We start from the raw sequence: 56,956 nt of genomic DNA on the forward strand, positions 1-56,956 counted from the left end.
CACCAGCACGCCGCCCAGCACCGCCCAGTAGCCATAGGTGGCCACCCAGCTGCCCTGGATATGGGCATGGATCTCGGCGGCCTCGATGATGGTGTCCTTCGAGTAGAAGCCGGAGAAGAACGGCGTACCGACCAGGGCCAGGGTACCGATCCACATGGTGATGAAGGTGATCGGCATGTACCTGCGCAGGCCGCCCATCTTGCGCATGTCCTGCTCGTGATGCATGGCGATGATGACCGAACCGGCGCCGAGGAACAGCAGCGCCTTGAAGAAGGCGTGGGTCATCAGGTGGAACACGGCAGCCGAGTAGGCCGAAACACCCAGCGCCACGGTCATGTAGCCCAGCTGCGACAGCGTCGAGTACGCGACCACGCGCTTGATGTCGTTCTGCACGATACCGATCAGGCCGGTGAAGAAGGCCGTGGTGGCACCGATGAACAGGATGAAGTCCAGCGCGGTCTGCGACAGCTCGAACAGCGGCGACATGCGGGTGACCATGAAGATACCGGCGGTCACCATGGTCGCGGCGTGGATCAGCGCCGAGATCGGCGTCGGGCCTTCCATCGAATCCGGCAGCCACACGTGCAGCGGGACCTGGGCCGACTTGCCCATGGCGCCGATGAACAGGCAGATGCAGATCAGCGTGGCGATCGACCAGATCACCGGCTCGTTCAGCAGCTGCATCCCGAACAGGGTGCCGTCCCAGATCTGCAGCTGGGCGCGCGGGTCGGCCAGCATGCTGGCCTGCGAGAACACCTCGGAGTAGTCCAGGGTGCCGAACACCCACAGCACGCCGGCGATGCCCAGCAGGAAGCCGAAGTCACCGACGCGGTTGACCAGGAACGCCTTCATGTTGGCGAAGATCGCGGTCGGGCGCTTGAACCAGAAGCCGATCAGCAGGTACGACACCAGGCCCACCGCTTCCCAGCCGAAGAACAGCTGCAGGAAGTTGTTGCTCATCACCAGGGTGAGCATCGAGAAGGTGAACAGCGAGATGTAGCTGAAGAAGCGCTGGTAGCCCGGATCGTCCTGCATGTAGCCGATCGTGTAGATGTGGACCAGCAGCGACACGAAGGTCACCACCACCATCATCATCGCGGTCAGCTTGTCGACCATGAAACCGACGTGCGCCGAGTACTGGCCGACTTCGAAGAAGGTGTAGACGTTCTGGTTGAACGGCTGCGCCCCGCCCCACAGCAGCTGGTAGAGCGTGTACATCGACAGGCCGCACGCAACCGCAACGCCGAGGATGGTGATGGTCTGCGCGCCGAAGCGCTTGACCTGGCGACCGAACAGGCCGGCGATGATGCTGCCGAACAGCGGTGCAAGCACCACTGCGATCAACAGACTCTTGGAGAGAGTGATTTCCATCTGTGGATCAGCCCTTCAGCGAATCGACTTCGCCGACATTGATCGTGCGGCGGGTACGGAACAGGGTCACCAGGATCGCCAGGCCTATGGCGGCCTCGGCAGCGGCGACGGTCAGGATGAAGAACACGAACAGCTGGCCGGATGGATCGCCCAGCTGGCGCGAGAATCCGACGAAGTTGATGTTCACCGACAGCAGCATCAACTCGATGGACATCAGCAGCACGATGATGTTCTTGCGGTTGAGGAAGATGCCGGCAAGGCTGATGCAGAACAGCACCGCGCCCAGCGCCAGGATATGGCCCAGAGTGATCATGCCTTGGTCTCCTCTTCGCCCGCCGCAGGCGTGCTGTTGCTGTGCACCACCGGCTGCTCGGCACTCATCTTGACCACGCGCAGGCGATCGTGCGCCTTGACCATGGTCTGCTGCGTCGGGTTCTGGGTCTTCAGGCCTTCGCGGCGACGCAGGGTCAGCATCACCGCGGCCACCACGGCCACGGTCAGGATGACGGCGGCGAACTCGAACGGCAGCAGGTACTCGGTGAACAGGCTGCGGGCCAGCCAGGTGACGTTGGACGTGTCAGCGGCCAGAGCGGCGGCATTGTCGGCCGGGAACGGGTTGACCGCCCTGCCCTTGACGCCGATCAGCATCAGCATCTGCACCAGCATCGCCACGGCCACGACCAGGCCGACCGGCAGGTAACGCACCCAGCCCTCACGCAGGTTCGACGGATCGATGTCGAGCATCATCACCACGAACAGGAACAGCACCATCACCGCGCCGACGTAGACCAGCACCAGCGCCACACCGAGGAACTCGGCGCCCACCAGCAGCCACACGCAGGCAACGGAGAAGAAGGTCAGCACCAGGCACAGAACGGCGTGCACGGGGTTGCGCACGCTGATCACCGCCGCGGCGGAGATGCCGGCCACGATGGCGAAGACCCAGAAAGCGATATTTACCCAATCCATCTCTCGACCTCAGCGGTAAGCGGCATCGGCGGCGCGACGCTCGGCGATCTCGGACTCGAGACGGTCGCCCAGGGCCAGCAGCTGCGGCTTGGTAACGATGTTTTCGCCACGATTCTCGAAGTGGTACTCGAGGATGTGGGTTTCGACGATCGAGTCCACCGGGCAGCTTTCCTCACAGAAGCCGCAGAAGATGCACTTGAACAGGTCGATGTCGTAGCGGGTGGTACGGCGGGTGCCGTCCTCGCGCTTGGCCGAATCGATGGTGATGGCCAGCGCCGGGCAGACCGCCTCGCACAGCTTGCAGGCGATGCAGCGCTCTTCACCGTTGGGATAGCGGCGCAGCGCATGCAGGCCACGGAAGCGCGGCGACTGCGGGAACTTCTCCATCGGGTACATCATCGTGTACTTCGGCCTGACGCTGTACTTCAGCGTCAGCCAAAGGCCGGCCAGCAGTTCGAGCAGCAGCAGGCTCTTGAAGTAATGGGTAATCCTGTTCATCACTTTAGACGCCCTTTTGAATCACGCCGAAGAACACCATGACGGCGGTGACCGCGATCCAGAAAATGGTCAGCGGAATGAAGACCTTCCAGCCCAGGCGCATGATCTGGTCGTAGCGGAAGCGCGGGAAGCTGGCACGGAACCAGATGTAGGCACTGGCGAAGAAGAACACCTTGACGAACAGCCACGGCGCGCCACCCTTCCAGATCCAGTCGACCAGCGGCGACACAGTGCCCGGATCGACCCAGCCCTGGATCGGGCTCAGCCAGCCACCGAGGAAGAAGATCGAGATCAGGAAACTGATCAGTATCATGTTCGCGTACTCGGCCAGGAAGAACAGCGCGAACGCGCCGCCCGAGTACTCGACCATGTGGCCAGCGACGATTTCCGACTCGCCTTCCACCACGTCGAACGGCGCACGGTTGGTCTCGGCCACGCCGGACACCCAGTACACGACGAACAGCGGGAACAGCGGAATCAGGAACCAGTCGAAGAAGCCGGAACTGCCGGCCTGGGCCATCACGATGTTGCTCAGGTTCAGGCTGCCCGAAGCGATCATGACGCCGACCAGGGCGAAGCCCATCGCGATTTCGTAGCTGATCATCTGCGCCGAGGCACGCATCGCACCCAGGAACGCATACTTCGAGTTGGACGCCCAGCCGGCCAGGATGATGCCGTAGATGCCCAGCGAGGTCATCGCCAGCAGGTACAGCAGGCCGGCATTGGCGTTGGACAGCACGATCTGCGAATCGAACGGAATCACCGCCCAGGCCGCGAACGCCGGGGCCAGGGTGATCAGCGGTGCCAGCAGGTAGATCGCCTTGTTGGCGTTGCTCGGCTGGACCACTTCCTTGAACAGCAGCTTGAAGACGTCGGCGAAGGCCTGGAAGATGCCCATGCCCACGTACATCGGGCCATGGCGGACGTGCATCCAGCCGATCAGCTTGCGTTCCCAGACCACGTAGAAGGCCACCGAGACGATCACCGGTACGGTGATCACCAGGATCTTCAGGATGATCCAGAGCAGCGCGCCGATGTCACCGAGGCCGAGCAGCCACTGGTGCAGCGGATCGACCGCGTTCAACAGCAATTCGTTCATGCAGCCACCACCGTTACGCGAGCGGCACCCAGCGGCGCGGTCGCGCCGTGGCCCGATTCAATCCAGACCGAACCCGCAGCGACGCGGGCGTCGACCACCACCGGCAGGGTGGCGCGACCGGCATCGGTGCCGACCTTGGCCATCTGCCCTTCCTGCAGCTGCAGGCGTGCGGCATCTTCCGTGTTGAGGACGATGCGCGGGGCGTTGTTCAGCGGATGCGACTGCAGCGCCGGAGCGCGGCGGACCACGGCATCGGTGCGGTAGATCGCCGCCGTCGAGGCCACTTCCAGGCCTTCGCCTGCAACGGCCGGCTGGGCCGACGCAGCCACGGTGACCGATACCGGTGCCAGGCTGGCACGCAGGCCCGCCAGATCGATGAAGTCGAAACCGGCCACCGCCAGCTCACCGCCCAGCGCACGCAGGACGCGCCAGCCTTCACGGGCCTCGCCCGGCAGCTTGCCGCCGGCACGGGCCGACTGTTCGCGGCCATCGAGGTTGGTCAGGGTGGCGTCGATTTCCGGCAGCGCACCGATCGGCAGGATCACATCGGCGACGTCGCGGGTCGAGGCGCAGGCGAAGTGGCTGAACGCCACGACCTGGGCACCGGCCAGTGCCTTGCGCGCGGCAGGCGCATCGGCAAAGTCCAGGCCCGGCTCCAGGCCGTACACCACGTAAGCCTGGCGCGGCTGCGCCAGCATCGCGGCGACGTCCCTGCCGGCCGGCAGCACGCCCGCACGGGTCAGGCCGACGGCGTTGGCGCCCTGCGGAATGCGGCACAGGCGGGCACCGGTGGCGGTGGCGAAATCACGCGCGGCGGCGCGGATCGCGGCAGCCTGCGGGTGGTTCTCGGCGATGGCACCGACGATCAGCACGGTGTTGTTGCCACCCTGCACCGCCGAACGCAGCTCGGCATTGGCCAGGGCATCGACGAACTGCGAAGGCGCGACGATCTGCTTGCCGGCGATGCTGAAGGCGAAGTCGAAGTCGACCGGGTTGACGACGTGGATCTTCGCGCCGTTCTGGGTCTGCGCCTTGCGCAGGCGGGCATGCAGCAGCGGCAGTTCATGGCGGATGTTGCTGCCCAGAACCACGATGCGGTCAGCGCCTTCGATCTCCGCCAGCGGCAGGCCGAACACTTCGGCGGTGGCGGCGTCGGAGAAATCGCGGTTGTTGATGCGGTGATCGATGTTGCCCGAACCCAGGCCCTTGGCCAGGCGCGCCAGCAGAGCGCCTTCCTCGTTGGAGGTCGACGGGTGCACCAGCACGCCCAGGGTGTCGCCCTGGTTCGCCTTCAGGATGTCGGCGGCAGCGGCCAGGCCTTCGGCCCAGCTCACTTCCTTCCACTCGCCGTTGACCTTGCGCAGCGGCTTGACCGCACGGTCTTCGCTGTACAGGCCCTGGTGCGAGTAGCGGTCGCGGTCGGACAGCCAGCATTCGTTGACCGCTTCGTTGTCGCGCGGCACCGAACGCAGCACTTCACCGCGGCGCACATGCAGGAACAGGTTCGACCCCATCGCGTCGTGGTAACCCAGCGACTCGCGCGCGGTCAGCTCCCACGGACGGGCACGGAACTGGAACACCTTGTTGGTCAGCGCGCCGACCGGGCAGACGTCGACGACGTTGCCGGACAGTTCGGTGGTCAGGGGCTTGCCGTCGTAGGTACCGATCTGCAGGTTCTCGCCGCGGTACATGCCACCCAGTTCATAGGTGCCCGCCACTTCGGCGGTGAAACGGACGCAGCGGGTGCACTGGATGCAGCGGGTCATCTCGGTGGCGACCAGCGGACCCATGTCCTCGTCCGGGACCACGCGCTTGCGCTCGTTGAAGCGGCTGACCGAACGGCCATAGCCCAGCGACACGTCCTGCAGCTCGCACTCGCCGCCCTGATCGCAGATCGGGCAGTCCAGCGGATGGTTGATGAGCAGGAACTCCATCACCGAGCGCTGGAACTTCAGCGCCTTCTCGCTGCGGGTGGCGACCTTCATGCCGTCCATCACCGGCGTGGCGCAGGCGGGCGCCGGCTTCGGCGACTTCTCCACGTCCACCAGGCACATGCGGCAGTTGGCGGCGATCGGCAGCTTCTCGTGGTAGCAGAAGCGCGGAATCGGAATGCCGGCCTTGTCGGCGGCCTGGATGATCATCGAACCCTTGGGCACGACCAGGGACTTGCCATCGATCTCGATGGTCACATGATCCGGTGGCACGTTCGGGTTTACGGGTTGCGCGCTCATGCGGCGGCTGCCTCCACCTTCTTGCCGTCAACCATCGAATGACCGTTGACGATGTAGTACTCGAATTCGTCCCAGAACTGGCGCAGGAAGCCCTGGATGGGCCATGCCGCCGCTTCGCCGAACGCACAGATGGTGTGGCCTTCGATCTGGCCGGCCACCGCCTTCAGCTGGTGCAGGTCTTCCATCGTGGCCTTGCCGGCGACGATGCGCTCGAGCACGCGGTGCATCCAGCCGGTGCCTTCACGGCACGGCGTGCACTGGCCGCAGGATTCCTTGTGGAAGAACTGGCTGATGCGGCAGGCGAACTTGACGCAGCACACGCTGTCATCCAGCACCACGACCGCCCCGGAACCCAGGCCGGAGCCCAGCGCACGGATGGTGTCGTAGTCCATCGGCAGGCCCTTCAGCTCCGCCGCGGTGAGCACCGGCATGGAGACGCCGCCCGGAATCGCACCCTTCAGGGTACGGCCCGGGCGCAGGCCACCGGCCATTTCCAGCAGCTCGTCGAAGGTGGTGCCGAGCGGCACTTCAAAGTTGCCGCCGTTCTGCACGCAGCCGGAGACCGAGAAGCACTTCGGGCCGCCATTGGCGGTCCGGCTCAGGCCCTTGAACCACTCCGGACCGTTGCGGATGATCGCCGGCACCGAGCCGTAGGTCTCGGTGTTGTTGATCGTCGACGGCTTGCCGTACAGGCCGAAGTTGGCCGGGAACGGCGGCTTGTAGCGCGGCTGTCCCTTCTTGCCTTCCAGCGATTCCATCAGCGCGGTTTCTTCGCCGCAGATGTAGGCACCGGCACCGAGAGCACCGTAGATGTCGATGTCCACGCCTGAGCCCAGCACGTTCTTGCCCAGCCAGCCGTTCGCGTAGGCGTCGGCCAGGGCCTGTTCGAAGTGCTCGAAGGGCTCGTGGTGGAACTCGCCGCGCAGGTAGTTGTAGCCCACGGTCGAACCGGTGGCGTAGCAGGCGATCGCCATGCCTTCCACCACCGAATGCGGGTTGTAACGCAGGATGTCGCGATCCTTGCAGGTGCCCGGCTCGGATTCATCCGAATTGCAGAGGATGTACTTCTGCATGTTGCCCTTGGGCATGAAGGACCACTTCAGGCCGGTCGGGAAGCCTGCGCCACCGCGGCCGCGCAGGCCGGAGGCCTTGACCATCTCGATGACCTGCTCCGGCGGGATCTTCTCTTCGAGGATCTTGCGCAGGGCAGCGTAGCCACCGGTCTTGAGGTAGCTTTCGTACGACCACGGAGTGTCGTAATGCAGGGTGGTGTAGACCACCTGGTGCGGCAGCGGCGCGGGACCGACCGGGCCCTTGGATTCGTGGTGATGTGCCATGCCCTTACTCCAGCCCGTCCAGCAGCTCGTCGACCTTTTCCAGGGTCAGACGCTCATGGTAGTGACCGTTGATGACCATCATCGGCGCACCGCCGCAGCCGGCCAGGCACTCTTCCTCGCGCTTGAGGTAGACGCGGCCGTCCGGGGTCGATTCGCCGTGCTTGATGCCCAGCTTCTTCTCGCAGTGGCGCACGATGTCCTCGGCGCCATTGAGCCAGCAGCTGATGTTGGTGCAGATGGCCACGTTGTTGCGGCCCACCTTCTCGGTCTCGAACATCGAGTAGAAGCTGGCGACCTCGTAGGCCCACACCGGCGGCAGGTCCAGGTACTTGGCCACGCCGGCGATCAGCTCGTCGGTCAGCCAGCCCTCATTCTGCTCCTGGGCCGCATGCAGGCCCTGCAGCACGGCAGAGCGCTTGCGGTCCGGCGGGAACTTGGACAGCCAGTGATCGATGTGAGCGCGGGTCTTGTCGCTCAGCACCACCATCGGGTCGACGTCGCGCGCCGCCTCGAAATTACCTGTCGCCTTCATCGGCCGACCTCAGCGAAATGCATAACGTGAAATTCCAGGAACTGCGGCGCCGGCTTGCGCCGGCTGCCTGCAGCAGGCGTTGGCGTGGCAGACGGCATTACCGGTCAACCTCGCCGAACACCAGATCGTAGGTACCGATCATCGCCACCACGTCGGCCAGCATGTGGCCGCGCACGACCGAGTCGATCGAGGACAGGTGGGCGAAGCCCGGCGCACGCAGGTGCACGCGGAAGGGCTTGTTGGCGCCGTCGGAAACCAGGTAGCAGCCGAACTCACCCTTCGGGGCCTCCACCGCCGAGTAGGTCTCGCCGGCCGGCACGCAGTAGCCTTCGCTGAACAGCTTGAAGTGGTGGATCAGCGCTTCCATGTCGTCCTTCATGTCCTCGCGGCTGGGCGGAGCGACCTTGAAGTTCTTGACCATGACCGGGCCGGGGTTGGCCTTCAGCCATGCCACGCACTGCTTGATGATGCGGTTGGACTCACGCATCTCGGCGACGCGGACCAGATAACGGTCGTAGCAGTCGCCTTCCTTGCCCAGCGGAATGTCGAAATCAACGGCATCGTACTTGGCATACGGACGCTTCTTGCGCAGATCCCAGGCGATGCCCGAGCCGCGCAGCATGACGCCGGTCATGCCCCACTGGTGCGCCAGTTCCGGGGTGACCACGCCGATGCCGACGGTGCGCTGCTTCCAGATGCGGTTGTCGGTCAGCAAGGTTTCGTACTCGTCGACGCGACCCGGGAACTCATTGGTGAAGTTCTCGAGGAAATCCAGCAGCGAGCCCTCGCGCGAAGCATTGAGCTGCTTCAGCGCCTTGCCCTTGTGCCAACGGGATTCCTTGTACTTCGGCATGTGGTCCGGCAGGTCGCGGTAGACACCGCCCGGACGGTAGTACGCCGCGTGCATGCGCGCGCCGGAAACCGCTTCGTAGCAGTCCATCAGCTCTTCGCGCTCGCGGAAGGCATACAGCATCACCGCCATCGCGCCCAGGTCGAGCGCGTTGGAACCCAGCCACATCAGGTGGTTGAGGATGCGGGTGATCTCGTCGTACATGGTACGGATGTACTGCGCACGCTCCGGCGCCTCGATCCCCATCAGGGTCTCGATCGCGCGCACGTAGGCGTGCTCGTTGCACATCATCGACACGTAATCCAGGCGATCCATGTAACCGATCGACTGGTTGAACGGCTTGGACTCGGCCAGCTTCTCGGTACCACGATGCAGCAGGCCGACGTGCGGGTCGGCGCGCATGATGGTCTCGCCGTCCATCTCCAGGATCAGGCGCAGCACGCCATGCGCGGCCGGATGCTGCGGGCCGAAGTTCATGGTGTAGTTGCGGATTTCCTGCCGGCTTTCGGCGGCATTGCTGGCGAACGCTTCGCCGGCCTGGTGTACGTGGCTCACTTCACTGCCTCCTGCGCGCGCTCGCCGGCTGCGGTCTGCAGACGGGCGTCGTCGCGGATCACGCGCGGCACGCCGACACGCGGCTCCACCGAGGTGACCGGTTCGTAGATCACGCGCTTCTTTTCTTCGTCGTAGCGCACTTCGACATTGCCGATCAGCGGGAAGTCCTTGCGGAACGGATGGCCGACGAAACCGTAGTCGGTCAGGATCCGGCGCAGGTCCGGGTGGCCTTCGAAGATCACGCCATACAGATCGAACGCTTCGCGCTCGAACCAGTTCAGGCCCGGCCAGATGCCGGTCAGCGAGGACACCACCGGCAGTGCTTCGTCAGGTGCGAAGCAGCGCAGGTGCATCATCAGGTTGTGCTGGTACGAGCGCAGCTGCGCCACCACGGCAAAGCGCTGGGTCGGCATGTGCTGCGGGCGGGCGCCTTCGGCACTCTCCTCGCTGGGGAACTCGCCCCACGCGAAGCGGCCCTGCGCCTTGCCCTCGACGCCGCGGCTGAAGCCGTGCGAGGACACGTCGGCGGTGTCCCATTCGTCGGAGCCATAGCCCAGGTAGTCCACGCCGCAGAGGTCCACGGCCTGCTCGAAACCAAACTCGTCACGCAGCGCCAGGGCGGTGGCGTGCCACTCGGCGGCAGGCACTTCCAGCGTCACTTCGCCGCGGGGTTCGACCACGATGACCTTCGCACCAGCGAAACGTGCGGAGAGTCGGTCGATGAAGGATGCTTGCTCTGCCATGGGGGCTTGGCGCGCTCTTGTCAGGTGAAGGGGTCAGCGGGCGATGGTCTGTGTACGCCAGATCTTCTTCTGCAGCTGCAGGATCCCGTACACCAGCGCCTCGGCGGTCGGCGGGCAGCCCGGGACGTAGACGTCCACCGGCACCACGCGATCACAGCCGCGCACGACAGAATAGGAATAGTGGTAATAACCACCGCCATTGGCACAGCTGCCCATGGAGATCACCCACTTGGGGTCGGGCATCTGGTCGTAGACCTTGCGCAGTGCCGGGGCCATCTTGTTGACCAGCGTACCGGCGACGATCATCACGTCGGACTGGCGCGGCGACGGGCGGAACACCACGCCGTAGCGGTCCAGGTCCAGGCGCGCGGCGCCGGCGTGCATCATCTCCACGGCACAGCAGGCCAGGCCGAAGGTCATCGGCCACATCGAGCCGGTACGCGCCCAGTTCAGCAGGGCGTCGACGCTGGTGGTGACGAAGCCTTTTTCCAGCAGGGGATTGTCGCCTTCCGGCCGCAGGATGTCATCAACCCGCCCTTCCGGGGTCGGATTGTTCATCAGGCCATCGAGCGTCTGAATCACTCCCATTCCAGCGCTCCCTTCTTCCAGACGTAAATGAAACCGAGGAACAGCATGCCGACGAACAGGCCCATGGTGACCAGCGAACGGGCACCCAGCTCCATGAAGACCTGGGTCCACGGCACGATGAAGATGATTTCCAGGTCGAAGACGATGAACTGGATCGCGATCAGGTAATAGCGCACATCGAACTTCATGCGCGCGTCTTCGAACGCCTCGAAGCCGCACTCGTACGGCGAGAGCTTTTCCAGATCAGGGCGACGGGGACCGAGGAGTCGGCCGACCAGCATCAGCACGACGCCGATACCGGTGGCAACGATCAGAAACAGCAGAGACGGCAAATATTCGGCCAGCACAGCGATTCTCTCTTGCCTCTGCCGCTGCGCCTGCAGGCGCTTTGGCATGGGGGAGTGGACGGGAATCGCCCTGGCGCATTGCGCGCCAGGTGAACCCGCTTTACTTACAAATGGTGCCCAAGAGGGGACTCGAACCCCTACGACTTGCGTCGCTACCACCTCAAGGTAGTGCGTCTACCAATTCCGCCACCTGGGCAAACGATCACATCAGACTATTTTCCCGATGCGCCGCGTATTGTAACCGGCTTCAGTCTTTCTGGGAGCCTTCCGACGGCTTTTCTTCACCAGAAACCGAAGATTCCGCCTGAGCCGGCACAGTCGCCGCCGGAACCGGGGCTGCCGGGACCTCATCGGCCTTCGGAACGGCCGGCAGTTCGCCCGCAGGGGCGGCCGGAGCGCTGGCCGCCGGGGCGGACATCAGACCCAGGTCCTGCTCGGCGGCAGGACGGCTGCCGTGGCCGGCATACCAGGCCATGAAGAGACTGATGCCGAAGAACACCACGGCCAGCCACTTGGTCGACTTGGACAGGAAGTTCGAGGCGCCACGCGCACCGAACACCGTTCCCGAGGCACCGGCACCAAAGCCCGAACCAGCCGCTGCGCCCGAGCCACGCTGCATCAGGATCAGCGCGATCATGGCTACGGCAACCAGCACGTAGACGACATTGAGGATCAACATCAGCATTGGAAATCCGCCCTCGGACAATACTTCTAGGATTTAGTTCGCGGCCGCCGCCTTCGCGATGGCCAGGAAGTCCGCGGCCACCAGGGAGGCGCCGCCGACCAGCCCACCATCGACATCCGGCTGCGCGAACAGTTCCCCGGCATTGTCGGGCTTCACGCTGCCGCCGTAAAGAATGGGCAGTGAATCAGCAATTCTAGCATCGATGCGCGCGACTTCGCCACGGATGAACGCGTGCACCTGTTGTGCCTGCTCCTTGCTCGCGGTGCGGCCGGTGCCGATCGCCCAGACCGGCTCGTAGGCGACCACGGCGCTGGCGAAACCGTCGGCGCCGACGAGATCCAGCACCGGCGCCAGCTGGCTGGCGATGACCGCTTCGGTCTGTCCGGCCTCGCGCTGCTCCAGGGTTTCCCCCACGCACAGTACCGGCACCAGGCCGGCATGCAGGGCAGCGGCGAACTTGCGGGCAACCAGTTCGCTGCTCTCGTGGTGGTACTGGCGACGCTCGGAATGTCCAACCAGGCCGTAACGGGCACCGACCTCGTGCAGCATGGCCGCGCACACTTCGCCGGTGTAGGCCCCCTTCTCGTTGCTGCTCACGTCCTGGGCACCGAAGGTCATGCCGGTCGCGCCGAACTCCTCGACCAGCTCGCCCAGGTACGGCAGCGGCGGCAGGATGACGACATCGACCCCGTCCAGCGGCAGCCCCGCAGCCACCTGCCCCAGCAGTTCATTGGCGAATTGACGGCTGCCGTGCAGCTTCCAGTTTCCGGCGACGATCTTGCGGCGCATGAGCGGGTGGCTCCTGTGTGAAGTCAGCCGGTCATGATACCCGTTACGGCAAAAATCCGTTTCCGTGTAAGCGGTTACATGGATCTCCAGCCAACGGCGCGGCCCCTCGTGGCGGGGGTGGGGTTGGTCGCGGGGAGCCCCGGGTAGTTGATCGGCCTGGCCGGGCGGGCGGGACTGCGCAGGGGACGCTGCAAGTACGTCCCTGTAAGCTCGGTCGCCGCATCCATGCGGCTCACGCCCCTGCGCAGCCCCACCCGCCCGGCTTCTGACACATTCCGGCGGTTCCGCCCGCCACGGAAAGAGAAAAGAAGATCAAAGGCAAAAGCGGCATTGCAGGTGACTACCGGGGTCAGATCCGGATCTGCCCCCCTGCCCCACCTCGGTGTGACAGATCTCATCCACCCGTCACCGGGAAACTGTCGAAGGCGGGGAGGTGTCGGATGGCGGGGTGTCCGCGGCATGGATGCCGCGGCCAAGCCCCCAGGGATGGGTTTACGGCGTCCCCGCCATCCGACGCCTCCCCGCCTCCCCACTGAACATCCCAGAGCCGCTTTGGCTTTGGCTCGCCGGGCACGGCCCGGCGCTACCCGTAATGGAAAGGCCGCCTCGCGGCGGCCTTTTCATTACTTCAGCTTGATCTCGCGCAGGCGTTCCTCGAGGAAGCCGTGGGCGGTGATCGGCTCCGGATACCGGCTCGGGTTCTCCGGGGTGATGCAGGACGGCAGCACGTCGATCAGGAAGTCCGGGTTCGGGTGCAGGAAGAACGGCACCGAGTAGCGCGGCTGGCGGGCCAGCTCGCCCGGGGGATTGACCACGCGATGGATGGTGGAGGGATACACGTGATTGGTCAGGCGCTGCAGCATGTCGCCGATGTTGACCACGATGGTGTCCGCATCCGAGGTGAACGGCACCCACTTGCCATCGTGCGACTGCACCTCCAGGCCCGCCGCACTGGCACCAACCAGCAGGGTGATGAAGTTGATGTCGCCATGCGCACCGGCACGCACGTTGGGAATGTCGTCGGTGGTGATCGGCGGGTAATGGATCGGGCGCAGGATCGAGTTGCCGAAATTGGTCTTGTCGGCGAAGAAATCCTCCGGCAGGTCGATGTGCAGCGCCAGCGCCGACAGCACGCGCGACCCGAGGTTGTCCAGCGCCTGGTACAGGCCGTAGCCCCGCTCACGGAAGCCCTCGACCTCGGTCGGCCACAGGTTCGGCGGCATCACGTCGCGGTACCTGGAGTCGTCGCCGATCTCCCGGCCGATGTGCCAGAACTCCTTCAGATCGAAGTGCTTGGCCCCCTTCGCGGTTTCCACGCCGAACGGGGTATAGCCACGTGCACCGCCCCCGCCGGCCACGTGGTACTTCCGCTTGATCTCCTCCGGCAGGGCGAAGAAGGCCTTGAAGACATCGTAGGCCGCGTCGATGTCGGCCTGCGGAATGCCGTGGTTGCGGATGCCCGCGAATCCCCATTGGCGATAGGCCGCCCCCAGCTCGGCCACGAAGGCCTCGCGGTCGCTGTCAAAACGGGTGATGTCGAGGGTCGGGATCTGGCTCACAGCGGTTCCTGGCTTGTCATTGGGTCTGGAGGGCCGCCGCATTCAGGGCCCACCTGAACATTGTGACAGATCGCCCGCAGGTCGACACCGATACGTTGAAACAAACCGATACAATGCGCGACCCGCGCGCGGATCCGCCGGCCGCGGCGGCGCCGCCCCCTTGTCCCGCTCCTGCTGAACACGTACCGACGATGCCCTCCGCTCCACCCGCCGCCGATCCAGCTTCCCGACCCGGTTGTACCCAGCACTGGCGCCGGCTGGCCTGGTGGTCCTTGTTCGTGGCGGCAAACGCCGTACTGGCAGCCGTCATCACCCTGGGGAACGTGCCGCTGCGGGACAACCCCGGCGGCCCCGTCGGCCTGGCGTATCTGGCCGTTGCCCTGCCCGGCCACCTGCTGGCGTTCGGCGCGCTGGCCGGCCTGCTGCCGCTACTGCTCGGACTGTGGGCCCGCAGCGCGCGTCCTCTGAGCATCGGCGCGGTGGTGCTGCAGGGCCTGTGGCTGTGCCTGCTGCTGGTCGATGCCAAGGTGTTCGCGCTGTACCGCTTCCACCTCAATGCCATGGTGGCGAACATGGTGTTCGGCGGCGCGCTGCACGATCAGGTCGCGCTGTCGTGGAAGACCTGGCTGCAGGCGATCGCCCTGGTATCGGCCATCTTCGCCGCCGAAGCCCTGCTGGCGTGGGCCTGCTGGAAGCTGCTGCCCGCCCTGCCCCGACGGCGCCACGTCCTGCAGGCATGGACACTGGTCATCCTGCTGATGGCAGGTGGCCAGGTGGCGACCGCCTATTACGATGCACGCGGCGAGCGTGACGTGATCAGCCAGTGGAACTACCTGCCCTGGGCGCAGCCGATCACCGCCAAGAGCTTCATGCGTCGCCTGGGCGTGGTCAGCCAGCAGCAGGCGGGCCTGCCCGATCCCCGCCATGCCCAGCTGCACTACCCGCTGCATCCGCTGCGCTGCCAGAGCCACCAGCGGCCGAACGTGCTGATGGTGGTACTCGAATCACTCCGCCACGATGTGCTGACGCCACAGATCATGCCGAACACCACGGCATTGGCGCAGTCCTCCCGCGTTTACGAGCATCACTTCAGTACCGGCAACGCCACCCGCTACGGCCTGTTCGGCCTGCTCTACGGACTTCCCGGTGGCTACTGGGCAAGCATGCTTGACGAGCAGCGTGGCTCGCAGCTGTTCCAGGTCCTGGGACAGCAGGGCTATGACCTGCACCTGTACGGCAGCGCGCCGATGTACAGCCCGGAATTCGACCGCAACGTGTTCGCCGATGTCCGTGACCAGCTGCACCAGGGGCCGTCGGCACTGAAGCCCGATGGCCGCGACCGTGCCATCGTCGCGTCGCTGCAGCAGGACATCCGTAACAGCCAGGCCGCGCAGCGCCCGTGGTTCGGTTTCGTGTTCCTCGACTCCACCCACGCGCCCTACCACCTGCCGGCCGACTATCCGCCCCTGGCCACGCCGATGGCCGCGGACATCGACTTCCTCAAGTTCGGGCCGGACCACGATCCGACGCCGGAACTGAACCGCTATCACACCTCCGTCCACTACGCCGACAGCCTGGTCGGATCGCTGCTCGATACCCTGCGTGCGCAGGGCCTGGAGCAGGACACCATCGTGCTGGTCACTGGCGATCACGCAGAGGAGTTCAACGACCTCGCGCTGAACTACTGGGGCCACAACGGCAACTTCTCCGACTACCAGTTGCAGGTGCCGTTCGTGCTGCACTGGCCGGGCGAGGCCAGCGGCCGTGATGCGCGCACCAGCTCGCATGAGGACTGGGTGCCCACGCTGATGCGGCACGCCCTGGGCTGCGAGAACCCGCTGGCCGACTACAGCACCGGCCAGGATCTGCTGGCGGCCCCGGAAGGGCTCCGTGCCCTGGTGGTGGAGAGCTGGTCGCAGCGCGCCGTCCGCCACGGCGATGCCCTCTACGTGTTCGACAAGTTCGGCAATGCCACCGCGCTGGATCGGCACTATCGCCCACTGCCACAACAGGCGCCGGACGCAGCCGCGATCCGTTCCGCCTGGGAAGCGCTGACGCGCTTCCGCAATCGTTGATATCAAGGATCGAGTCCGCATGAAACGTTCGCTGCGCATCCTGCACACCGAAGCCGCCAAGGGAATGGGCGGGCAGGAGATCTACATCTTCCGCCACATGCAGGCCATGCGCGCGCGCGGCCACGACGTCTCGCTGCTGTGCCAGCCCGAGGCACGGCTGGCGCAGCTGGCGCGCGATGACGGCTTCACCGTGCATACGCTGCGCATGGGAGGGCTGGCGCGCCTGCTGCGCGGCATCTGGTCGGTTTCGCGCCTGGTGCGCCGCGAACGCTATGACGTGGTGAACACCACCAGCCGTCGCGACGCCTTGATTGCCGCCGCCGGCGCCCGCCTCGGCGGTGCGCCGCTGGTGGTGCGCTCGCGCCACCTGATGAGTCCGGTCAACTCGCTGCTGACCTATACCGGCCTGCCGCACCGGGTGCTGACCGTCAGCAGCTTCGTCAAGCAGCTGCTGGCCGACCGTGGCATTCCCGCTGAGCGCATCGGCATCGTGCCGCCGATCGCGGTTCCACCGCGCTGGACCGATATCCGCAAGGAAGATCCGTGGCAGTGCCTGCAGGACGTGCGTGCCGAAGTCCGTGCCGAGCTCGGCTTCGGCGAACAGGACATCGTGGTCGGCTGCGTGGCGGTGCTGCGCGAGCCCAAGGGCCATGCCGATCTGCTGCAGGCAATGGTGCCGCTGTGCAAGGCCAATCCGAACCTGCACCTGGTGGTGATCGGCGACGGGCAGCCGGTGATGGAGCGCCTGCAGGCGATGTGCGCCGAGCACGGCCTGCAGTCGCAGGTCCACCTGCTCGGCTACCGCGACGGCGCCTGCCGGCTGATGGCCGGCTTCGATATCTTCGCCCTCGCCTCGCACAAGGAAGCCGCCGGCACCGTGTTTCTGGAAGCGGCGTACGTCGGCGTGCCGATCGTGGCGACGCGGGTTGGTGGCGTGCCGGAGATGGTCGTGGACGGCAGCAATGCGATCCTCACCCGGCTGGGCGACAATGCTGCCCTGACGGGCGCTCTGCGCCTGCTGGTGGACGATCCGGAACGGCGCCGGCAGATGGGCCGTGCCGGCTGGGAATGGATGCGCGCTGCGCACCGCTTCACACCCACCGGCCACGGCGAGACCACCGAACACTACTACCGCCAGTGGCTGAAGGAGCTGGGACATGGCTGATGCCCGAACCGTACCGGTGCTGATGCACCATCACGTCAGTCCGTCGCCCGGCATGATCACGGTGTCGCCGGAGAATTTCGAAAGCCAGATTGCCTGGCTGGCCAACAGTGGCTGGACCTCACTGACACTGGAGCAGTACGCCGGGTTCCTGGCCGGCAGGCCGGTGCCGCGCCGGTCGATCGTCATCACCTTCGACGATGGCTACCTGGACAACTGGGTCTACGCGCATCCGATCCTGCAGAAGTACGGCATGCACGCGGTGGTGTTCGTGGTCACCGGATGGATGGGCGAAGGCCCGGTGCGGCCGCATGCAGGCCTGCCCGGCGCGGTACTGCCGGCAACGCCGGACCATCGCGGCTGCGAGGCCGCCATCTACGAGCAGGGGCGCAGCGACGATGTGATGATGCGCTGGAGCGAAGCGCGCGCGGCGATCGACGCGGGCACCTTCGAGGTGCATTGCCATACCCACACCCATACACGCTGGTTGCGCCGCGAAGACCTGGACCGCGCGCAGCGCCGGGCCGGCATCAGCAACGACCTGGCACTCTCGCGCCAGGTCCTGCAGGACAAGCTGGGCGAAGTTTCGGACACATTGTGCTGGCCGTACGGTGACTTCGACGATGACCATGTCGAAGTCGCGCGCGAGCAGGGGTTCCGTTACCTGCATACCACCCACCCGTTCGGCCGCAACGTGATCGGCGGCGATCCCGAACGCATCTACCGCTTCGCGATCCGCAACCGGCCGGCCAGCTGGTTGCGCAAGCGCATCGCGCAGAGCTACAACCCGTTGATCGCGCCGCTGTTCAACGGCTTCAAGGCCCGCCAGAAGAAGATGGTGCCGGGCCCCTGAGTCCGCCTCGGCCCAGCAGCGGCCCTCTGAACAGAAAACGCCCCGGTCGTCCGGGGCGTTGTCCGTTGCGGAACCACCTGCGGGCTCAGGCCGCGGCGGCGGCCTTCACTGCGGCCGACAGGCGATCCAGCGTGTCCTGCATCAGTGTTGCGTCATCGGCCTCGACCGTCACCCGCACCACCGGCTCGGTGCCGGACGGGCGCAGGAATGCGCGCCCACGGCCGGCCACGGCCTGCTGCGCCTCCAGCAGTGCCGACTGCACGCTTTCGGCCTGCACGGTGGTCTTGGCCGAGACATTGCCCAAGCGCACGTTCACCGTCTTCTGCGGGACCTTCACCAGCGGCTGCAACGCCTGCCGCAGCGTCTGTCCGCTGCTGCGCAGCGCAAGCAGCACCTGCAGCGCACTGACGATGCCGTCACCGGTCGTGGCCCGGTCCAGGCACAGCAGATGGCCCGAGGCTTCGCCACCGAGCACGCCGTCACCTTCGATCAGCGCCTGGTGCACGTAGCGGTCGCCGACGTTGCTGCGCTGGAACGGGATCTGCAGGTCGGCCAGCGCCTTCTCCAGTCCATAGTTGCTCATCAGCGTGCCGACCACCGGCCCACGCAGGCGACCTTCCGCCTGCCAGGTGCGTGCCAGGATGTACAGCAGGTCATCGCCGTCGACCGGATTGCCCTGGTCGTCAGCCATCAGCACGCGATCACCGTCACCGTCGAAGGCGATGCCGAGATCGGCACGGGTCTCGCGGACCTTGGCGGCGAGGTTGTCGATATGGGTCGAACCGACGCCGGCATTGATGTTCACCCCGTTCGGCTCGGCACCGATGCCGATGACCTCGGCACCCAGCTCGCGGAACAGCAGCGGGGCGATCTGGTAGGTGGCACCATGCGCGCAGTCCAGCACCAGACGTACGCCACGCAGATCGAACGCACGCGGCACGCTGGCCTTGCAGAACTCGATGTAGCGGCCTACCGCCTCGCGCGCGCGCGACGCCTTGCCCAGCCGCTCCGATTCGGCCGTGGTGAACGGCACGTCCAGTGCGGCTTCCAGCGCCAGTTCGGTGGCGTCGTCCAGTTTCTCGCCCTGTGCGGAGAAGAACTTGATGCCGTTGTCGTAATGCGGATTGTGCGAAGCACTGATGACGATGCCTGCATCAACGCCCAAGGTGCGGGTCAGGAACGCCACCGCCGGGGTGGGCATCGGGCCGAGCAGCTGCACATCGGTGCCGGCGGCGACCAGGCCCGCCTCCAGCGCCGCCTCGAACATGTAGCCGGAAATGCGGGTGTCCTTGCCGATCACCACGATCGGGCGGCGCCCGTCATGGCCGTGCCGGGCCACCAGGACGCGGCCCAATGCATTGCCCAGGCGCAGCACGAAGTCGGCCGAGATCGCTCCCTCGCCGACACGTCCACGGATGCCATCAGTACCGAAGTACTTGCGGCCTCCCATCAAGCCACCTCCGGCGCCGGCTGGCGGCCCAGCATCGCCAGCAGGTCGGACAGGCGGTCACGCATTTCGCGGCGGTCGCAGATCTGGTCGATGGCACCATGCTCCAGCAGGAATTCCGAACGCTGGAAACCTTCCGGCAGTTTTTCGCGCACGGTCTGTTCGATCACGCGCGGGCCGGCGAATCCGATCAGCGCCTGCGGCTCGGCGATGTTGATGTCACCCAGCATCGCGAACGAGGCCGATACGCCACCGGTGGTGGGATGGGTCAGCACCGAGATGTACGGCAGGCCGGCTTCACGCAGCTTGCCCAGCGCAGCCGAGGTCTTGGCCATCTGCATCAGCGAGAACAGGCCTTCCTGCATGCGCGCGCCGCCACTGGCGGAGAAGCAGACGTAAGGCGCACCGATCTCCACGGCAGCCTCGGCCGCCAGCGAGAAGCGCTCGCCGACCACCGAACCCATCGAACCGCCCATGAAGGCGAAATCGAACGAGGACGCGACCAGCGGACGGCCCTTGAGCAGGCCGCGCATGGCGATCAGCGCGTCGTACTCGCCGGTGTTCTTCTGCGCGATCTTGATGCGCTCGCTGTACTTCTTCTGGTCCTTGAACTTCAGCAGGTCGGTCGGCCCCAGGCGCGCGCCGATCTCGGTGGTGCTGTCCGCATCGAACAGCGCAGCCAGGCGCGCGCGTGCGCGGATCGCCATGTGGTGGCCGCACTTCGGGCAGACCTCCAGGTTCTCTTCCAGTTCCGGCCGGTACAGCGCGCTGCCGCAGTTGCTGCACTTTTCCCACAGGCCCTCGGGGACGCTGCGCTTCTTGCTGGGGGTGTTGTCGGTGCGGATGCCGGACGGCATCAACTTGCTGAGCCAACTCATGCGGGAGGACACTTCCGTTCAGGGCGGCCCGGGGGCCGCAAAGGCGGACAGTCTAGCTCCGCTTTCCCCGCCCGTGCACCCCTTGCCGGCCTGTGGGCGGCGGCGGAAAAACCATGCTGGGACGTACGTTTAGCGCAGGCAGCGCCGGGCCACGCCCGGCGGATACGCCGTAGCGCGCACCGTCGGGCATGGCCGGGCGCTGCCGTCAGGCGTCCAGGGCCTGGCGCAGGGGCGCCAGGAATGCGTGCGCCCGCTGGGCCGCCTCTTCGGCCGAGGTCGCTTCGGCCAGTGCCGCGACCAGGGCGCTGCCCACCACCACACCGTCCGCCTCGCGCGCCATGGCCGCCGCACTGGCGGCATCGCGGATGCCGAAGCCGGCCACCACCGGGACCGTGGCCCGTTCACGCAGCGCCTGCAGGCGTACGCTGGCGGCCTCGCTGTCGAGGCGGTCGGACGCACCGGTGACACCGGCAAAACTGACGTAGTACAGGTAGCCCCGCGCCAGCGCGAGCAGCTTGTCCGCGCGTGCCGGGCTGGTGGTCGGGGAGGCAAGCAGGACCAGGGCCAGGCCTTCCGCATCAAAGGCCTGCTGGGCCTCGCCGGCTTCCTCCGGCGGCAGGTCGACCAGCAGCACGCCATCCACGCCGGCGCTCACCGCGGCCTTGGCGAATGCCGCGTAGCCATGGATCTCCACAGGATTGAGATAGCCCATCAGCACCACCGGCGTCTGCGCATCGCGCTGGCGGAACTGCGCTACCGCCTGCAGGACGTAACGGCTGCCTGCACCGCGCGCCAGCGCACGTTCGGAACTGCGCTGGATGGTCGGGCCGTCGGCCATCGGATCGGAGAACGGCACCCCCAGTTCGATCACGTCGGCGCCCGCCTCAACCAGTGCATGCATGACCGGCACGGTTGCTTCCAGCAGAGGATCGCCAGCGGTGACGAAGGGAATCAGTGCCTTGCGCTGCTGTTCGCGCAGGCGCTGGAAACAGGCGTCGAGTCGGGATACGGGCATGTCAGATACATCCTTCGATCAGGTCAACGGCGCCGCTGGCGCCCCAATGCATTCTGGATACGGTGCCATCCACGATCTCCACGCGGATCGCCAGATCGGAACCGGGGTCCTGCCAGAGCAGGGATTCTCCGGCGTCGGCATCAACGCCCAGGGCAGCGGCGATGACGCCCTGCGGCATCTGCTGCAGAACCTGCGCACGCGGCATGTCCAGGCGCAGCCCGAACGGCCCGGGCTGGGTCACCACCAGTCCCGAATCGTCGATCGGAGCCAGGTCGAAACGCACCACGTTGCCGTCCTGCACCAGCATCGCCACGCCCTCGGGCAGCGTGCCGCGCTCGTAATAGTCGCAGCGCCCGGCCGTCGCCTCGGCGAGGCCAGCCGAGTGCCACTGCGCCTCGGCCTGCAGTTCGCTGAAAGGCTGGCCGATCAGCACCTCGCCGGCATGGTCCAGCGCGACCGAAGCCACCGTCGGCGCGGCCCCGTCATCCGTGACCTCCCCTGCTGCAGGCAACGGTGCATCCTCGATCGGGTGATGGGCGGCATCGTCGTCGTTGCTGGCCACCTGGCGGGCCGGGGCGATGGCCGCCGGAGACGTCGCCGCGGGCGCCAGCACCGGCGGATCGGGCGGCGTGCAGCCGCCCAGCCCCACTGCCAGTACCAGCGCGCCACCATGGCGCAGCATGGGACTCACAGCACCAGTCCTTCGCGTGCGGCGATGGTATGCACGTCCTTGTCGCCACGCCCGGACAGATTGCACAGCACGATCTGGTCGCGCGGACGCTCGCGCGCCAGCTTGATCGCCTGCGCCAGCGCGTGGCTGGACTCCAGCGCCGGCAGGATGCCCTCGGTGTGTGCCAGCAGATGGAACGCCTGCAGCGCTTCTTCGTCGGTGATGCCGAGATAGCGCGCGCGCCCGCTGTCGGCCAGGAACGCGTGCTCCGGGCCGACCCCCGGATAGTCCAGGCCGGCCGACACCGAGTGGGTCTCGATGATCTGGCCGTCGTCGTCGCACAGCACGTAGGTGCGGTTGCCATGCAGCACGCCTGGACGCCCTGCTGCGATCGAGGCGGCATGGCGGCCTGTGTTGATACCGTCACCGGCCGCTTCGGCGCCGACGATCTCGACCTGGCGGTCGTTGAGGAAGGCATGGAACAGGCCGATCGCGTTGCTGCCACCGCCCACGCACGCCGTGATCGCATCCGGCAGCCGGCCGTACTCGGCCAGCATCTGTTCGCGCGCTTCGCGGCCGACGATGGCATTGAAATCGCGCACCATGCGCGGATACGGGTCCGGGCCGGCCACGGTGCCGATGATGTAGAAGGTGTCCTGCACGTTGGTCACCCAGTCGCGCATCGCTTCATTGAGCGCATCCTTCAGGGTCGCCGAACCGGAGGTGACCGGCACCACCGTCGCGCCGAGCAGCTTCATCCGGTAGACATTGATCTTCTGCCGCTCGATGTCGGTGGCGCCCATGTACACCACGCACTCCAGGCCCAGGCGTGCGGCAACGGTGGCGCTGGCGACGCCATGCTGGCCGGCGCCGGTCTCGGCGATGATGCGCGTCTTGCCCATCCGCGCCGCCAGCAGCGCCTGGCCGATGGTGTTGTTGATCTTGTGCGCGCCGGTGTGGTTCAGGTCCTCGCGCTTGAGCAGGATCCGTGCGCCGCCGACGTGGTCGCTCAGGCGCTGGGCATGATAGATCGGGCTCGGCCGGCCCACGTAATGAGCCAGATCGCGGTCGTAGGCCGCCTGGAACGCGGGGTCCTGGCGGGCCTGGTCATAGGCCTGGGCCAGCTCCTGCAGCGGACCGACCAGGGTTTCGGCGACAAAGCTGCCGCCATAGCGGCCGAAGTGGCCCTGGGCATCCGGGAAGGCGTGGTAGTCGGCAATGCGGGAGGCAGACATGGCAGGGACCGGTGATTCAGACAGGTGGATACTCTAGCGCACGGGTCATGACCGGAAAATGGATATTATCTGGCACATATCGTCAGGAAATCTCACATGAGCCGATCCCTGCTGCCGCCACTCAATGCCCTGCGCGCGTTCGAGGCCACCGCCCGTCTGGGCGGTGTGGGCCGCGCCGCGCAGGACCTGCATGTCACCCACGGTGCAGTCAGCCGGCAGCTGAAGCTGCTGGAGGATCATCTGGGCCTGGCCCTGTTCCAGCGCGCCGGGCGTGGCCTGCGCCTGACCGCATCGGGAACACTGTTGCAGGCGGCCTGCAGCGAAGCCTTCGCCGGCATCGAAGACTGCGTGCGCGAGCTGCGGCGGCCCGCGGCGTCGCCAGCGCTGGTACTGGGCTGCAGCGGCAGCGTGCTGGCGCGCTGGATGATTCCGCGCCTCCCCGCCCTGCAGGCCGCACTGCCCGGTGTGCGCCTGCAGTGGTCGGCACTGGACGGCAGCTTCACCGAGGCGCAGGCGGCACTGGATGCGGTCCTGCTGCTGGCGCAGGGGCCGTGGCCACGGGGCTGGCAGGTGCGCGAGCTGGCGCCCGAGCGGGTGGGCGTGGTGGTGGCACCGTCACATCCGGCGGCGCAGCGCCTGCGCCATGTGCCGCCCTCGGCACTGCTGCAGGAGACGCTGCTGCACACCAGCTCACGGCCACAGGCGTGGCCGACGTGGGCGCAGGCGCACGATCTCGACCCCGCCCGGCTGCGGCTGGGCACGGGTTTCGAACACCTTTACTACCTGCTGGAAGCGGCGGTGGCCGGGCTGGGTCCAGCGATCGCGCCGGAGCCGCTGGTCGCTGAGGATCTCGCGGCAGGCCGGCTGCTGGCCCCATGGGGTTTCGCCGCCACGGGCGGCTTCTGGGTCCTGGCGCGGCCGGAGGGCCAGGCCGACGCACGCGTCGACGCCCTGGCGGACTGGGTCGCGGCCCAGCTGAGGTAACGTGACGCCGCAGCCTCCCGGTCCTACTCCAGCACGGTGCAGTCGGCGCGGCGCACTTCCTCGACGAAGGTGCGCATTTTGTAGCCGTCCTTGATGCCCGGCTCCAGTTCAATGCCGCTGGAGACATCGACGCCCCACGGGAGGGTCGCCAGCACCGCGTCGTACACGTTGTCCGGGGTCAGACCGCCGGCCAGCAGGAACGGTCGATGCAGCCCGGTCGGGATGCGGGTCCAGTCGAATGCAACGCCGGTACCGCCACCGCCACCCGGTGCGTGGCTGTCGAACAGGAAGCCGGCCGCGCTCGGATAGCGCAGTTGCAGGGTACGCGCGTTGACTTCCTCACGTCCCCCCATCGCAACCGCCTTCAGGTAAGGCATGTTGAAGCTGCGGCAGAAGCTCTCGTCCTCCTCGCCATGGAACTGCAGCAGGGTGGGCCGCACGGTGCGCAGCACTTCGCGCACCTCTTCCTTGCTGTTGTTGCGGAACAGCGCCACCACGTCGACCATCGGCGCGATCGCCTGGCGCATCGCGCGCGCTTCGGCGGGCGCAACCCGGCGGCTGCTCTCGCGGGCGAAGATGAAACCCACCGCATCCACGCCGAGCTCGCCGGCCAGGCGCACGTCGCCGGCACGGGTCATTCCACAGAACTTGATGCGTGTACGGTAGTAGGAGCGGCTCATAGCGTGACCTCGGCGGGCAGATGCCAGTTGTCGGGGTACAGCGGTCCAAGAAACACCAGGCCCTGCGGCGGTGCAGTGGGACCGGCTACGGTGCGATCCCTTCCGGCCAGCAGCTCGGCGATCCACTCCACCGGTTTCTCGCCGCTGCCGACCAGGATCAGCGAACCGACGATATTGCGAACCATGTGATGAAGGAATGCATTGCCTTGTACCGCCACCTCGATCACCTCGCCGTGGCGGCTGACCTGCAGTGACTGCAGCTCGCGCCGCGCATGCAGGGCCTGGCACTGGACCGAGCGGAACGCGCTGAAGTCGTTCTCACCCAGCAGCGCCTGCCCGGCCGTGTGCATCAGCGTCGCGTCCAGTGCGCGACGCTCCCAGCTCAGCGTCTGCCGGTCCAGCGCCGGCCGTACTTCGCGATTGAGCAGCCGGTAACGGTAGCGGCGCGCCCGCGCTGAGAACCGCGCATGGAAATCCTCCGCCACCGGTACGCACCAGCGCACCGCGATCGAGCGCGGCAGGCGGGTGGTGGTACCCAGCATCCAGGCGCGCGGGTCGCGCACTACGTCGGTATCGAAATGCACGACCTGGCACTGGCCGTGCACGCCGGCGTCGGTTCGGCCAGCGCAGACCACCTGCAGCGGCGCGTCGGCCACCGAAGACAGGGCCTGCTCAAGACTGGCCTGGACGCTGGGACCGCCCTCTCCCAGGTTCTGCCAGCCTCTGAAATCGCTGCCGTCGTACTCGACGCCAAGCGCATAACGCATGTGCTACCTCGATGTTGCGGAGTGGACGACGCTCAGGCCGGATCGCGTTCCGACCAGACCGCCAGTTCATTGCCACCGGGTTCGACGAACTGGAAGCGGCTGCCGCCCGGGAAGGAGAACACCGGCCGCACCACCTCACCACCCGCCTGGCGCACGGCCATTTCGGCGGGGGCCAGCTGATCGGCGTACAGCACCAGCAGCGGGGCACCTTCAGTAGCGCGTTGCGGCTGGCCGCGGAAGAAGCCCCCCTGCAGGCGACCATCGTCGAAGGCGGTGTAGTCGCTGCCGTAATCGACGAACGACCAGCCGAACACCTTCTCGAAGAAGGCACGGCTGGCGGCCGGGTCGCGGGACGCGAACTCAACATAGTCGATGCGACGCTCGCGGGTCATGGCAGGGTCCTTGTCGAAGGTATCGGTCACGGCAGCCGGGCCAGCAGCTCGCGCGCCTGCGCCTGGCAGTCCGGGTCGCCCCCTTCGGCAACCTCCAGCAGCAGGGTACGCGCGGTCTGTGCGTCGCCCAGATCCAGGTAGGCGATCGCCAGCTCCAGGCGTTCCTGCCCGGCGCGGGGCGACCAGGTGTCGCCGGCATCCTCCACCGACGGGGCGTCGTTGTCCTGCAGATCGGCGGGCAGGTCGAACACGCCGCGGAACTGCGGCTGCTGCTCGGCATGCAGCGCGTAGTCCGGGACCGAAACCCCGGAATCGGCTTCCTGGGCCGTCGGCCGGCCAACACCCCTCTCGTCCACCGGTTCGTCCCAGCGCGGCAGGTCGGTCACGGGTTCCGGCAACGGTGCCTCGTCCTTGCCATCGCCCGACGGCTGCTTGTCCGTGCCGCCCGATCCGTCTTCGGATCGGGCGTCGGCGATCGTCGCCCAGGCCGGCATCGCCGGCTCCTGGCGCCCGCTGTCGGCATCGGCGGTAGACCACGCAGACTGCTCGGCCAGCGTATCGAGCGCGGCACCGGCCGGCACGGCCGCCGCCAGAGCTGCAGCATCGTCCTCCTCGCGCAGCGGCGGCAGCGGCGATGGCTTGCGACGGCGCAGCAACCATGCGGCGCCTGCCAGCACCAGCAGCACCGGCAGTCCCAGCCAGTACCACGGCGTTCCGGCGTCACGCGCGCCCGGCGCCTGTGCCAGCCGTTGCTGGGCCGCCGCCAGGTCGTTGTCCTTCATCGCGATCAGCGACTGCTGCTGTGCCTTCAGCGTTTCCAGTTCGGCCACACGCTGTTTCAGCTCGCCGATCTCGGCATCGCGGGTGGCGATGTCCTCGCGCGCCTGGCGAAGTTGTTCGTTGCCCAGCATGTCACCCTCGCTGCCGGCTCCGGTGCCGGTCGTTGTGCCCGCGTGCGCGGCGTCGGACGCCAGCGCCGGGGCGATCTCAAGTCGTGCCCCGGCCGCGGCGGCCGGAGAAGTGGCCCGCGCAGCGACCGCAGGTGCAGGAACGCCTGCCGGCTGCGGCACGGTACGCGCCTGCCGCCACTGCGCGGCGTGTTCGCGGACCAGGGCACCGGCTTCGGCCGCATCCACAGCCGCCAGCGCGTCACTGCCGGGCATGCGCAGTACCGCACCCTGTTTGAGCAGGTTGATGTTGCCCCGGATGAAGGCCTCGGGATTGGCACGCAGCAGCGCAATCATCGCCCGGTCGCGGCTGACCTGGTTGCCGCGGGCGACCGCGCTGGCGATCTGCGACAAGGTCTGCCCGCGCTGCACGGTAATGCTGCCATCGGCAGCCGGCGGCAACGACGGTGCAGCGGCAGCGCGCGGACGCACCGGTGCAGCCGCCGTGGTCGCACTGGCCGGCGTCCCGCCCTGTGCAGGCGCCGGTACCGCCGCCTCGGCGGGCGGATCGCGGGCGATGGTATTGGAGAGCGTGCCCGCCGGTGCGACGATTTCCGGTTCCGCCACGGCCAGCGCGCTGGAGGGCGCATCGATCAGGGCCGAATACTCGCGCACCAACCGTCCCTGCCCCCAGTCGGCCTCGACCAGGAAGCTCAGCGACGGCGTCTCCACCGGCATCTGCGAGGTGACCCGCACCACGGCCCGCCCCTGCGCATTGCGGGTCAGCTCGAACTGGAGCTCGCCCACCAGGCCGGTCGGCTGTTGCAGGCCGACACGTTCGAACGTGGCTGGCGATGCCAGCGCCACGCGCAGATTCTCCAGCTCCGAAGGATCGGCGGACACCACCGGAATCTCCGCCAGCAGCGGCTGACCGGGTCTGGACAGGACGCGGATGTCGCCCAGCCCCAGCGCGAACACCGGACTGCTGGCCAGAGCCAGCAGTGCGGCAGACAGATAGGTGAGCGGGCGCGATGCGCCCTTGGCCCGTTTATTCATGGGCGACACTATAAAGCGTGCGGACCGGGGTCCGCACGCACAGAGCAGCCCAGGGCGCCCGGGCTGTCGATCAACGCTGCTCGGCAGCGACCAGCTCTGCCAGCTGCACCGCGTTCAGGGCTGCGCCCTTGCGCACGTTGTCCGACACGATCCACAGATTGAGGCCACGCGGATGCGACAGATCCTCGCGGATGCGGCCGACGTACACCGCATCGGTGCCCGATGCGTGGGTGACCGGCGTCGGATAGCCGCCGGCTTCATGGCGGTCGACCACCTCGATGCCGGGCGACTGTTCAAGCAGCGCACGGGCCTCGGCCACGGTGACCTTGTCGCGGGTCTCGATCGCCACCGACTCGGAATGGCCGTAGAACACCGGCACGCGCACCGCGGTCGGGTTCACCAGGATGCTGTCGTCGCCCAGGATCTTGCGGGTTTCCCACACCAGCTTCATTTCTTCCTTGGTGAATCCGTTGTCCTGGAAGTCGTCGATGTGCGGGATCAGGTTGAAGGCGATCTGCACCGGGAAACGCTGCGGATCGATCTCCTGGAAACTCAGCAGCTGGCCGGTCTGCTTGCCCAGCTCCTCCAGTGCGGAGCGTCCACCGCCGGACACCGACTGATAGGTGGAGACGTTGATGCGCTCGATGCCATAGCGACGATGCAGCGGCGCCAGCGCGACCAGCATCTGCATGGTCGAGCAGTTGGGGTTGGCGATGATGCCGCGCGGACGATTGCCGATCTGGTCCGGATTGACCTCCGATACCACCAGCGGCACGTCATCGTCGTAACGGAAGGCCGAGGAGTTGTCGATCACCACCGCACCGGCGGCGGCGAACTTCGGTGCGTACTCCTTGGAGACGCTGCCACCTGCGGAGAACAGGGCGATCTCCACACCCTTCGGATCGAAGCTCGCCAGGTCCTGGATCCTGACCTTCTCGCCGTTGAACTCGACCTCACCACCGGCCGAACGCTCGGAGGCAAGCAGGCTCAGGGTTCCGACCGGGAAACCGCGCTCGGCCAGGATGGCCAGCATGGTCTCGCCGACGGCGCCGGTGGCACCGACGATGGCGACATGGAAGCGGCGTTGTGCATTGCTCATGGGGGAACTCTCAAGAAAACGGATGGGAAAAATTCACGCACGACAGCTGGGTTCGGGGAACCTCCTCGGACGGAACGCGCGGAGGCTCCCTATCGTTTCCCGTTTTTTTTGCCCAGGGCGGCACGTGCGGCCAGCGCCGCGTCGGCATTGATCGCGCTCGGCATGTGCGCCGGCCCGCCGGCCAGGCCGAGCGCGGCCAGCAGGTTGTCCACGGCCCGCTGCACCATCGCCGTACGCGTGGCCAGCGAAGCGCTACCGATGTGCGGGGTCAGCACGACGTTGCGCAGCGCCAGCAGTTCCGGGCGTACGGCCGGCTCGCCTTCGTAGACGTCCAGCCCGGCAGCGGCCAGGCGCCCATGGGCCAGTGCATCGGCCAGCGCTGTTTCGTCGACCAGGCCTCCGCGCGCGATGTTCACCAGCGTGGCCGTCGGTTTCATCTTCGCCAGCGCAGCGGCGTCGATCAGGTGGTGCGAGGCCGGGGTGTAAGGCAGCACGAGCACCAGATGGTCGGACTGCGCCAGCAGCGTATCCAGATCGACATAAGCGGCACCGACTGCTGCTTCGGCATCTGCTGGCAGTCGCGAGCGGTTGTGGTACAGCACCTTCATGCCGAAACCATGCGCGCCGCGACGGGCGATGCCCTGGCCGATCCGCCCCATGCCGAGAATGCCCAGGGTGCTGCCGTGGATGTCGGCACCGAGCATGGTCTGGAACGACCATTGCTGCCAGTGCCCTTCACGCAGCCAGCGTTCGGATTCGGTGATCCGGCGCGCGGCGGCCATCAGCAGTGCGAAGCCCAGATCGGCGGTGGTCTCGGTAAGCACGTCGGGGGTATTGCTGGCCAGGATGCCCGCCGCGCTGAGCGCGGTCACATCCAGGTTGTTGTAGCCCACGCCGACGTTGGCAACGACCTGCAGCCGCGAGGCATTGGCCAGCTCGGCCGCGCCGATACGCTCGTTGAGGGTGATGATCGCGCCATCGGCGCTGGCCAGTTGTGCGGCGATCTGCTCAGGCGACCACACGGTGACGGCGTCGGTGGTGCGCAGCTGCACGCGATCACGCAGCGGCGCGATGGCCGCCTCGATCAGCGGCTGGCTCACCCACACCGTCGGCCGCGTTTCAGCCATCGACCTGCCCGGGAATGCGGGGCGTGATGGTGCCGACATCGCCGCATTGCGCGCGGTGACGCAATGCCTGGTCCATCAGCACCAGCGCCACCATCGCTTCGGCGATCGGCGTGGCGCGGATGCCGACGCAGGGATCATGGCGGCCAGTGGTGACCACTTCGACCACGTTGCCGGCGGTGTCCAGCGATGGGCCCGGCAGGCGCAGGCTGGAGGTCGGCTTCAACACCATCGACGCAACCACCGGCTGGCCGGTGGAAATGCCGCCCAGGATGCCGCCCGCGTGATTGCTGGCGAAACCCTCCGGGGTCAGCAGGTCACGGTGTTCAGTGCCCTTCTGGGCCGCGCTGGCGAACCCGTCGCCGATCTCCACGCCCTTGACCGCGTTGATGCTCATCAGCGCCGCCGCAAGCTCGCCATCGAGCTTGCCGTAGATCGGCTCGCCCCAGCCCGGGGGCACGTTGTCGGCAACCACGTCCACGCGCGCGCCGACCGAATCGCCGGACTTGCGCAGCGCATCCATGTACGCCTCCAGCTCCGGCACCTGCGCGGCGTGCGGCCAGAAGAACGGATTGTCTTCCACCGCCGACCAGTCGATACCTGCAGGAGTGATCCCGCCCAGCTGCGACAGATACCCGCGCACGGTGACGCCGAAGCGCTCGGCCAACCACTTCTTGGCGACCACGCCCGCGGCCACGCGCATGGTGGTCTCGCGCGCCGAGGAACGGCCACCGCCCCGCGGATCGCGGATGCCGTACTTGTGCCAGTAGCTGTAGTCGGCATGGCCCGGCCGGAACTGCTGGCCGATGTTCGCGTAGTCCTTGCTGCGCTGATCGGTGTTGCGGATCAGCAGCGCGATCGGCGTGCCGGTGGTCAGGCCCTCGTACACGCCGGACAGGATCTCGACCTCATCGGCCTCGCGCCGCGCCGACGTGTGCCGGCTCTTGCCGGTGGCACGGCGCTGCAGATCGTGGGCAAATTCGGCCGCGTCCAGCGCCAGCCCGGGCGGACAGCCATCGATCACGCAGCCGATGGCCGGCCCGTGCGACTCGCCGAACGTTGTGACGGTGAACAGCTTACCGAACGAATTGGAGCTCACGGCCGTTGCGCCGCCAGTTCGGTGATGCGGGCGCTGTGGGCGATCAGCTCGCGGCATTCGACCGCGAAAATGCCCATCTGCCCGACCTTGAACTCGATCCAGGCGAAGTCCACTTCCGGCAGCAGCTTGACCAGGTGCTGCTCGGACTCGCCCACTTCGCAGATCAGCAGGCCGTCCTCGCTCAGGTGCAGCGGCGCATCGCGCAGGATCTTCAGCACCAGGTCCAGGCCGTCATCGCCGGCACGCAGGCCCATTTCCGGCTCGTAGGAATATTCCTGCGGCAGGGCATCGGTCTCGTCGTTGGTGACGTACGGCGGGTTGGTGACGATCAGGTCGTAATGGCGGCCGGTCAGGCCACTGAACAGGTCGGACTTGATCAGCGTGACGTTGTGCGCCTGCAGGCGCTCCTTGTTCTCTTCGGCCAGCGACAGTGCGTCGTCGCTCAGGTCCACGCCGTCCACCTCCCAGTTCGGGTAATAGTGGCCCATTGCGATGGCGATGCAGCCCGAACCCGTGCACAGATCCAGCGCGCGGCTGACGTCGCGGCCGGCCAGCCAGGGTTCGAAACCACACTCGATCAGCTCGGCGATCGGCGAACGCGGCACCAGGGCGCGCGCGTCGCTCTTGAAGCTCAGGCCGGCGAACCACGCCTCGCCAGTCAGGTAGGCGGCCGGGATACGTTCGTCGATGCGGCGCTGGAACAGCTCCAGCACCCGCACCTTCTCCTCCTGCAGCAACCGCGCCTGGCCATACGCCGGGCCCAGGTCATGCGGCAGGTGCAGGCTGTGCAGCACCAGCTGGGTCGCCTCGTCCAGGGCGTTGTCGTAGCTGTGCCCGAAGGTCAGCCCGGCGGCGTTGAAACGGCTGGTGCCGTAGCGGATCAGGTCGATGATCGTGTGGAGTTCGGCGGCCGTTTCAGCGGTCATGGCGGTACTGCGGGCAAAGTGGCCCCCGATTATAGGGGCTGGCGCCTGCGCCGGCATCCGTTGCGACGGAAACGATCAGGCCGCAGCCGGTATGATGGGGACCACTTCGCGCGGGGGCTCCCATGTTCAATCGCAACGTCGGCATCATCCTGCTGATCGCCCTGGCGGCGGGCCTGGGCCTGCTCGCCGCGCAGCAGGTCTTTGCTCCGAAGCCCCCGGCCGGCCAGCCGGCCACCGAAGCGATCACCCTGTACCCGCAGCCGCGCGAGCTGCCCGACTTCAACCTGGCCCAGTCCGATGGCACGCGGCTCATTCCGGGCGAGCTGAAGGGCCATTGGACCCTGGTGTTCCTGGGGTTCACCTTCTGCCCCGACGTGTGCCCGACCACCCTGGCCGAACTGGCCGGTGCGCAGCAGCAGTGGGAAGCACTGCCCGACGGGCTGCGTCCGCGGGTGCTGTTCGTCTCCGTCGATCCCGAGCGCGACAGCGCCACCCGCCTTGGCGAGTACGCGCACGGCTTCCACAGGGACACCCTGGCGGCCACCGCCGACGTCCCTTCGCTGGAACGCTTCGCCACCGCACTGGGCTTCGTGTTCCAGAAGGTGCCGGGCAAGCATTTCGACGAGAATCCCGAGGATTACACCGTCGAGCACTCGGCCAGCCTGGCCGTGCTCGATCCGCAGGGCCGGCTCGCCGGCCTGGTGCGGCCCCCGTTCAACGCGCCGGCGATCGCCCGCGACCTGCAGAAGCTGACCGAGAAAACCGCCCCATGAGCCTCACCACCGCCCTGACATACGCCCTGCCCCATCGCCTGTTGTCCTCGATGGCGCGCTCGCTGGCGTACTCGGACAACCCGCGCGTGTCGCGCTGGCTGATCGACACCGTCAGCCGCAGGTTCAACGTCAATCTGGACGAAGCCGCCAACCCCGACCCGCGCAGTTACGCCACCTTCAACCAGTTCTTCACCCGTGCGCTGAAACCGGGCGCACGCGTGGCCGATGCCGATCCGCGCACCCTGGTGATGCCGGCCGACGGCCGTGTCAGCCAGCTCGGCAACATCGAGGCCGGCCGCATCTTCCAGGCCAAGGGCCAGTCGTTCACCGCCGCCGAGCTGCTGGGCAGCGCCGAAGACGCCAAGCCGTTCAACGACGGCCTGTACGCGACCGTCTACCTGTCCCCGCGCGACTACCACCGTGTGCACATGCCCTGGACCGGCACCCTGCGCGAGACCGTGCATGTGCCAGGCCGCCTTTTCAGCGTGGGTCCGGCCGCCGTGGCAGGCGTGCCACGCCTGTTCGCACGCAACGAGCGCCTGGTCTGCCATTTCGATACCAGCTTCGGCCCGATGGTGAGCGTGATGGTCGGCGCGCTGCTGGTCTCCGGCGTGGAGACAGTGTGGAGCGGCGAGGAGATCCCTCAGTACGGTGACCGCATCACCCGCAAGGACTATCGCGGCCAGGGCATCCGCCTGGAGCGCTTCGCGGAGATGGCACGCTTCAACTATGGCTCGACCGTGGTCGTGCTGCTGCCGCCGGGCGTGGCGGAGTTCGCTCCACACCTGGCGGCGGAGTCACCGGTGCAGCTCGGCCAGGCCCTGGCCACGCTGCGCTGACAATCCCGCCACCGGGTTGCTGCGCAGCGCCGGGCACGCGCCCGGCACTACGCACAGGCCCCTACTGCAGGGTGGGGGCCGGGCCGACGTCCATGCCGTCGTAGTCTTCCACACCCATCTGCGCTGCCAGCGCTGCCAGCTCCTGGTTGCGGCGATCCAGCGACGCTTCGTCGTGGACCTCCACGCGCTCCACATGCAGCACGTGGAACGGCGCGTCCCCCTCGTCCGGCTCCTGCTCGAACACCTCCACCAGGGTGTAGCCCTGCGCCTGCAGATGCGCGGCCAGTGCCTGCAGCGGCTCGGCAGTGGAATGCACGAAGAAATAGCCCCACAGCAGCGGGCCGCTGATGTCCCAGTCGGTGTTTTCGCGCAGATTGGCGAACAGGTTGCGGGTTGCTTCAAGGTCCATGGCAGTTCCAGAGGTCGTGGGGATTACTTTTCGCAGCCCTGCAGCTTCAGCACCTGGCCGTGGCGCAGGCTGTAGGCCGGTGCCTTCAGACCGTTGGCGCGTGCCAGCGTCGGCACGTCGCACTGGAACTTGGCCGCGATGCGGCCCAGCGTCTCGCCGCGGCCGACCTTGTAGCTGCGTGCCGGCTTCGGTCGCGCGGCCGGTGCCGGCCGAGGCGCGGCCACTGCCGCCACCGGTGCGGTCGGTACGCTGGTCGAACTGGCTGCATCGGCCACCGGCACCACGCCGCCCACCGCCACGCTGCCGGTGTAGCTGGCAGCGCTTGGCCGCACGATGGCGGCATTGAGGTCGGCCGTGATCAGGGTGCGCGCCAGGTCGGCACGCGGTCCGCTCACGCAGTTGCGCTGATACAGGCTCGCGATGCGGGTGGTTGCGTTGATCAGGGTGCCGGCCGGAATCCAGCCATCAGCCTCATAACGCGGATTGAGGTTGCGCAGCGCACGCATGTAGCCATCACGGGTGCCGTGGCTGCCCAGGCAGATCGTCAGCTCGTAGATGGTGGTCGAGCGCGCCAGGCGCAGGGTGGCCGGCTGCGCGCTGATCTTCGGGAACTCCACGCCGTACTGCTGGGGGTGCAGGAAGATCCACGCCGCAGCGATCACCATCGGCACGTAATCCTTGGTTTCACCGGGGAACTGGTTGTAGACACGGTCGACCCAGAAGCTCTGCCCCGGATTCTCGCGCGCCACGCGCAGGGCGCGCCCTTCACCGCCGTTGTACCCGGCCAGCGACAACTCGATGTTGTTGTTGAGCTCGCGCATGCGCTCGTTGAGATAGGTCGCACTGGCTTCAGCAGCGCTGTGGGCATCGAAGCGGGTATCGAACCCGGTGCCGTCCGGACCGAGGCCGAAACGCCGCCCGGTGGCCGGCATGAACTGCATCAGGCCGGCGGCGCCAGCGCGCGAGGACGCATGCACGCGCCCATTGGATTCCTTGGCCATGATGCCGAACAGGAGCGCTTCGGGCAGGCCGCGCTTCTCCCACTCCGGCCACATCACGGCACGCAGGTTCTGGTAGTTCTCGTAGCTGGTCAGCAGCGCCGGACGCATGTCGGTCAGCCAGCGGCGGATGCCGGCCTGGACGGCCGGGTTGTACTCGACCATGTTGTCGAAGGCGTGCCGCTTGTCGTTGAGCAGTGCCGCTGCGCGTGCGGCTTCCGGCACGTCGGCGGTCAACGGACCGATATGGTCGGGGTCGGCTTCCAGCCGCTCGGCGGGCAGTTCACCGCCCTCGTCTTCCGCGGCCGCATCGGCATCGCGCTTGAGCAGGCGCTTGTAGGTGGCCAGCATGTTGCTCATCTGGCAACCCTTCTGCTTCACGCACTCACTGATGACATCCTCCATGTCCTCCAGCGCCGCGTCGGCCTCGTTGCTGCCCTTGGGGTCGGCGTTGGCCACCAGCAGCAGCGCATCGCTGTAACGCTTCTCGGCAGCCGTCATGCGCTGCTGCAGGGCATCTACCTTCACTTTGTCCCGGGCGGAAACCCGCTGGGCGTGGGCATCGGGGGCCAGGGAAACCAGGCCAGCCAGGGCCAGCAACGGCCAGGTGCGGGAAATCAGGACAGGAACGGGCATTTTTGGCACTGTGTGCGAAACAGGCAGGCAGAGTAGCGGCGCCGCCAAGGTCGGGGCAAGCCGACCTTCGGGCCGTCATCGCTGCCGGTTAACATTGGGCGCATTCACCACAAGGGCTGGACCATGGATCCGATTCTGCTCGGCAAAGGCATCACCGACGATGTGGCCGTCACCCTGCTGCCGAAACTCGGCAACCGCCACGGGCTGGTGGCGGGCGCCACCGGCACCGGCAAGACCGTGACCCTGATGACCCTGGCCGAAGGATTCTCGCGGCTCGGGGTTCCGGTGTTCCTCGCTGACGTGAAGGGCGATGTGTCCGGCCTGGCCGTGCCCGGCACGGGCAGCGAAGCGCTGCTGAAGCGCGCCGCGGACATCGGCGTGGCCGACTATGCGCCAGCGGGCAGCCCGGCCATCTTCTGGGACCTGTACGGAAAACTCGGCCACCCGGTGCGCACCACCGTCAGCGAGATGGGGCCGACCCTGCTCGCGCGCATCCTCGAATTGAATGACACCCAGGCCGGCGTGCTGGACATCGTGTTCAAGCTGGCCGACGACCGCGGCCTGCTGTTGCTGGACATGGATGATCTGCGGGCCCTGCTCGGCCTGGTCGCCGAAGAGCGCAAGGACATTTCCACCGAGTACGGACTGGTCAGCGCGCAGTCGATCGCAGCGATCCAGCGTGCCGTGCTGCGGCTGGCGCAGGACGGCGGTGAGAACTTCTTCGGCGAGCCGGCACTGGAACTGGCCGACATCATGCGGGTCAATCACGACGGCCGCGGTGTGATCGGCATCCTCGCCGCCGACCAGCTGGTGCTCAAGCCCAAGCTGTACTCGACCTTCCTGCTCTGGCTGCTGTCGGAACTGTTCGAACAGCTGCCGGAAGTGGGCGACCTCGACAAGCCCAAGCTGGTATTCATCTTCGACGAGGCCCACCTGCTGTTCGACGATGCGCCATCCTCGCTGGTGCAGCGCATCGAGCAGGTGGTGCGGCTGATACGCTCCAAGGGCGTGGGCGTGTACTTCTGCTCGCAGTTCCCCGACGACGTGCCCTCCAACATCCTGGGCCAGCTCGGCAACCGCGTGCAGCACGCGCTGCGGGCCTTCACGCCGCGCGACCAGAAGGCGGTCAGGACCGCTGCCGAAACCTTCGTGCCGAACCCGAAGCTGGATGTCGCCAAGGTGCTGAGCCAGCTCGGCACCGGTGAAGCACTGGTTTCCACGTTGCAGGACAAGGGCGTGCCGATGCCGGTCCAGCAGACGATGATCGCGCCGCCCCGCTGCCGGATGGGGCCGGTCACCGAGGCCGAGCGCGCGCAGGTGCGTGCCGGCAGCCCGGTCGGCAGCCGCTACGACACGGCCGTCAACCGTGAATCGGCCGCCGAGCTGCTGGCCCAGCGGGCGCAGAAGAGCGTGGAGCAGGCCCAGACCCCGGCCGCGCGCAGCCGCGAGCAGGACGAGGCACAGGAAGGTGGATTCGGCCAGGCGATCAAGGATGCGATCTTCGGCACCAAGCGTCGCCAGGGCATGATTGAAACCATGGCCAAGCAGACCACGCGCACGGTCGGGACCAAGCTGGGCAACCAGATCGTGCGCGGCATCCTGGGCGGCATCTTCGGCGGCAAGCGCTGAGGCCCTTTCGTATTCCTGAGAAGAAGCTGTATTACATGTCCCGTTGGCGTCCGCCCGCAGAGAAAAGCACCGCCCTGATCACCGCCGCCGGCCACGCCCGGCTGAAAGCCGAGCTGGACGACCTGTGGCGGGTACGCCGGCCCGAGGTGGTGAAGGCGCTGGCCGCTGCCGCCGCCGAGGGCGACCGCTCGGAGAACGCCGAGTACACCTACCGCAAGAAGCAGTTGGGTGAAATCGACCGCCGCGTGCGCTACCTGACCAAGCGGCTCGAATCGCTGCGTGTGGTCGATACCACGCCGACCGATCCACAAGCGGTGTTCTTCGGTGCATGGATCGAACTGGAGAACATCGACAGTGGTGAGACCAGCCGTTACCGCATCGTTGGGCCGGATGAAACCGACGCCGGCCTGGGCTGGATCAGCATCGACTCGCCGCTGGCGCGGGCCGTGCTGAAGAAGCGCCTGGACGATGAATTCTCGGTGGAACTGCCGGGCGGCCGGTTCACCTTCGCGGTGATCAGCGTCGAGTACCCGTCTTCGTAACACCGAGCCCTCCCGGCGTTGCTGTCAATCCAGCGCCGGGCATGGCCCGGCGCTACCGGGGCAAGAGCGGCGGCGGGTACAGGCGGCCCTGCCGCAGCGGGCGGAAGTAGTCGGCGTTGCCATGGAAGGCGGCGTCCTGCTGCGGGTGCCAGCCGGGGATTCCGGCCAGTGGCAGCGGGCGCAGCTGCAGCGGATCGGTCACCGTCGCGCCCTGCTCGATCGCCCGGGCCACGGTCTCGATGCAGGCACCCTCATCATCGCCGCGCACCACCACGCACTTGCCGACCAGCAGGCGCCCCGGCAGCAACGCCTGTTCCATCAGTGCATGGCCGAACACCGCGGCGATGGTGATGCGACCGGCCTGCCAGTGCGGCGGCGCGAACAGCATCGGCCAGTCGTGGGCGTCCCACGCAGCGATCAGCGCATCGTCCTGGACGCACACGATCACGCCGGTCTCGTCGAACTGGGTCAGCGCCGCCTGCGCGCGATTACGTTGACCCGTTGGCATCGTGGCGACGTGCAGGCATTGCCGCCTGTTGAGCGCGTGCTTCAGCTGCGGGTGACACGCCCACATCAATGCATTGAACAGATCGTGCCAGCTCGCCGCACGGGTGGCGATACGCCCCTGCGCGATGCGCGTTTCGTAGTGCAGGCCATCGGCCAGCAACGCAGCATCCTGCTCGACCAGTCGCCGCCCGCGCAACGCCAGCCGCGCATCCAGCTCGGCAACGGTCGGCCAGCGGTCGCTGGACAGAAGATCGCGGAAGGCACGCACCCGGGCAAACAGCGGATGATCGAACACCGCCGGGTCCACCGCCGCGCGCGGCGGCGGCACGAATCGCCGAGGGCTGCCAGCGTGGCCGGCAGCACCCTCGGCCATGATCAGAGCACCTTCAGGTCGAAGGCCGGGCGCGTGGTCGGCGGCAGCGCGTCGCCATACAGATCGTGTTCGTCGCTCTCGGTGATTTCCACGTTGATGAATTCGCCTACGCGCAGCGGCACCTGGTCGGCATTCTGGATATGCACCAGTCCATCGATTTCCGGTGCATCGGCCTTGGAACGGGCCACGGCGATGTCACCTTCGATGGCATCGACCAGGCACTGCTGGACCGTGCCGATCTTGGCCTCCAGACGTGCGGCCGAGATCTGTGCCTGCTTTTCCATGAAGCGCGCCAGGCGCTCCTGCTTCACCTCTTCCGGGACAGGGTCCGGAAGAGCGTTGGCGGTAGCATCCTCGACCGGCGAATACGCGAACGCACCCACGCGGTCCAGCTGCGCCTCATCGAGGAACGACAGCAGCTCCTCGAACTCCGCTTCGGTCTCGCCCGGGAAACCGACGATGAAGGTCGAACGCACGGTGATGTCCGGCGCGATGCGGCGCCAGTTCTGCACGCGCTCCAGCGTCTTTTCCACCGCACCGGGGCGCTTCATCAGTCGCAGGATACGCGGGCTGGCGTGCTGGAACGGAATGTCCAGGTACGGCAGGATGCGGTTCTCGGCCATCAACGGCACCACGTCATCCACGTGCGGGTACGGGTACACGTAGTGCATGCGCACCCACGCGTCCAGTTCGGACAGGCCCTCGCACAGCGCTTTCAGGCGGGTCTGGTAGGCCTTGTCGCGCCACATCTTCTCGGCGTACTTCACGTCCACGCCGTAGGCGGAGGTGTCCTGCGATACCACCAGCAGCTCACGCACACCGCCCCGGACCAGGCGCTCGGCTTCGCGCAGCACTTCATCGACCGGGCGCGAGACCAGCTTGCCGCGCATCGACGGAATGATGCAGAAACTGCACGCGTGGTTGCAGCCTTCGGAAATCTTCAGATAGGCGTAGTGGCGCGGGGTCAGCTTGATGCCGTAGTCGGGCACCAGGTCCACGAACGGATCATGCCGGGGCGGCAGCGCCTCATGCACCGCCTCCATCACGCTCTGGTAGTCCTGCGGGCCGGACACCGCCAGCACGTTCGGGTACGCCTCACGGATCTGTTCGGGGCGCTTGCCCAGGCAGCCGGTGACGATGACCTTGCCGTTCTGGTTCATCGCCTCGCCGATGGCGTCCAGCGACTCCGTCACCGCCGAGTCGATGAAGCCACAGGTGTTGACCACCACCACGTCGGCCGAGTCATAGGACGGGACGATGTCGTATCCCTCCGACCGCAGTTGGGTCAGGATGCGCTCGGAATCGACAAGGGCCTTCGGGCAGCCAAGGCTGACGAAGCCGACTTTGGGGTTCAGCTGGGACATGGAATCGCGGGACTCTGGGGGCCTGGGCCCCTGCCGGAGTGGCAGGGGTTCCTGGGGGCCGGGGCCTGAAAGGGCACCAGTATACCGGGGTTGAGGGCCGCGCTCTGAACGCCCCCGGGGTGTACTGAGGGGAGCGCCCCGGATTCGGCCCCACGTGCCATCTCCATCAGCGGGGTACCCGTGAACGCGTCAAGGCCCCCGGCGGCTTGAGCTGGAGCTCCGGCTCGACCCGGCGGAACGCGCTGCGAAGGCTCGACGCTCACGGAGCGGCAATCGTCTCACGGCCCACCGTCGCCACGGACGCACAGAAGCGTTGATTGCGACATCAATAGACGATGATTGGTCCGTTGTTTGTTGGGCCCGCGTATTCATCGCTCGCGGAGGTCATGCAGCGCCTGTAGATTTCCCTGCCAACGAATTCTGGAAACGAGCAGTACCCACCGAATTGAAATTGACTCCGATTGGCGCACTCCCACTGGGCGCCAATGCAAATACGTAGTACCCCGCCCTGGGCTGCGTCATGTCGCTGGAGGCTGAATTCGAATCCTCCGCCGGATCTGAATCACCCTCACAGGACCAACCAACGACGGCCGACTCGCCAGATATCACGGTTTCGCCACGCCGCACCTTTGAGTTCATGACTTCGCAGGCGGCCTGGTGATAGAGCTTTGTGGTTTCATTCTGATCATCATAACGATATACAAAACCGCCCTTTCCATCCTTGAAAAGGCGCACCTGCACAGCCACGTCGCCGCCTTCGAAATCAGAGAGGCGCACCGTCCGCTCAACCCACTGCCTGCCATCCGATGACGCCATCTGGCGGTCCTGGTACGACGATTGGTTGGCCATAGCCACCGTGTGCATTGTTGCCATCCCCAATGCACACAGAAGGCGAAATTCCTTTTTCATTTCATGAAACTCCATTTATCGGGCGCCTGCGCCTTCACGCCGCGCCCCGGAAACATGCCGAGATATGATCAGCCCCACATCGCCCCTCCAGACTGGAGTTCCGCGAACGAAACGCTATCTGCTCGCCCTCTTGGCTTCAGCAGGTGCTTTACTGAATCTACTGTCAGAGCCAGGCCGAATCAGATGCCAGAATCCCTGGCAGGATCGTCCGCGACGCATTCGGTCAAGTCGCGATCCGACGTCGCTCGATGCATCAGCCGCCCGATCACGCACAGCCGCAGACGCCGCGCTAACCCGCCCAGCGCCGACAATGCAGGCCTGTCCACTGCTATGAGGAACCCGACGATGTCCGAATGGATCACCCTGGATACGCATCATGGCCCGGTCCGGGCCTGGCAGGCCCTGCCGGCGGGCACGCCGCGTGGCGGCCTGGTGGTCGTGCAGGAGATCTTCGGCGCCAATCCGCACATCCGTGGCGTGGCCGAGCGCTTCGCCGCCGAAGGCTATGCCGTGCTGGCGCCGTCGTTCTTCGACCTGGTCGATGGCCCGGACGCCGACCCCGACGCCCTGCCCTATGACCCTGAAGGGGTGAAACAGGGCCTGGAACGGGTAAGTGCGCTGGGCATTGAACGGGCACTGGAAGTGGTGCGCGCCGCAGCAACCCGGCTTGCCCCCTTCGGCAAGGTCGGCACGGTCGGCTACTGCTGGGGCGGAACGGTGGCGATGCTGTCCGCGCTGCGCCTCGGCCTGCCCTCGGTGAGCTATTACGGCGCACGCAACGTGCAGTATCTGGACGAGACACCGAAGGCGCCGGTGATCTTCCACTTCGGCGCGCAGGACCGCAGCATCCCGCCGGAGGCCGTGGAGGCGCATCGCCAGAAGCTGCCGCAGATGGCGACCTATGTCTACCCGGCCGACCATGCCTTCAACCGCGAGGTCGGACATGCGTATGATCCAGACAGCGCCACCCTGGCGCTGCAACGCACCCTGGACTTCTTCACGGAGCATCTTGGATGAGCGATTTCGAACTTGATTCCCGCCTGGCCACCGACAGCGTTCTGGTGGCGCAAGGCCCGCTGTCGCAAGTGCGGTTGATGAACGACGAACGGTTTCCCTGGCTGATCCTGGTGCCGCGTCTGGCCGGGGTAACGGAGTGGATCGAACTGGACGGCGACCAGCAGGACAAGCTGCGCACCGAACTCAACCGCGCCTGCAAGGCCCTGAAGGGCTCCGACGGGGTGGAGAAGATCAACATCGGCGCATTGGGCAACATCGTGCGCCAGCTGCATTTCCACGTGATCGGCCGCCACGACGGCGATCCGGCGTGGCCGGGACCGGTGTGGGGCAGCGGTCCTGCGCACCGCTACGAACCGGACGCGCTGCAGCAGCATGTCGCCTACTGGAAGGAACGGCTAGGATATCCGGCCCACTCCTGAGACCGTGCCGACACGATGCGATTCAACCTCGTCGCCGCCATCCTGCTGATCCTGATCGGGCTGTTCATGCTTGCCAGCAACCTGGGCTGGACGCACCTGAACCTGTCCAAGCTGCTGCTGACCTGGTGGCCGGTGGCCCTGGTCGGCGTCGGCATCGCCATGCTGTTCGGCCGCGGCAAATAAGCGAAGGCGGCGCAAGCGCCGCCTTCGATCGAGCGACGCCGGGCATGACCCGGCGCTACCGGTCCGTCAGGTGCGCGGCAGGGTGACGCCGGTCTGGCCCTGGTACTTGCCACCACGGTCCTTGTAGGACGTTTCGCAGATATCATCGGCCGCCGCCTGGAAGAACAGCATCTGGGCCACGCCTTCGTTGGCGTAGATGCGCGCCGGCAGCGGCGTGGTGTTGCTGAACTCCAGGGTCACATGGCCTTCCCACTCCGGCTCGAGCGGAGTGACGTTGACGATGATGCCGCAACGCGCGTAGGTGCTCTTGCCCAGGCACACCACGAGGGTGTCGCGCGGAATGCGGAAATACTCCACGGTACGCGCCAGCGCGAAGCTGTTGGGCGGGATGATGCATTCGTCGGCGGTGATGTCGACGAAGCTGCCCGAATCGAAGTGCTTCGGGTCCACGATGGTCGAGTTGATGTTGGTGAACACCTTGAACTCGCGCGAGCAACGCACGTCGTAGCCGTAGCTGGAGGTACCGTAGCTGACGATGCGCTGGCCGTTGACCTGCTTCACCTGCCCGGCCTCGAACGGCTCGATCATGCCGTGCTGTTCGGACATGCGGCGGATCCAACGGTCACTCTTGATGCTCATGCTCTGTCCTGGGTGCGAGGGGGCGCGAGGATTCTAGCAGGGGGCCGGGCGCCACCGCCCTCCCCGCCCGGTCCCTACAGCAGCGACGACAGGATCGGGATCGAGGCACGCGGGCGCTTGCCCACTTCCTCGATGAGCCGCTGCGCGGCGTGGCGATAGGCCTGGGCCGGCAGGGAATCCGGCTGCGCGGCGGTGATCGGTGTGCCTGCGTCACCCTGCTCACGGATGCCGATCTGCAACGGCAGCGATCCCAGCAGCGGCACGCCGTACTGCGCCGCCATGCGCTCCCCGCCCCCCTCGCCGAACAGGTGCTCGACGTGGCCGCACTGGCTGCAGGTATGTACCGCCATGTTCTCGACGATGCCCAGCACCGGCACTTCGACCTTCTCGAACATCTTCAGTGCCTTCTTCGCATCCAGCGTGGCGATGTCCTGCGGCGTGGTGACGATCACCGCACCGGCCAGCGGAATCTTCTGGGTCAGCGTCAGCTGGATGTCACCGGTGCCGGGCGGCAGGTCGATCAACAGGAAGTCGAGGTCGTCCCACAGGGTGTCGTTGAACAGCTGGGTCATTGCCGAGGTCGCCATCGGCCCACGCCAGATCATCGGCGTGTCTTCCTCGATCAGGTAACCGATCGACATGGTGTCCACGCCGAAGGCACGCAGCGGTTCGATGCTCTTGTTGTCCGGGCTTTCCGGGCGGCCGGACAGGCCCAGCATGGCGGGAACGCTGGGGCCATAGATGTCCGCATCGAGCACGCCCACCCGCGCGCCCAGCTGCTGCAGCGCCACCGCCAGATTGACGGCCGTGGTGGACTTGCCGACACCGCCCTTGCCCGAGCCGACCGCGATCACGTTGCGGATGCGCGCGTGCGGTGCCAGCCCCTTCTGCACCTGGCTTGCATGGGGACGACGGGTCGGACTGTTCACTGCGGGCTCCGGCGGAAAGTCAGGAAGGAGAACCCGACATCATACAAGCTGGGCGCAAGCTGACTTGATTCAGGATTGCCCAGATCCGCGCATGAATTCTCAAGTCGGCGCCCCACGGCGGCGTTGCCTCTCTGCCCCGCTGGGTGCACAGGTGGAAACTTTCACGTGCAGTTGACGGAAGGGCAGCACTCGTTCATCTTCCGGTCATCTTGATGCGAATCGCCACAAGGAACTGTCGATCATGGAAACCCGCCTCACGCGTGCCCGCCTGGGTGCCACCACCGCACTGCTGATTGGCCTGCACGTCATCCACGCCTCCGCCACACCGTTGCCGGTCGAGGATTTCGCCAAGATCCCGGCCATCCAGTCTGTCAGCATGAGCCCTGACGGCAAGCAGCTGGTTGCAATCATTGCTGCGCCGGGCAGCAACAATGGCGATACCGCATTGGCCAACTGGAACCTGGACGTGCCCGGTTCGGCGCCCGTGGCGATCACGCCTTCCGGTGATCGCATGAAGTTCATTGCCGCCAGCGCGCTCAAGGCGGGTCGCAGCCTGGTGATCGGCCGACAGGAGCTGACCGCGCAGTTGTCCGGCTGCGGTGAAGGCAACTCGGTCGGCTCAACCAAGACGTTCCTGTCCAAGGCATTCCTCACCGACAGCAGCCAGACAAAGTTCGACGAGGCTTTCGCGGACAACACCCGCAAGCTCGGCATCAGCGAACAGACCCAGCGCTGCCTGGAGCTGGCCGGCACCGCGTCCCTGGTGCATTCGCTTCCGCTGGATCCGGACAAGGTGATCATCTCGCAGATCAACCAGACCAATTTTTCGGCCAGCTATTACCTGTTCAACCTCAAGACCGGGCAGACCGAGCTGCTGTTCCGTGGCGACGCCCGCTCCACCCCGGGCCTGTTCCACCCGCGCAACGGCGAGCTGCTGACGCGTACGCAGATCGAGCCGGCCGGCTCGAACGACTACGAGCAGCAGATCCTGGTCAAGAACAAGGCCAGCGGCCAGTTCGAGAAGCACGACACGCTGACCACCCGCCTGTCCGATCGCTACACGATGGAGGTGGTCGGCATCGATGACCAGAACGGCAAGCTGTACATCCTCACCGACAAGTTCTCCGACCAGGTACAGGCCCGACTGTACGACCCAGCCAGCAGAACGTTTGACAACGAACCGCTGGCGGCTCATCCCGAGTATCCGATCGGCGGCCTGATCCTGGGCACCAAGCCCAGCAACTTCAACCAGGTGCTGGGCTTCTATGTCGACGGCCCGCGCCGTGAAGCGGTCTATGTCGATCCGCAGATGAAGGCCCTGTACGACGGCCTCAAGCAGGCGTATCCGGGCAAGTACATCGCCATCACCGGTTACAACGATGATCTGTCCCGCGTGCTGTTCACCACCAACAGCGCGAGCTCACCCACCAGTTACCAGATCCTGGTGGATCGCAAGCAGGTCACAACGCTCGGCAGCGAACGCCCCTGGGTGGACGGCAAGCAGATCGGCGAGCAGCGCTGGGTGACGTACACGGCCCGCGACGGCCGCAAGATTCCCGCCATCGTCGACCTGCCCGCAGGCTGGAAGAACGGTGACGCGGCGTTGCCGGCGCTGGTCCATCCGCACGGCGGCCCTTGGGCCCGTGACTACACCGGCTGGGATGCGTCCGGCTGGGTGCCGTTCTTCACCTCGCGCGGGTACGCGGTGATCCGGCCGCAGTACCGCGGCTCAACCGGGTTCGGGCGTGAGCACTGGATCGCCGGCGACAAGCAGTGGGGCCTGACGATGCAGGACGACAACGATGATGCGGCTGCCTGGCTTGTGCAGCAGGGGATAGCGGCCAAGGACCGCATCGCGATCTTCGGCTATTCCTACGGCGGCTTCGCCTCGGCCGCTGCGGTCGTGCGCAGCCCGTCGCCCTATCAATGCGCTATTGCCGGCGCCCCCGTAACCGACCTCGCCCGCCTGGGTGTTTCCTGGAGCGAGAACCGTCTGCAGCGCATCCTGCAGGGACAGACCGTGAAGGGCATGGACCCGATGCAGAACACCGCCAAGGCCGCCATCCCCCTGCTGACCTTCGTGGGAGACCGCGATGTGCGCACCCCCGCGTCCCACGCCAGGAATTTCTACAACGGCGTCAAGGACAAGGTGCCCGCACGCTTCGAACTGATTCCGGACATGCCGCACAGCATGCCGTGGTACCCCAGCCACTACCGCGCGACGCTGCCGCTGATGGCGGACTTCCTCAGCAAGGAGTGCGGACCGGGCGGCTTGTAAGCAACCGGACGCTGGCCCGTTCATGGACCCCGCTGGCTTGAACCCGGCGGGGTTTTTTCATGCGCCGTTCACTGAATTTCCCCTTAGCAACAACGGGTTACAGCAATTCTCCATTCATGTTGCATTTACTTTACGCGGCACATACACTCCATTAACCGAAGCATAACAAGTGGGGATCACATCGAAATGCGCAACGCCAACCGCCACATCAAGCCAAGCCGCGTCCCGCTCACTCTTGCTGTGCTGGCCTGCCTGCAGGCCGCACCGGCCCTGGCCCAGGAGACCACCCAGCAGGAAGCCGCGGCGTCAAGCACTTCCTCCCACAACCAGCGCGCCACCGACCTTGACAAGATCACCGTCACCGGATCGCTGATCCGTCGTGCGGATTACGAAACGTCGTCGCCGGTGTTCACCATCGACACCGAGCACAACGCTGCCCAAGGCCAGGTGTCGGTGGGCGAGTTCCTGCAGAAGTCCGCTATCGGTGCTGCTGAAACCCAGATCACCCACCAGTTCGGTGGCTTCGTCGTTGACGGTGGTACCGGCGTGCAGACGTTCTCGCTGCGCGGCCTGGGTGCCAACCGCACCCTGGTGCTGCTGGACGGCCAGCGTCCGGGCCCGGCCGGTACCCGCGGCGCGGTCGGCGCATTCGACCTGAACGTCATTCCCACCGCCATCCTGCAGCGTGCGGAAATCGTGAAGGACGGTTCCTCGTCCATCTACGGTTCCGACGCCGTGGCCGGCGTGGTCAACCTGATCACCAAGAAGAATTTCGAGCGCCCGGAGCTGACGGTCACCGGCCGTATCCCGACCGAAGGTGGCGGTGAAGTCTTCCAGGGCTCGCTTGCCAATGGCTGGAACTTCGAGAAGGGCAGCATCGTCGCTGCCGTCGAATGGTACCGCCACAACGAGCTGACCCGCGGCGACCGCGACTTCCTGAACTGCGGCAATGATCTGATCAAGGACGCCAACGGCAACCGCATCGACCGGCAGGATCATTCGATCACCGCCGGGACCAAGCTTGCGAACTGCAACAACCTGCTCATCAACGTCATCGATGAGTACGACTCGCCGATCCGTTACATTCCCTCGCCGGACGGCAGCACCGTGGGTCCGTTCCCGGGCTATCGCCCGCGCGCCAACCGCACCTACGCCAACGGCAGCCCGGTCGCCTACTACGAAGAACCGTTGAACTTCGATGCATGGGGTCAGTCTCACATCATCAACCGCCAGGAGCGCAAGTCGGCCTACTTCGCTTCGGACTTCGGTTTTGATGGGTTCAACTGGAAGACCCAGTTCCTCTACAACAACCGCAAGACCAACAACTTCCAGTGGCGCCAGTTCTTCCCCGTCGTGGAAGCCCCGGGCACCACCAATGGCTATGCGCAGCCCGTGCTTCCATTCAAGTCGTCCTCGCAGACCGAGGTCGATTACTACTACCTGGCGAACAAGTTCGATGGCCTGTTCACGGGTAGCTGGGGCTGGGAAGTCAATGCCAATGCCAGCCGCTCCAGCGGCAAGTACAGCTCGCTGGGCATCCGCAACTCGATCACCGGCGACCTGACCCGTCCGGGTGCTGGCGATACGCCTGCAGCGAACTACTTCGACCCGGGTTACCTGAGCGGCGCCAAGGTTGACGAACTGGTCGACATCCTGGGCATCACCGCCACCGGCAAGACCACCTATGACACCGTGACGGTCAATGCGATCTTCTCCGGTGAGCTGTTCGACCTTCCCGCAGGTGCGCTGGGTGCTGCGTTTGGTGTGGAGTACCGCTACTACTCCATCGAAGATACGCCGGACGAGAACTACAAGGATCTCTGGGGCGCCTCGACGGCCGACGTGACCAAGGGTAACGACAAGGTGAAGGAAGCCTTCGTCGAGTTCGACATCCCGCTGATCAAGGGCGTCACCGGCATCGAATCGCTCACCGCCAATGCTTCGGGCCGCATCTTCAAGTACGACTCGGTCAGCGGCAGCGACAAGGTCTGGAAGGCCGGCCTGAACTGGCAGATCATTCCATCGCTGCGTCTGCGCGGCACCGTCGGCACCTCCTATCGTGCACCGGGCCTGTACGAGCTGTACCTGGGCAACCAGACCGGCTTCCAGTCCCAGACCGCGATCGATCCCTGCATCCGCTGGGAAGAGAGCGACAACACCAATATCCGTGCCAACTGCGGTGCCGCCGGCATCCCGGGCGATTACGTCGGCGCAGGCTCCAGTGCCACCGTGTTCACCAGCGGCGGCGCCGGCAACCTGGTTCCGGAAACCTCCCGCGCCAAGAGCGCCGGTATCGTGTTCACTCCGTCGTTCGCCGACCTGAGCGTGGCGATCGACTACTTCGACTACGATATCCGCGGCCAGATCACCTCGCTGGGTGCACTGGACATCACCACCGGCTGCTACGGTTCGAGCACCTTCCCGAACCGTTACTGCGACCTGCTGGAGCGCAACCCGACCACCGGCCCGGACGCGAATTCGATCCGCAACATCTACGCCCAGTACCTGAACATCAACCAGCAGCGCACCCGCGGCTGGGACATGACCCTGAACTGGGAGCATGAGTTCGGCTTCGGCAAGTTCGCCCTGGATTCGCAGGTCACCTACACCGTGGAAGACGTGGCACAGCTGTTCGACAGCGCCGAGGCCAGCGGCCTGGCCTCCTCGGATCAGCTTGGCCTGATCGGCCGTCCGGACCTGGTTGCCAACCTGGGCCTGACCCTGACCCGCGGCGACTGGGAATACAACTGGCTGACCCAGTACATCGGCAAGACCGAGAACACCACCCTCAACTCGCGCTTCACCTACCAGGGCCGTCCGGACTCGTACCGCGATCTGGTCGCCGACGCTCGCGTGTATCACACCGCTTCGTTGAGCTACAAGCAGGCCGACTGGGAAATCCTGGTGGGCGTGGCCAACGTGTTCAACACCAAGCCGGCACTGATCTCCACCGGCGCCGGCACCCGCTACGGCAACACCGCAGCCTTTGCCACCCAGTACGACCTGTACGGTCGCACCCCGTTCGTGCGTCTGAAGTACAAGTTCTGATAGGGCCGTAGTCCGCAGCACCCCGACAGACCCGGCTTTTGCCGGGTCTGTCTTTTGCAGGGCCCGATGCAGCCCCTTGCACCCGCCCATGACCTTCGACACCCTTGCGGGGTAGGCTGGCGGCGTATCGTTCGGCCCACGGCCGTCCCCGCGGCTCTTCCCTGACTCACTCGGCCTGGAGGCCAAACATAGTGATCACGCGTACTCCCAAGATCGTGCTGCTCAGCCTGGCCGTGTCGGCCGTGCTGGCCGGCTGTGGCAAGAACGAAACCCCGGCCAAGGAGGCCGCCGCGCCTGCCCCGGCCGCCGCCGAAGCCACCACCTACACCCTGGATGAGAGCAAGCTGCCGGCCTATAACGCCTTCCAGCCCAGCGATCTGGACACCAACCTGGACGCCTGCACCGCATTCGGCGACTACGTCAACAGCAAGTGGCTGGCCGCCAACGAGATTCCCGGCGACCGCACCAGCTGGGGCGCGTTCACCATCCTCGACGAGCGTTCGGTGGCAGTGCAGCACCAGCTGGCCGAGCAGGTCGCGCAGGTCAAGAACCCGAGCCACATCGAGAAGATCGTCGGCGACCTGTGGGCCACCGGCATGGATGAGGCCAAGATCAACGCCCAGGGCATCGAGCCGCTGAAGGCCGACCTGACCACCATCGACGGCCTGCAGGACAAGGCCGCCATCGCCGACTACCTGCGCACCAGCGCAGCCAAGGGCGAGAACGTGCTGTTCGGCTTCGGCGCCGAGGCCGACTTCAAGAACTCGACCATGAACCTGGCCTATGCCAGCCAGGGCGGCCTGGGCCTGCCTGACAGCACGTACTACACCGACGCCAAGAACGCCGACAAGCTCAAGGCCTACAAGGCGCACGTCGCCAAGGTGCTGGAACTGTCCGGCGTCCCGGCAGCCGACGCCGCCAAGCAGGCTGAGGACGTGGTCAAGTTCGAGACCCGCCTGGCCAAGGCGTCCAAGTCGCGCGTCGAACTGTCGCGCAATGTGGAGCTGTACTACAACCCGGTCACCCTGGCTGACGCCGACAAGCTGACCCCGAACTTCAGCTGGACCGAGTTCTTCAAGTCGCAGGGCGTTGCTGCGCCGGAGAAGTTCTCGCTGGCGATGCCGGCCTTCCATGAGGAAGTGAGCAAGGCGCTGGGCGACACCGACCCGTCGGTCTGGCGCGCCTACCTGCGCTTCCACACCGTCGATGGCGCCTCGCCGTACCTGGCCGATGCCTTCGTCCAGGAGAACTACGCGTTCTACGGCAAGACCCTCAACGGCCAGAAGGAACAGAAGCCGCGTTGGAAGCGCGTGCTGGGCACCATCGAGAACGATGCCGGCGAAGCATTCGGCCAGCTGTACGTGAAGGTTGCCTTCTCGCCGGAAGCCAAGGCGAAGATGGAAGAACTGGTGAAGAACCTGGCTGCCTCGCTGAAGGAACGCATCCAGGGCCTGAGCTGGATGAGCGAGGAAACCAAGGCCAAGGCCATCGCGAAGTGGGAAACCTTCACTCCGAAGATCGGCTACCCGGACAAGTGGCGTGACTGGTCGGGCCTGCAGACCCAGCGCGACAGCTACCTGGCCAACGTGCGTGCGGCCAATGAGTTCAACTACAAGTTCAACCTGTCCAAGATCGGCAAGCCGGTGGACAAGACCGAGTGGGGCATGACCCCGCAGACGGTCAACGCCTACTACAACCCGCTGCAGAACGAGATCGTGTTCCCGGCCGCCATCCTGCAGCCGCCGTTCTTCGATCCGAAGGCAGACGATGCGCTGAACTACGGTGGCATCGGTGCGGTGATCGGCCATGAGATGACCCATGGCTACGACGATCAGGGCGCGCGCTTCGGGCCGACCGGCAACATGGAAGACTGGTGGACGCCGGCCGACAAGAAGAACTTCGAAGGCCTGACCGGCAAGCTGGTCAAGCAGTTCGACCAGTACAAGGTTGACGGCCAGGCCGTGAACGGCCACCTGACCCTGGGCGAGAACATCGCCGACCTGGGTGGCCTGGCCACGGCCTACGATGCGCTGCAGAAGGCCTCGGCCGGCAAGGAAGATCCGAAGGTCGACGGCTTCACCCGCGATCAGCGCTTCTTCTTCAACTGGGCCACCGTGTGGCGTACCAAGTACACCCCGGAAAACGCCAAGGTCCGCCTGGCCACCGATCCGCACGCCCCGGCGCAGTTCCGCGCGATGGGCGCGCCCTCGAACCTGCCGACCTTCGCGGCCGCGTTCCAGTGCAAGGCCGGTGCACCGATGGCGCGCAGCGGCGAGCAGCAGGTGGTGATCTGGTAAGCCACGGCTGACGCCAAGGCAGATCTGCAAGGGCCCGGGATCTCCCGGGCCCTTGTTTTTGCGCGACCCGCCACGGCCGCCAGGCATACCGTGATACGTGCATGCTGCGCCCATGCGCGGCTTGCTATAGTGCGCCCGCCCTCAATCCATCATGGATTCGTTCTACATGCCCAATTTCCGTCCGCTTGCCATCGCCCTGGGCATCAGCCTGGCGACCCTGGTCCCGAGCCATGATGCGTTCGCCGCAAAGAAAAAGGCCGCCCGCGCCCCGGCCGTCAGTGCCCAGTGCAGCGACTTCTACGGCGCCACCAACGCTGGCTGGCTGAAGGCCAACCCGGTACCGCAGACCGGAGCCACCACCGCGCTGGGCCAGCTGGTCGAGCGCAGCAGGCAGCAACAGCGCGAACTGCTCGATGCGGCCATGACGTCGCCGCAGGGCAACGTGCAGAAGCTGCTGGGCGACTTCTGGGCCAGCGGCCTGGACGAGGCGGCGGTGGAAGCCGATGGCTCCAATCCGATCGCGCCGCTGCTGACCCGCATCAATGCGATCAAGAAATCCAAGGATGTGCCGGCGTCGATCGCTGCACTGCATCAGGTCGGCATCCCGGTCGCCTTCAACTTCGGTCCGGACGTCGACCTGAAGGCACTGGACCGTCATATCGGCTACTTCATGCAGGGCGGCATGGGTCTGCCGGATCCGGCGTTCTATACCCGCACCGATGCCGATACCGTCGCGCTGATGGGCCGCTACCGCACCTACGTCAAGCAGATCCTGGCACTGACCGGTACGCCGGCAGCCAAGCTCGATGCCGAGTCGCAGGCGGTGATCGCGCTGGAAACCGAGCTGGCGCGCAATGCACAGTCGCTGGCCGGCATCAACAACCCGTTCAACAACTACGCGCCGATCTCCACCAAGGAACTCAACAGCCGCTACCGCAACCTGCAGCTGGAGGCGTTCCTGAAAGTACAGGGTGTGAACGACGATCTGGTATCGCTGGCCGACCCGGGCCTGTTCCAGCAGCTGGATGGCATGGTCACCAAGCTCAAGCCGGACCAGTGGAAGGCCTACCTGCGCTGGCGCGTGGGCGACTCGATGGCGCCGTACCTGTCCAAGGCCTACCGGGACGCCGAGTTTGAGTTCCGCGGCCGCGTACTGCGCGGGCAGACGCTGCCGCCGCAGCGCTGGGAAGCGGTGCTCGATGCCATCAATGTGGCGGCCGGGCCGATGGTCGGCCGCGAGTACGCTGCCCGCCATCTCTCGGCCGAAGACCGCCGGCAGGCGGCATGGATCGTCGACAAGGTCCGCGAGGTGCAGATCGAGGCCGTCAGGAACAGCACGTGGATGAGTGCCGAAGCCAAGGCTGAAGCACAGGCCAAGCTGGCGGCGCTGAAGATCGAGATCGGCACCCCGCTGCGCGACCTCGACTACACCGTGCAGCCGATGGGCCGGGGCTCGTTCGGTGGCAACATGCTGATCGCCTCGACCTGGCGCCATCGCGAGGAGATGAAGCGCATCGGCAAGGGCAATGCCGACCGTCGCTGGGACGTGCTGCCGCAACAGCCGTCGCTGGCCTATGACCTGGCGCAGAACCGCCTGATCGTCACCGCGGCCATCCTGCAGGGCCCGGTGTTCAACGCCAAGGCCGACAGCGCCGACAAGTTCGGCAGCTTCGGCGGCCTGGTCGGCCACGAGCTGACCCGTGCCATCGATGCCAAGGGCGCGCTGGTTGATGCCAAGGGCGAACTGCGCAGCTGGTGGACGCCGGCCGACAAGACGGCCTGGACCCTGCTCGGCAGCCGCGTGGCCGCCCAGTACGGCGCCTATGAGTTCCCGGGCGTGAAGGGCGCCAAGGTCAATGGCACGTTGACCCAGGAAGAGAACCTGGCCGACATCGCCGGCCTGGAACTGGCCTGGGCGGCCTACACCGCACAGGAGCCGAAGGCCAAGCCGGCCCAGCAGCAGGGCTTCTTCCGTGCCTGGGCCGCGTTGTGGGCGCAGCAGCTGTCGCCCAACGAAGCCGCACGCCGCCTGACCGCCGACATCCGCGCGCCGGGCATGTGGCGCACCAACGGCACGCTGGCCAACCTCCCGGCGTTCGGCGCCACCTTCAGCTGCAAGGCCGGCCAGCCGATGCAGCGCAGCGATGCCGAGCAGATCAAGGTCTGGCGCTGAGCCAGCCGGCCGTGACACGAAGGGCGCCCTCGGGCGCCCTTTTTTTTGCGCATGCAGCACGATCCGCCATTAACACGCGGCATGCTATCGCTGCGCCTTCGTCCTGCAGCGGAACCCGACCATGGCGCACAAGAACACGATCTGCATCTGGTACGACAGCGAAGCACTCGAGGCCGCCACGTTCTACGCCGGGATCCTGCCCGACAGCGCGGTAACGGCTGTGCATCACGCACCGGGTGACTATCCGGACGGCAAGGAGGGCAACGTGCTGACGGTCGAGTTCACCGTCTGCGGCATTCCCTGCGTCGGGCTCAACGGCGGCACCGCGTTCAGGCACAGCGAAGCGTTCTCGTTCCAGATCCAGACCGAGGACCAGTCCGAGACCGACCGCCTGTGGAACGCGATCGTCGGCAACGGTGGGCAGGAAAGCCAGTGCGGCTGGTGCAAGGACCGCTGGGGCATCTCATGGCAGATCAGCCCGCGCGTGCTGATCGAAGCGGTGACCAGCCCGGACAAGGCCTTGGCCAAGCGCGCCTTCAACGCGATGATGCCGATGAAGAAGATCGACATCGCGACCATCGAAGCGGCGATCCGCACCGCATGACCGCGTGGGATGCGGTCATCGTCGGCGGCGGCCACAATGGCCTGGTCTGCGCGGCCTATCTTGCCCGTGCCGGCAGGAAAGTACTGGTGCTCGAACGCCGTGGCGTGCTCGGCGGCGCAGCGGTCACCGAGGAGTTCCATCCGGGCTTCCGCAACTCGGTCGCCTCCTACACCGTCTCGCTGCTGCAGCCCAAGGTGATCGACGAACTGCAGCTGCACGCGCATGGGCTGCGCGTCGTCGCCCGCCCGGCCAACAATTTCCTGCCGTTGCCTGACGGCCGCTATCTGCTGTCGGCACCCGGCCGTACCCAGGCCGAGGTGGCGAAGTTCTCCGAACGGGATGCGCAGCGCCTGCCAGCCTATGAGGCGAGGCTGGAGGTCTTCGCCGACGTGCTGCGCGCCTGGGCCCTGCGCGCGCCGCCGGACCTCGGCGTCGCAGGCGGCTGGCGCGCATTGCCGGCACTGTGGCGGATGGGCCGGCTCAGCCGGGAACTGGCAGCACTGTCCCCTGCCCTGCGCCAGGAGCTGCTTGATCTGTTCACGCTGTCGGCCGCCGACTATCTGGACCGCTGGTTTGAAAGCGAGCCGATCAAGGCCCTGTTCGGATTCGATGGCATCGTCGGCAACTACGCCAGTCCGTACACGCCCGGCAGCGCCTATGTCCTGCTGCACCACGTGTTCGGCCAGTGCAACGGGGTGAAGGGTGCCTGGGGCCATGCAATCGGTGGCATGGGCGCGATCAGCCAGGCCATCGCTGCATCGGCGCGCGCAGCCGGCGCAGAACTGCGCGTGGATGCCGGCGTGAAGCGGCTGCTGGTCGAGCACGGACGCGCGGTGGGCGTTGAGCTGGCCGGCGGGGACGTACTGCGCGCGCGCGTGGTGGTGGCCAACGTCAATCCAAAACTGCTCTACGAGCAGTTGCTGGAGCCGGAGCAGGTGCCCGCGGCGACGCGCGAACGCATGGCGCAGTGGCGCTGCGGTTCGGGCACCTTCCGGATGAACGTGGCGCTGTCGCGGCTGCCGGACTTCCACGCCCTGCCCGGCGCCGGTGAGCACCTCAGTGCCGGCATCATCATGGCGCCCAGCCTCGACTACATGGACCGCGCGTGGCTGGATGCGCGGCGCGACGGCTGGTCGCGCGAGGCGATCGTGGAGATGCTGATTCCCAGCACGCTGGACGATTCGCTGGCGCCGCCGGACCAGCACGTCGCCAGCCTGTTCTGCCAGCATGTGGCACCGGTCCTGCCCGACGGTGGGCATTGGGACACGCATCGCGATACCGTCGCCGACCTGATGATCGCCACCGTCGATCGGTATGCGCCCGGCTTCGCCGACAGCGTGCTCGGTCGGCAAGTGCTGTCACCGCTGGATCTGGAGCGGACGTTCGGCCTGGTGGGCGGCGATATCTTCCACGGTGCGCTCAGTCCCAACCAGCTGTTCTCGGCGCGGCCGATGATCGGCCAGGCCGGCTACCGCGGTGCCCTGCCCGGGCTTTACCTGTGTGGTTCAGGCACGCATCCCGGCGGCGGCGTGACCGGCGCGCCGGGCCACAATGCCGCGCAGGTGATCCTGCAGGATCTGTAGGGGTGTGCCAACCACGGTTGGCACCTGCTGCATCAGATGACCCTGCGGATCATTTGACGCTGCGCAGATGATTCGGACGGTTCGGCGGGCCGGGGGGACGGCGCTTGTTGAACGGTGGCTGGCCGCGCCAGTAGCGGATCAGCAGCCAGCCGAACAACATGCCACCCAGGTGCGCGAAGTGCGCCACGCCCGGCTGCCAGCCGGTCATGCCCAGCACCAGTTCACCGACACCGAACAGGATCACGAACGTGCGCGCCTTCATCGGAATCGGTGGGAACAGCAGCATCACCCGCTGGTTCGGGAAC

General features: G+C 66.4%; 53 protein-coding genes and 1 tRNA gene (2 of these 54 cut by a window edge). 17 read left to right on the top strand and 37 right to left on the bottom strand.

All coding sequences use genetic code 11. The features are described from left to right. The 16 genes from nuoL to N8888_RS13175 all read right to left on the bottom strand — a co-directional run. Positions 1 to 1,371, bottom strand: partial view of an NADH-quinone oxidoreductase subunit L gene (nuoL, locus tag N8888_RS13100; protein ID WP_053519918.1) — the 5' portion only. 792 nt of this gene lie to the left of the window's left edge; 1,371 of the gene's 2,163 nt are visible here — the first part of the coding sequence; its start codon is at positions 1,369 to 1,371; its stop codon lies off the left edge, out of view. Positions 1,372 to 1,378: 7 nt separating this feature from the next. After that, positions 1,379 to 1,684 (bottom strand): NADH-quinone oxidoreductase subunit NuoK, encoded by a 306-nt coding sequence (nuoK, locus tag N8888_RS13105; protein ID WP_053519917.1) that lies wholly within the window; start codon positions 1,682 to 1,684, stop codon positions 1,379 to 1,381. Further along, complete coding sequence (locus N8888_RS13110; RefSeq protein WP_053519916.1) at positions 1,681 to 2,340, bottom strand: NADH-quinone oxidoreductase subunit J; 660 nt, start codon at positions 2,338 to 2,340, stop codon at positions 1,681 to 1,683. The genes nuoK and N8888_RS13110 overlap by 4 nt, the downstream gene beginning before the upstream one ends. A 9-nt stretch (positions 2,341 to 2,349) precedes the next feature. Continuing rightward, positions 2,350 to 2,838: an NADH-quinone oxidoreductase subunit NuoI gene (nuoI, locus tag N8888_RS13115; RefSeq protein WP_053519915.1), complete on the bottom strand. Its 489-nt coding sequence runs from the start codon at positions 2,836 to 2,838 to the stop codon at positions 2,350 to 2,352. A 4-nt stretch (positions 2,839 to 2,842) separates the two neighbouring features. Beyond that, positions 2,843 to 3,937, bottom strand: a complete 1,095-nt coding sequence (nuoH, locus tag N8888_RS13120; RefSeq protein ID WP_053519914.1) for an NADH-quinone oxidoreductase subunit NuoH — start codon at positions 3,935 to 3,937, stop codon at positions 2,843 to 2,845. Next, complete coding sequence (gene nuoG / locus N8888_RS13125) at positions 3,934 to 6,168, bottom strand: NADH-quinone oxidoreductase subunit NuoG (protein WP_065181854.1); 2,235 nt, start codon at positions 6,166 to 6,168, stop codon at positions 3,934 to 3,936. The genes nuoH and nuoG overlap by 4 nt, the downstream gene beginning before the upstream one ends. Further along, entirely contained in the window at positions 6,165 to 7,505 is a 1,341-nt protein-coding gene (nuoF, locus tag N8888_RS13130; RefSeq protein ID WP_065175540.1) for an NADH-quinone oxidoreductase subunit NuoF, read from the bottom strand. The genes nuoG and nuoF overlap by 4 nt, the downstream gene beginning before the upstream one ends. A 4-nt stretch (positions 7,506 to 7,509) precedes the next feature. Next, on the bottom strand, positions 7,510 to 8,037 hold the full coding sequence (gene nuoE, locus N8888_RS13135; RefSeq protein WP_006381132.1) for an NADH-quinone oxidoreductase subunit NuoE: 528 nt from the start codon (positions 8,035 to 8,037) through the stop codon (positions 7,510 to 7,512). 97 nt (positions 8,038 to 8,134) lie between these two features. After that, positions 8,135 to 9,442, bottom strand: coding sequence for an NADH-quinone oxidoreductase subunit D (locus N8888_RS13140; RefSeq protein ID WP_053519911.1), 1,308 nt, complete (start codon positions 9,440 to 9,442; stop codon positions 8,135 to 8,137). Beyond that, positions 9,439 to 10,185 (bottom strand): NADH-quinone oxidoreductase subunit C, encoded by a 747-nt coding sequence (locus tag N8888_RS13145; RefSeq protein WP_065181852.1) that lies wholly within the window; start codon positions 10,183 to 10,185, stop codon positions 9,439 to 9,441. The genes N8888_RS13140 and N8888_RS13145 overlap by 4 nt, the downstream gene beginning before the upstream one ends. Before the next feature lie 33 nt (positions 10,186 to 10,218). After that, positions 10,219 to 10,773, bottom strand: coding sequence for a NuoB/complex I 20 kDa subunit family protein (locus N8888_RS13150; protein ID WP_005410463.1), 555 nt, complete (start codon positions 10,771 to 10,773; stop codon positions 10,219 to 10,221). Next, positions 10,764 to 11,120 carry an NADH-quinone oxidoreductase subunit A gene (locus N8888_RS13155; protein ID WP_053519909.1) on the bottom strand — a complete coding sequence of 119 codons (357 nt, stop codon included), beginning with the start codon at positions 11,118 to 11,120 and terminating at the stop codon, positions 10,764 to 10,766. The genes N8888_RS13150 and N8888_RS13155 overlap by 10 nt, the downstream gene beginning before the upstream one ends. Before the next feature lie 111 nt (positions 11,121 to 11,231). Then, positions 11,232 to 11,316, bottom strand: a tRNA-Leu gene (locus N8888_RS13160). A 51-nt stretch (positions 11,317 to 11,367) separates the two neighbouring features. After that, a complete protein-coding gene (secG, locus tag N8888_RS13165) occupies positions 11,368 to 11,805 on the bottom strand; it encodes a preprotein translocase subunit SecG (RefSeq protein ID WP_065175541.1) in 438 nt (145 codons plus the stop codon). A gap of 33 nt (positions 11,806 to 11,838) precedes the next feature. Beyond that, entirely contained in the window at positions 11,839 to 12,594 is a 756-nt protein-coding gene (gene tpiA / locus N8888_RS13170) for a triose-phosphate isomerase (RefSeq protein WP_065175542.1), read from the bottom strand. Positions 12,595 to 13,217: 623 nt separating this feature from the next. Then, positions 13,218 to 14,195 (bottom strand): isopenicillin N synthase family dioxygenase, encoded by a 978-nt coding sequence (locus N8888_RS13175; protein WP_263175197.1) that lies wholly within the window; start codon positions 14,193 to 14,195, stop codon positions 13,218 to 13,220. Positions 14,196 to 14,344: 149 nt separating this feature from the next. Between N8888_RS13175 and N8888_RS13180 the strand changes: the two genes are divergently transcribed. From N8888_RS13180 to N8888_RS13190, 3 genes are read left to right on the top strand one after another with little or no spacing between them, the layout of a single operon-like run. Then, on the top strand, positions 14,345 to 16,228 hold the full coding sequence (locus N8888_RS13180) for a DUF3413 domain-containing protein (protein WP_263175198.1): 1,884 nt from the start codon (positions 14,345 to 14,347) through the stop codon (positions 16,226 to 16,228). Positions 16,229 to 16,247: 19 nt separating this feature from the next. Continuing rightward, entirely contained in the window at positions 16,248 to 17,393 is a 1,146-nt protein-coding gene (locus N8888_RS13185) for a glycosyltransferase family 4 protein (RefSeq protein ID WP_053520079.1), read from the top strand. Then, on the top strand, positions 17,386 to 18,243 hold the full coding sequence (locus N8888_RS13190) for a polysaccharide deacetylase family protein (RefSeq protein WP_065181850.1): 858 nt from the start codon (positions 17,386 to 17,388) through the stop codon (positions 18,241 to 18,243). The genes N8888_RS13185 and N8888_RS13190 overlap by 8 nt, the downstream gene beginning before the upstream one ends. An 85-nt stretch (positions 18,244 to 18,328) precedes the next feature. Here N8888_RS13190 and glmM read toward each other — a convergent pair whose 3' ends face one another. The 5 genes from glmM to trpB all read right to left on the bottom strand — a co-directional run bounded on the left by glmM (position 18,329) and on the right by trpB (position 23,488). After that, positions 18,329 to 19,693, bottom strand: a complete 1,365-nt coding sequence (gene glmM, locus N8888_RS13195; protein ID WP_111186387.1) for a phosphoglucosamine mutase — start codon at positions 19,691 to 19,693, stop codon at positions 18,329 to 18,331. Beyond that, positions 19,693 to 20,568, bottom strand: a complete 876-nt coding sequence (accD, locus tag N8888_RS13200; RefSeq protein ID WP_053520076.1) for an acetyl-CoA carboxylase, carboxyltransferase subunit beta — start codon at positions 20,566 to 20,568, stop codon at positions 19,693 to 19,695. Before accD ends, glmM begins: the two co-directional genes overlap by 1 nt. A gap of 205 nt (positions 20,569 to 20,773) precedes the next feature. Beyond that, positions 20,774 to 21,583, bottom strand: coding sequence for a tryptophan synthase subunit alpha (trpA, locus tag N8888_RS13205; protein WP_065174902.1), 810 nt, complete (start codon positions 21,581 to 21,583; stop codon positions 20,774 to 20,776). Between the two features lies 1 nt (position 21,584). After that, a complete protein-coding gene (locus N8888_RS13210; protein WP_263175199.1) occupies positions 21,585 to 22,274 on the bottom strand; it encodes a hypothetical protein in 690 nt (229 codons plus the stop codon). After that, on the bottom strand, positions 22,271 to 23,488 hold the full coding sequence (trpB, locus tag N8888_RS13215; RefSeq protein WP_263175200.1) for a tryptophan synthase subunit beta: 1,218 nt from the start codon (positions 23,486 to 23,488) through the stop codon (positions 22,271 to 22,273). Before trpB ends, N8888_RS13210 begins: the two co-directional genes overlap by 4 nt. A 96-nt stretch (positions 23,489 to 23,584) precedes the next feature. Here trpB and N8888_RS13220 point away from each other — a divergent pair, with 96 nt between their 5' ends. Next, entirely contained in the window at positions 23,585 to 24,472 is an 888-nt protein-coding gene (locus N8888_RS13220) for a LysR family transcriptional regulator (RefSeq protein WP_053520072.1), read from the top strand. Positions 24,473 to 24,495: 23 nt separating this feature from the next. On the opposite strand, the gene N8888_RS13225 is transcribed toward N8888_RS13220, so the two are convergent. The 8 genes from N8888_RS13225 to prmB all read right to left on the bottom strand — a co-directional run bounded on the left by N8888_RS13225 (position 24,496) and on the right by prmB (position 32,502). Then, positions 24,496 to 25,152 (bottom strand): phosphoribosylanthranilate isomerase, encoded by a 657-nt coding sequence (locus N8888_RS13225; RefSeq protein ID WP_263175201.1) that lies wholly within the window; start codon positions 25,150 to 25,152, stop codon positions 24,496 to 24,498. Next, a complete protein-coding gene (gene truA, locus N8888_RS13230; protein ID WP_053520070.1) occupies positions 25,149 to 25,919 on the bottom strand; it encodes a tRNA pseudouridine(38-40) synthase TruA in 771 nt (256 codons plus the stop codon). Before truA ends, N8888_RS13225 begins: the two co-directional genes overlap by 4 nt. A 32-nt stretch (positions 25,920 to 25,951) precedes the next feature. Next, entirely contained in the window at positions 25,952 to 26,311 is a 360-nt protein-coding gene (locus tag N8888_RS13235; RefSeq protein ID WP_074900255.1) for a VOC family protein, read from the bottom strand. 26 nt (positions 26,312 to 26,337) lie between these two features. Continuing rightward, positions 26,338 to 28,254 carry a motility hub landmark protein FimV gene (locus N8888_RS13240; RefSeq protein WP_065181846.1) on the bottom strand — a complete coding sequence of 639 codons (1,917 nt, stop codon included), beginning with the start codon at positions 28,252 to 28,254 and terminating at the stop codon, positions 26,338 to 26,340. Positions 28,255 to 28,324: 70 nt separating this feature from the next. Continuing rightward, positions 28,325 to 29,353 (bottom strand): aspartate-semialdehyde dehydrogenase, encoded by a 1,029-nt coding sequence (locus N8888_RS13245; RefSeq protein WP_053516858.1) that lies wholly within the window; start codon positions 29,351 to 29,353, stop codon positions 28,325 to 28,327. Positions 29,354 to 29,442: 89 nt separating this feature from the next. Further along, complete coding sequence (locus tag N8888_RS13250; RefSeq protein ID WP_053516856.1) at positions 29,443 to 30,480, bottom strand: 2-hydroxyacid dehydrogenase; 1,038 nt, start codon at positions 30,478 to 30,480, stop codon at positions 29,443 to 29,445. Continuing rightward, complete coding sequence (aroC, locus tag N8888_RS13255; RefSeq protein WP_263175202.1) at positions 30,473 to 31,576, bottom strand: chorismate synthase; 1,104 nt, start codon at positions 31,574 to 31,576, stop codon at positions 30,473 to 30,475. Before aroC ends, N8888_RS13250 begins: the two co-directional genes overlap by 8 nt. Continuing rightward, positions 31,573 to 32,502 carry a 50S ribosomal protein L3 N(5)-glutamine methyltransferase gene (gene prmB / locus N8888_RS13260; protein ID WP_053516852.1) on the bottom strand — a complete coding sequence of 310 codons (930 nt, stop codon included), beginning with the start codon at positions 32,500 to 32,502 and terminating at the stop codon, positions 31,573 to 31,575. The genes aroC and prmB overlap by 4 nt, the downstream gene beginning before the upstream one ends. 122 nt (positions 32,503 to 32,624) lie before the next feature. Between prmB and N8888_RS13265 the strand changes: the two genes are divergently transcribed. Together N8888_RS13265 and asd are read left to right on the top strand one after the other, a co-directional pair. Then, positions 32,625 to 33,275 (top strand): SCO family protein, encoded by a 651-nt coding sequence (locus N8888_RS13265; protein WP_065181843.1) that lies wholly within the window; start codon positions 32,625 to 32,627, stop codon positions 33,273 to 33,275. Further along, a complete protein-coding gene (gene asd, locus N8888_RS13270; RefSeq protein WP_053516850.1) occupies positions 33,272 to 34,114 on the top strand; it encodes an archaetidylserine decarboxylase in 843 nt (280 codons plus the stop codon). Before N8888_RS13265 ends, asd begins: the two co-directional genes overlap by 4 nt. A gap of 61 nt (positions 34,115 to 34,175) precedes the next feature. Here asd and N8888_RS13275 read toward each other — a convergent pair whose 3' ends face one another. Next, on the bottom strand, positions 34,176 to 34,523 hold the full coding sequence (locus tag N8888_RS13275; protein ID WP_053516848.1) for a ribonuclease E inhibitor RraB: 348 nt from the start codon (positions 34,521 to 34,523) through the stop codon (positions 34,176 to 34,178). Positions 34,524 to 34,546: 23 nt separating this feature from the next. Continuing rightward, positions 34,547 to 36,157 (bottom strand): transglycosylase SLT domain-containing protein, encoded by a 1,611-nt coding sequence (locus tag N8888_RS13280; protein ID WP_065174896.1) that lies wholly within the window; start codon positions 36,155 to 36,157, stop codon positions 34,547 to 34,549. Between the two features lie 123 nt (positions 36,158 to 36,280). On the opposite strand from N8888_RS13280, the gene N8888_RS13285 reads away from it, so the two are divergent. Together N8888_RS13285 and greB are read left to right on the top strand one after the other, a co-directional pair. Then, a complete protein-coding gene (locus N8888_RS13285) occupies positions 36,281 to 37,786 on the top strand; it encodes a helicase HerA-like domain-containing protein (RefSeq protein ID WP_053516846.1) in 1,506 nt (501 codons plus the stop codon). Between the two features lie 35 nt (positions 37,787 to 37,821). After that, positions 37,822 to 38,328, top strand: coding sequence for a transcription elongation factor GreB (gene greB, locus N8888_RS13290; RefSeq protein ID WP_053516845.1), 507 nt, complete (start codon positions 37,822 to 37,824; stop codon positions 38,326 to 38,328). Positions 38,329 to 38,380: 52 nt separating this feature from the next. Here greB and N8888_RS13295 read toward each other — a convergent pair whose 3' ends face one another. The 3 genes from N8888_RS13295 to N8888_RS13305 form a co-directional block, all read right to left on the bottom strand. Beyond that, positions 38,381 to 39,214 carry a DUF3025 domain-containing protein gene (locus N8888_RS13295; RefSeq protein ID WP_430542987.1) on the bottom strand — a complete coding sequence of 278 codons (834 nt, stop codon included), beginning with the start codon at positions 39,212 to 39,214 and terminating at the stop codon, positions 38,381 to 38,383. Further along, a complete protein-coding gene (gene rimO, locus N8888_RS13300; protein WP_263175204.1) occupies positions 39,211 to 40,572 on the bottom strand; it encodes a 30S ribosomal protein S12 methylthiotransferase RimO in 1,362 nt (453 codons plus the stop codon). Before rimO ends, N8888_RS13295 begins: the two co-directional genes overlap by 4 nt. Positions 40,573 to 40,956: 384 nt before the next feature. Continuing rightward, positions 40,957 to 41,481, bottom strand: a complete 525-nt coding sequence (locus tag N8888_RS13305) for a hypothetical protein (RefSeq protein WP_263175205.1) — start codon at positions 41,479 to 41,481, stop codon at positions 40,957 to 40,959. A 345-nt stretch (positions 41,482 to 41,826) separates the two neighbouring features. Between N8888_RS13305 and N8888_RS13310 the strand changes: the two genes are divergently transcribed. From N8888_RS13310 to N8888_RS13320, 3 genes are read left to right on the top strand one after another with little or no spacing between them, the layout of a single operon-like run. Beyond that, positions 41,827 to 42,498, top strand: a complete 672-nt coding sequence (locus tag N8888_RS13310) for a dienelactone hydrolase family protein (RefSeq protein ID WP_065174892.1) — start codon at positions 41,827 to 41,829, stop codon at positions 42,496 to 42,498. After that, complete coding sequence (locus N8888_RS13315) at positions 42,495 to 42,917, top strand: HIT domain-containing protein (protein ID WP_053516834.1); 423 nt, start codon at positions 42,495 to 42,497, stop codon at positions 42,915 to 42,917. The genes N8888_RS13310 and N8888_RS13315 overlap by 4 nt, the downstream gene beginning before the upstream one ends. 15 nt (positions 42,918 to 42,932) lie before the next feature. Next, entirely contained in the window at positions 42,933 to 43,100 is a 168-nt protein-coding gene (locus tag N8888_RS13320; protein ID WP_005410498.1) for a LiaI-LiaF-like domain-containing protein, read from the top strand. Between the two features lie 66 nt (positions 43,101 to 43,166). Here the strand turns inward: N8888_RS13320 and dcd are convergent, their stop codons facing one another. Continuing rightward, a complete protein-coding gene (gene dcd / locus N8888_RS13325) occupies positions 43,167 to 43,739 on the bottom strand; it encodes a dCTP deaminase (RefSeq protein WP_065174891.1) in 573 nt (190 codons plus the stop codon). Between the two features lie 74 nt (positions 43,740 to 43,813). Continuing rightward, positions 43,814 to 44,668 (bottom strand): iron-sulfur cluster carrier protein ApbC, encoded by an 855-nt coding sequence (gene apbC, locus N8888_RS13330; protein WP_053516830.1) that lies wholly within the window; start codon positions 44,666 to 44,668, stop codon positions 43,814 to 43,816. A gap of 241 nt (positions 44,669 to 44,909) precedes the next feature. Between apbC and N8888_RS13335 the strand changes: the two genes are divergently transcribed. From N8888_RS13335 to N8888_RS13360, 6 genes are all read left to right on the top strand, one after another. After that, a complete protein-coding gene (locus tag N8888_RS13335; protein WP_263175206.1) occupies positions 44,910 to 46,946 on the top strand; it encodes an alpha/beta hydrolase family protein in 2,037 nt (678 codons plus the stop codon). Positions 46,947 to 47,132: 186 nt separating this feature from the next. Next, on the top strand, positions 47,133 to 49,994 hold the full coding sequence (locus N8888_RS13340) for a TonB-dependent receptor plug domain-containing protein (protein WP_263175207.1): 2,862 nt from the start codon (positions 47,133 to 47,135) through the stop codon (positions 49,992 to 49,994). 194 nt (positions 49,995 to 50,188) lie between these two features. After that, positions 50,189 to 52,291, top strand: a complete 2,103-nt coding sequence (locus N8888_RS13345; RefSeq protein WP_263178412.1) for a M13 family metallopeptidase — start codon at positions 50,189 to 50,191, stop codon at positions 52,289 to 52,291. 166 nt (positions 52,292 to 52,457) lie between these two features. Next, complete coding sequence (locus N8888_RS13350; RefSeq protein ID WP_053516862.1) at positions 52,458 to 54,464, top strand: M13 family metallopeptidase; 2,007 nt, start codon at positions 52,458 to 52,460, stop codon at positions 54,462 to 54,464. 121 nt (positions 54,465 to 54,585) lie between these two features. Next, positions 54,586 to 55,068 carry a VOC family protein gene (locus tag N8888_RS13355; RefSeq protein ID WP_263175208.1) on the top strand — a complete coding sequence of 161 codons (483 nt, stop codon included), beginning with the start codon at positions 54,586 to 54,588 and terminating at the stop codon, positions 55,066 to 55,068. After that, positions 55,065 to 56,651: a phytoene desaturase family protein gene (locus N8888_RS13360; protein ID WP_263175209.1), complete on the top strand. Its 1,587-nt coding sequence runs from the start codon at positions 55,065 to 55,067 to the stop codon at positions 56,649 to 56,651. Before N8888_RS13355 ends, N8888_RS13360 begins: the two co-directional genes overlap by 4 nt. A 49-nt stretch (positions 56,652 to 56,700) precedes the next feature. On the opposite strand, the gene N8888_RS13365 is transcribed toward N8888_RS13360, so the two are convergent. Further along, positions 56,701 to 56,956: the end of a rhomboid family intramembrane serine protease gene (locus N8888_RS13365; protein WP_197572535.1), read on the bottom strand. Its footprint extends 419 nt past the window's final position; the window shows 256 of its 675 coding nt (coding positions 420-675); its start codon lies off the right edge, out of view — the gene reads right to left on this strand; the stop codon is at positions 56,701 to 56,703.

This window comes from Stenotrophomonas maltophilia (assembly GCF_025642255.1).
Lineage (GTDB): Bacteria > Pseudomonadota > Gammaproteobacteria > Xanthomonadales > Xanthomonadaceae > Stenotrophomonas > Stenotrophomonas maltophilia_P.

Coding starts and splice junctions, on each gene's coding strand:
- accD (WP_053520076.1), bottom strand. CDS start 20,568: ATGAGTTGGCTCAGCAAGTTGATGCCGTCCGGCATCCGCACCGACAAC.
- N8888_RS13285 (WP_053516846.1), top strand. CDS start 36,281: ATGGATCCGATTCTGCTCGGCAAAGGCATCACCGACGATGTGGCCGTC.
- N8888_RS13315 (WP_053516834.1), top strand. CDS start 42,495: ATGAGCGATTTCGAACTTGATTCCCGCCTGGCCACCGACAGCGTTCTG.
- N8888_RS13175 (WP_263175197.1), bottom strand. CDS start 14,195: ATGCGGCGGCCCTCCAGACCCAATGACAAGCCAGGAACCGCTGTGAGC.
- nuoE (WP_006381132.1), bottom strand. CDS start 8,037: ATGAAGGCGACAGGTAATTTCGAGGCGGCGCGCGACGTCGACCCGATG.
- greB (WP_053516845.1), top strand. CDS start 37,822: ATGTCCCGTTGGCGTCCGCCCGCAGAGAAAAGCACCGCCCTGATCACC.
- N8888_RS13225 (WP_263175201.1), bottom strand. CDS start 25,152: ATGAGCCGCTCCTACTACCGTACACGCATCAAGTTCTGTGGAATGACC.
- trpA (WP_065174902.1), bottom strand. CDS start 21,583: ATGCCCGTATCCCGACTCGACGCCTGTTTCCAGCGCCTGCGCGAACAG.
- dcd (WP_065174891.1), bottom strand. CDS start 43,739: ATGAGCATCAAGAGTGACCGTTGGATCCGCCGCATGTCCGAACAGCAC.
- N8888_RS13250 (WP_053516856.1), bottom strand. CDS start 30,480: ATGGCTGAAACGCGGCCGACGGTGTGGGTGAGCCAGCCGCTGATCGAG.
- N8888_RS13340 (WP_263175207.1), top strand. CDS start 47,133: ATGCGCAACGCCAACCGCCACATCAAGCCAAGCCGCGTCCCGCTCACT.
- nuoH (WP_053519914.1), bottom strand. CDS start 3,937: ATGAACGAATTGCTGTTGAACGCGGTCGATCCGCTGCACCAGTGGCTG.
- secG (WP_065175541.1), bottom strand. CDS start 11,805: ATGCTGATGTTGATCCTCAATGTCGTCTACGTGCTGGTTGCCGTAGCC.
- nuoK (WP_053519917.1), bottom strand. CDS start 1,684: ATGATCACTCTGGGCCATATCCTGGCGCTGGGCGCGGTGCTGTTCTGC.
- N8888_RS13280 (WP_065174896.1), bottom strand. CDS start 36,157: ATGCCCGTTCCTGTCCTGATTTCCCGCACCTGGCCGTTGCTGGCCCTG.
- N8888_RS13245 (WP_053516858.1), bottom strand. CDS start 29,353: ATGAGCAATGCACAACGCCGCTTCCATGTCGCCATCGTCGGTGCCACC.
- N8888_RS13150 (WP_005410463.1), bottom strand. CDS start 10,773: ATGGGAGTGATTCAGACGCTCGATGGCCTGATGAACAATCCGACCCCG.
- nuoI (WP_053519915.1), bottom strand. CDS start 2,838: ATGAACAGGATTACCCATTACTTCAAGAGCCTGCTGCTGCTCGAACTG.
- N8888_RS13310 (WP_065174892.1), top strand. CDS start 41,827: ATGTCCGAATGGATCACCCTGGATACGCATCATGGCCCGGTCCGGGCC.
- nuoG (WP_065181854.1), bottom strand. CDS start 6,168: ATGAGCGCGCAACCCGTAAACCCGAACGTGCCACCGGATCATGTGACC.
- N8888_RS13350 (WP_053516862.1), top strand. CDS start 52,458: ATGCCCAATTTCCGTCCGCTTGCCATCGCCCTGGGCATCAGCCTGGCG.
- glmM (WP_111186387.1), bottom strand. CDS start 19,693: ATGGGAGGCCGCAAGTACTTCGGTACTGATGGCATCCGTGGACGTGTC.
- rimO (WP_263175204.1), bottom strand. CDS start 40,572: ATGTCCCAGCTGAACCCCAAAGTCGGCTTCGTCAGCCTTGGCTGCCCG.
- N8888_RS13360 (WP_263175209.1), top strand. CDS start 55,065: ATGACCGCGTGGGATGCGGTCATCGTCGGCGGCGGCCACAATGGCCTG.
- N8888_RS13145 (WP_065181852.1), bottom strand. CDS start 10,185: ATGGCAGAGCAAGCATCCTTCATCGACCGACTCTCCGCACGTTTCGCT.
- truA (WP_053520070.1), bottom strand. CDS start 25,919: ATGCGTTATGCGCTTGGCGTCGAGTACGACGGCAGCGATTTCAGAGGC.
- nuoF (WP_065175540.1), bottom strand. CDS start 7,505: ATGGCACATCACCACGAATCCAAGGGCCCGGTCGGTCCCGCGCCGCTG.
- N8888_RS13240 (WP_065181846.1), bottom strand. CDS start 28,254: ATGAATAAACGGGCCAAGGGCGCATCGCGCCCGCTCACCTATCTGTCT.
- tpiA (WP_065175542.1), bottom strand. CDS start 12,594: ATGCGCCGCAAGATCGTCGCCGGAAACTGGAAGCTGCACGGCAGCCGT.
- asd (WP_053516850.1), top strand. CDS start 33,272: ATGAGCCTCACCACCGCCCTGACATACGCCCTGCCCCATCGCCTGTTG.
- N8888_RS13110 (WP_053519916.1), bottom strand. CDS start 2,340: ATGGATTGGGTAAATATCGCTTTCTGGGTCTTCGCCATCGTGGCCGGC.
- N8888_RS13265 (WP_065181843.1), top strand. CDS start 32,625: ATGTTCAATCGCAACGTCGGCATCATCCTGCTGATCGCCCTGGCGGCG.
- N8888_RS13190 (WP_065181850.1), top strand. CDS start 17,386: ATGGCTGATGCCCGAACCGTACCGGTGCTGATGCACCATCACGTCAGT.
- N8888_RS13275 (WP_053516848.1), bottom strand. CDS start 34,523: ATGGACCTTGAAGCAACCCGCAACCTGTTCGCCAATCTGCGCGAAAAC.
- N8888_RS13235 (WP_074900255.1), bottom strand. CDS start 26,311: ATGACCCGCGAGCGTCGCATCGACTATGTTGAGTTCGCGTCCCGCGAC.
- prmB (WP_053516852.1), bottom strand. CDS start 32,502: ATGACCGCTGAAACGGCCGCCGAACTCCACACGATCATCGACCTGATC.
- N8888_RS13335 (WP_263175206.1), top strand. CDS start 44,910: ATGGAAACCCGCCTCACGCGTGCCCGCCTGGGTGCCACCACCGCACTG.
- N8888_RS13305 (WP_263175205.1), bottom strand. CDS start 41,481: ATGAAAAAGGAATTTCGCCTTCTGTGTGCATTGGGGATGGCAACAATG.
- N8888_RS13320 (WP_005410498.1), top strand. CDS start 42,933: ATGCGATTCAACCTCGTCGCCGCCATCCTGCTGATCCTGATCGGGCTG.
- N8888_RS13220 (WP_053520072.1), top strand. CDS start 23,585: ATGAGCCGATCCCTGCTGCCGCCACTCAATGCCCTGCGCGCGTTCGAG.
- N8888_RS13355 (WP_263175208.1), top strand. CDS start 54,586: ATGGCGCACAAGAACACGATCTGCATCTGGTACGACAGCGAAGCACTC.
- N8888_RS13185 (WP_053520079.1), top strand. CDS start 16,248: ATGAAACGTTCGCTGCGCATCCTGCACACCGAAGCCGCCAAGGGAATG.
- N8888_RS13180 (WP_263175198.1), top strand. CDS start 14,345: ATGCCCTCCGCTCCACCCGCCGCCGATCCAGCTTCCCGACCCGGTTGT.
- trpB (WP_263175200.1), bottom strand. CDS start 23,488: ATGTCTGCCTCCCGCATTGCCGACTACCACGCCTTCCCGGATGCCCAG.